This window comes from Moraxella sp. K02 (assembly GCF_041154755.1).
In the GTDB taxonomy this organism is placed as follows: domain Bacteria; phylum Pseudomonadota; class Gammaproteobacteria; order Pseudomonadales; family Moraxellaceae; genus Faucicola.
Genome location: NZ_AP031590.1, coordinates 173,015 through 230,685, shown reverse-complemented (window position 1 = coordinate 230,685; position 57,671 = coordinate 173,015). Strand labels below are relative to the sequence as shown.

The window sequence follows — 57,671 nt, the reverse complement described above, 5'->3', positions numbered from 1 at the left end:
CAAGATTTTCCTCATCAAAATCATTATTGCGCACCCGCAAGCTATAGCGTGCTTGTCCCGCATAGACGGCATCTGCGCCATAGGCAAACGCATATTGCATATTACGAAAAGTGCCAGCAGGGCATAAAAGTTCAGGCTTACGGGTCATAACTATCCTTACAGCGTGTCATACAATGTGAAATTGTTGATATTATAACAAATTTGCTAATCACGCGGAAAAAAAACTTGAGTAATTTACTCGGAAATCATGCTAAAGCGGTTATAAAATATTCAATGATAAACCCGCACAGACTGCCATGGTAAGCTCAGCGACTTGCTCATCAAATGCGCTTGACCATTCACCTTTTAATACTAAAGGCGGTTGTATCCAGCGCCAACGCAACCCCGTGACGATACTCTCTACCGCGCGTTTGCTACCTGTACCGTCAAGCCCAGCACGGATATAGCACGCCACAGGCAGCCCTTGTTTTTGCTCAAGCACCGGGTAATAAATTCGCTCAAAAAAATCCTTGGTCAGCCCCGCCATATAACCGAAATTTTCGGTTGTGCCAATGATAATAGCATCCGCTTTTAACACATCTTCCACTTGGGTTTGTAAGGGTATTTTAACAATCACAGTGACGTTATCAATATCCGCTAGCTGTGTGGCGGATTTTGCAACTTCTGCTAATCGCTGGGTGTTATCTGATGGGGTATGTAATACCAATAGTAAATTTTTCATTTCACGCATATTGTATATCCTAAAATGTCATGATTACCCAATTTTGGCGAATAAAAAACCGCAAGGTGATGCGGTTTTCAGTCAGCGGCTTCAGTCAGCGTTTTAATGAGCAGGTGAGTCACGCCAAATTTAAGGACGGTGGATTTTATCGCTCACTTCCCCCATCATACCGCGCACGGTATTTAAGATATCAGCAGGCAATACCACGGTTTTGGCATTCGGTGATTTTGACATATCAGTCATGGCTTTGATGTACTGCTCACCTAGTAGATATAGCAGCGGAATCTCGCGCTCGCCCACCGCTTCACTAATCAAGCGAATTGATTGTTCACTGCCTCTCGCCAGTACCACTTGCGCTTCGGCATCACGCCGTGAAGCCTCAAGACGTCCATCGGCTTCTGCAATCGCCGCTTGGCGCTGACCATCCGCTTTGGTCACTGTAGCACGGCGTTGACGCTCCGCAGCCGCCTGTTCTTCCATCGCCATTTGCATGGTGGATGATGGGCTAATATCTTGAATTTCCACGGTTTTTAGGGTAATTCCCCAATCGGTGATATCATCAGAAATTGACATTTTTAGCGCGGCTTTGATTTGGTCACGCGATGATAACGCACTGTCAAAATCCATATCACCAATGATAGAACGCAGTGAGGTTTGTACCAAATTACGAATGCCCTGCTCGTAATTCTCAATACCATATACGGCGCGCTCTGGATGCACGATATTGATATACGCCACCGCATTGGCGATAATCACGACGTTATCACGGGTGATGACCTCTTGTGATGGAATATCTAAAACTATGTCTTTGGTGGTTACTTTATATGCCACGTTATCGACATAAGGAATGATAAAATTCAACCCAGGCTCTAAGGTCTGATGGTACTTACCCAAACGCTGTACAATCCACTTAAACCCTTGTGGTACGATTTTTACCCCTTTATAAAGGGTAAATAGCACAAAGGCGACCAAAAAAATACCAATACCGCTCAACGCTTCCATGACAATTCCTTTATTGATGCTTACTAATGCCTATTTATGCTTGGTGGATTCTACAAGCAACTCATTACCGATGACATCCACCACAATGGCTCTATCGCCAACTGCTAGCGGTGCGCTTTGGTAGCTACGACACACCCATTCATCCGCCCCAAAAATTGGCACACTAAAACGAATCTTGCCCAATTTATCTGCTTGCGGACTTTGAACAATCATGCCTGTTTCCCCGATGATAACCCCCGAACCCAATCCTGCTGTGGTACGATTTTGCATATACGGCTTGATAAATTTAAAGCCAATGATAGTAAAAATCACCGACAGTATCAGCCATACCATCAGCCAAAAAAACCAGCTAAACGGTAATAGCCATGACAAAGCGGCCACCACAATCGCCGCCACACCAATCGATAAACTCACAAAACTGGTCAAGAATAGTTCAAGAATAATCAGCACTAACCCCAAAATCAGCCAGTGCCAAGGCTCAATTAGCATATCCCCACCTTGATTTTTAGTATACCAAACCCATTATGCAAGATTATGAATTTAAAAACAAATGACCGTTATTTAACCCGCCATCTTTGGCACATTATGCACTATCATCGGCTATCAACTGCTTGACCGTACAGACCGCTAATTGTGGTTAATGATTGCACAAAGATGCGTTTTTTCCTATAGTGGTCAATGACCCTTTCATCTCTAGAGTCCCAAAAAATACGATGAGCCTTGATGCCCTCAAACTGAGTAACCAATTATGTTTTCCCATTTATTCACTGTCAAAAAGTATCACTAACCACTATCGCCCCCTGCTAAAAGCCTTGGATTTGACCTATCCACAATACCTTGTTATGCTGGTGCTATGGGAAAAAAGTCCACAAATTGTTGGCTCATTGGGCGATTTTCTAGACCTTGATACCGGCACCTTAACCCCTTTATTAAAGCGTCTTGAAGCCAAAGGCTTTGTGCATCGTGAGCGTGCCACGCAAGACGAACGGGTAGTACAGATCTCGCTCACTGCTAAAGGGGATGCCTTAAAAGTTCAAGCCGCTACCATTCCCAGTGCTATGTTGGCTGCCATGCAGTTAGATGACGAAGGAATAGAACTGCTACAGCAAGTGGCGAAAAAACTCTGCCCGACTCATACAGAGGTGTGTACCCAGAATATATCACCCAAAAACCACTAAACAAATTTTTAGCATTAAGCGCTATCTGCCTACGTCTTATCTATTATCATGCGTCTTGTTAGGGTATCGTTAGATTTAGCATTTTTAGTCATTTGTTATTAGTTTGTATGCAGCGTGTGAGAATTTTATTACCTTGTCTAGGCACTGAAAATTATATTGTGTAAAATATAATTTTTTAAAACCTAAATACTGTGGCGAATGTTGTAACGCCTATCGCCGATTTTTTTTATTCATTCACGCAAGTTAACAATTCAAAAAAAGGTACTCTTATGAAAATTTTTTATAAAACCCCAACTGCGATCTCAACCGGTGGCCGCTCAGGTCACGTTGCACTAGAAGATGGTTCACTGGGCTTTGATTTACAATCCCCTGAGCAAAATAGCATAGGCGTCAACCCAGAAAAATTATTTGCCATGGGCTATGCCGCTTGTTTTGACAATGCGTTGACTCATGTGGCACAGCGTATGAAGCTAGAAGGCGTCAGCTCAAAAACCTCAGCAGTAGTTGGGCTTGGCATGAATACCCAAGGCGGTTATGCGCTTGACATCGATTTGTACATTGAACTTAGCGGCGTCAGCGAAGAGCAAGCCCAAGCGTTGGTTGAAACGACGGACAAAGTCTGCCCGTATTCTAATGCCGTGCGTGGCAATGTTGACGTACGCCTTCATACCAAGGTCGTGGCATGATTACCCTATATACCCTAAACCAGTCTCGCTCGCAGCGGATCGCTTGGCTGCTTGAAGAATTGGGCGTGGCTTATAAAGCAGTGATTTTTGAGCGCGACAGCCAAACCAAGCTAGCCCCTGAAGACCTAAAGCAAATCCATCCGCTTGGTAAAGCCCCCATCATTATGGACGACGACACTGGCGAGTTGACAACCATCGCTGAAAGTGGCGCAATTGTTGAATACCTGATTGATAGGTATGGGCAAGGCAAACTAAAACCTGCCATCAATACCGCAGATTATACTGATTACCTACAATGGATACACTATGCTGAAGGCTCTTTAGCTTTTGCCTTAATTGCCAACATGTACGCAGGGGATAAGTTTTCTGCATTTTGTCAAAGCCAAGTGGGTTTACAGCTAGGTTATGTCGAGCAGCATTTGGCTGAGCAAGCCAAAAGTGGCAACGCTTGGTTTGTTGGTAATACATTGACAGGGGCAGATATCTTGATGAGCTTTCCGCTACAAGCTGCGCTCGCCCATCTGCCAAAAGACCAGTTCCCGCACATTCACCGTTTTGTTGAGCAAGTTGAAAATCACTCAAGCTATCTAAAAGCCAATGATAAAATTGGTAAAATCGAGCTTGAAAAACTTGGGCAATAATCTTTATCACTATATTACTTTGTCACTACTATATTAGGAATATTTCATGTCACTGATTGAAAATTTACAATGGCGCCATGCCGTCAAAGCCTTTGATCCAAACCAAAGCGTGAGTCAAGAAAATATCGATAAAATTATCGAAGCTGCCCGACTTGCGCCCACCTCATCGGGATTGCAGCCCTTTAAAGTTATCGTGGTAAAAAACCAAGCCATCAAGGCGCAGCTAGTGGCGGGTGCGCTCAATCCTGACTGCATGAAAGAATGTTCTCACGTGCTTGTTTTTGCAGGTTGACAGGATTATAGCGCTGAAAAAATTGATACCGTGTATGACATGACCACAGATGAGCGTGGCTTACCTAGAGGGCGTTTTGATAGCTATACTTCCATGCTCAAAGCAAGCGTGGCCAAAAAAAGCGCAGACGAAAATTTTGAACATATCGCTCGCCAAGCTTACATTGGCTTGGGACTTGCGTTGGCTCAAGCAGCAGAGCTTAAAGTAGACAGTTGCCCTGCCGAAGGCTTCGATCCTAAGCTGATTGACGAGGTATTAGGTTTAGAGAAATTGGGGCTAAAAAGTATCGTAATCATGTACGTGGGTGTTTCAGATCCAGCACGTGATTGGATTGCGCCTATGGCAAAAGTACGCGTAGCCACTGAAGATTTTGTTATTGAATACAATTAATTCTTCAGCTAGCAAAAAAACCTCTAAGAATAACCCTCTAAATAGCTTATTTAGAGGGTTTTTTATATCTACACTGGGCAATTGATGTTAGTTAAAGCAATTTGTACGGGGATAAGCTTTATGAAGAACGGATTTCTTTAATAATCATCTTTATTGACAGCGAACCGGTAGGTTGACAATACCCACTACCGGTACACCATTTTTGGTAAAGGGGTTAAATTTGCCGCTTTTAGCCTGCATAGACAGTTGTCTATCGACTCTGGCATTGCCAGTTGATTTGGCTAAAGTGACACTGGTTGGATTGCCTTGTTTGTCCACCGTATAGCGAATAATAGCCGTCAATGCGCCATTTTCCAGGTCTTCACTATGACAGCTAAAACTAGGTTGCCGTCGCCAACTTGCTTGCCCTGCCGAAAAGCTTACAGGTGAATTATTTTGAGCTTGTTGCGCTTCTTTATCCTTGTCGGCTTGTTCTTGTCTTGCCTTTTCGGCTTTCGCCCTAGCTTCATCTGCTTGTCTGGCTTTGGCATCAGCTAGCGCTTTTTGACGATCCACTTCTGCTTGTTTGCGCTCACGTTCTTGTCGTTCAATTAATTGGTTTTCCAACGCTTTTTGCCGTGCAAGGACTTGTTGTCGTTCCCATTCTTGTTGCCGCTCTAAGTCTTGCTGTTTGGCAAGTGCTTGTTGGCGCTCAAATTGTTGTTTTTGCGCGTGTTCGGCTCGCTCATTGGCGAGGGCTAGTTGCCTTGCCATGACAATGTTTTGGTCAACCTGTGGCGGCTTGACGATAGTTTTTTCTACTGGTTTCGACGGTTCGGGTAATGGTTTAATCGGTTGTTCTACAGGTTTTTTAGCCATCGGTTGAGGAATCGGTTTTTCGACTGTTTTCTCGATAGGCTTGCTGATGGGTTTTTCTATCGGCTTTTCTTTTGTTTTTTCTGCTAGTTTTTCTATGGGCTTAGGTAGTTGTTTTATCGGTTTTGGCTCAGCTGTTACCGCCATCTCTTTAGGCTTGTCTGCCGCAGAGGGTGGCGTGATAAAGCTAATTTCTAACGGTGGCGTGACGTTGGGCGGTTTGATATTTGGCATTGCCATATTTGCCAAGCTAATAGCTACGATACCATGTAAGCTCAATACGCCAATCAGCGCCAACGTGCCCGACTTTTTATCGACTATGCTGCTAATATCGTTTGAGAAATGGGCTTGACTAAAGTTAGCTTGACGTTGGATAGACATAGTTATAGCGCTGTATGTTTAGGGAAACTTTTGAAATCGCTGTATTATAGTGTGAATGAGAATCGTTATCAATATCTTAAATGATATTAATTCTTATTTATAAAAATTAATGATAATTATTATCATCAATGCTATGATTTGCTATTTTAAAACTTTGACCCGGTTCAACTCATGCTAACCACCCAATCGCTTACCGTCATGCGCCAACAAAAAACCCTTTTACACAACATCAATGTCACCATTGAGAAGGGAAAAATCTATGCCTTAATTGGGCATAACGGTTCGGGCAAATCGACATTGATTAAAGCTTTGGCAGGGGAAACCACCCCCACTAGCGGACAGATTTTATTACAGGATTTGCCTGACAAATCAATCTTTGATTTACCGCCAAAAACCCTCGCCCAACAAGTCGCCTATTTACCGCAAAAATTGCCTGATGCCAGTCAATTTACCGTTGCCGAACTGGTAATGTTAGGGCGATACCCTTATCAAAAATGGCTACAAAAGCCTACGCCACAAGACCATACTAGGGTGCGCGAAGCAATGGCGCTGACCCAAGTCACCCCGTTTGCCCAGCAATCGGTGGCGACGCTATCAGGGGGTGAGCGCGCTAGGGCGTGGCTTGCCATGTGTATCGCTCAAGATACGCCTTATTTGCTACTTGATGAACCACTTGCCCCGCTCGATATCGTCTATCAAGTTGAAATACTGCGTCTCATTCGTGATTTGGCACGGCACAAAAACAAGGCGATTGTGATTATTATTCATGATATTAATCTTGCGGCACAGTTTTGTGATGAGTTTATTGCGTTAAAAAATGGCAAGCTTTGTCATGTTGGTGATATCGCCAGTACCATGCAACCGCAAGTGCTTGACCAGATTTTTGGTATCAATTTGCATTTATTAAGTCACCCAGTCACCGGTAATAAAGTGGCGGTGGTGTGATGAGAGCTTCTTGCCTGTTGATTGTTTTGTTTTTTTTGACGGCTTGCCAGCCTCAGGGGGCTTTAAAGCTTGAAGCACCGCCCACAGATGCTCACAGCGTCAAAGTCATCACCCCTGATTGGGCGGTGGCTTCGACACTCACCGCCCTAGGCTATCCACCGATTGCCACAGGCGATACCAAAAGCTACCGTGAATGGGTGGGTACGCCCTCGCTGCCAAGTGATATTATCGATATTGGGGAGCGATTTACCCCAAACTTTGAACGGCTTGCCCAACTCACCTCACCTTCTAACAATATTGTGATTATTGATAATGATTTTTATGCCCATCTAAGGCCTGCTTACGGCAACACACCCCATAAGTCGGTGAGTTTTATGTCAAAAAACGCGATAGCGACTTGGCAGGACTATGCTGAACCGACACTTCAGCTAGGTGAAATTATTCATCAGCCGCAGCGCGCCCAGCAATTTTTAACCCAGTCAAAAAAACAGCTTGGCGAGCTTGGTGCGACATTTCGCCAAAAGTATCCCCACATCAAAAAAATTGCGGTGGTGCAGTTTGCCGATAGCAATAATTTGCGGATTTATACCAACAATAGCTTGTTTCGACCGACCTTTGAGGTGATGGGGTTAAATTTGATTACCCTTGAAGATCAGATGGGTAAAGGCAATCTTTGGGGATTTAATTCGCTGGCATTGAGTGATTTGGCAAAACTTGATGATGATACCTGTTTGGTAGTGGTTGAGCCGTTTAGCCCTATGCTACGTCAAGAATTAGCCAAGAATTTGCTGTGGCAGCGGCTAGGCTATGGCGCAAGGGCTAACAATAGCCGCTGTATGGCAGTATTACCGCCGATTTGGCTATATGGCGGCGTCTCTTCTATGGTGGTATTTGGCGAGCGATTAAATCAGGCTCATTGGTTAGGGGACAAGGCGCATGGGTAATAAAACTAGGCTTCAACAGAACCAGCGAGATAACCAGCGAGTTACCAAGCCCTTTAATGCCCCTGCCATTTGGCTTTTTATTGGCTTATTGTCGCTGGTTTTAATGACCACGGCTTTAGTCCTTAAAAATACTTGGCATGATGCATTGGGATTATTATTTGCTCGTTCACAGTCGCTAACCTTAGCGCAAATGGTGGCGCAGTTACAAATTTTGCCGACTATGTTAGTGGCGATATTTGCCGGGGGATTACTGGGCGTAGTCAGTGTCTTGCTACAGCAATTGGTCAAAAACACCCTTGCTTCAGATAGTACGCTTGCGGTAGGGACAGGGGCACAATTGGCTTTATTAATTGTGACGCTGTTTTTTCCCAGTTTTGGCTTATATGGTAGCTTTTGGGTGGCATTTGGTGGGGCATTGCTAAGTATGGGCTTGGTGTTTGCGATTGCTGCCAACAGCCGTATGAATCCTGTGGTGCTCATTTTGGGTGGTTTGGTGGTCAATATTTTGTTTTCTGCTATTTCCTCACTGTTGATGATTTTTTTCTCAGAAAGGGTTATGGGGATCATGGCATGGGAAAGCGGTAACTTAACCCAAACCAGTTGGCAAAATAGCCAGTTTTTTGTGCTGATAAGCTTAATCTTGCCCGTTATCTTGTTGTTTTTGGTCAAACCTTTAACCATCATGAGCCTTGATGAACGCCAAGCCAAAGCCTTGGGAGTGCCTGTGGCTGCTGTTCGTATGCTGGTAGTAACCCTTGTTGCGGTCGTCACGGCAAGCGTGGTAAGCCGCGTGGGCGTTTTAAGTTTTGTGGGCTTGGCTGCGGCAAGTGTCGTTAATGTAGTAGCGATTCGCCCGATTGGGCAACGCTTAATGGCAGGATTTGCCTTTGGGGCGATGTTGTTATGGCTCACTAATAACATTGTGACGCTGCTGTCACCCTGGTTCAAACCATTACTTAATATTACGCTGCCTGTGGGATCGGTCACAGGGATATTAGGTGCCGGGTTGATTATTTGGTTGGTCATTCGACAAAGTAAACAGCCCATGATTGCCGAACAAAGCCCTAGCCTGTTGGCCAGCAAACGCCGATATTTTGGTGGCGGTTTTTGGGCGGTTGCGGTTGGGTTGTTGCTGCTTGTGACGGTGGGTGTATTATATATTTCCCCTGATGCAATGGGCAGTTTTGGGTGGCATACCGAGGCAAGTTTTATCGAGAGTTTTCGTCTGCCGCGTACCTTATCGGCAATGGCAACAGGTCTGATGCTGGCTACCGCAGGGGTGCTATTACAAAACTTGACTCGAAATCCGATGGCAAGTCCTGAAGTCATGGGCATCAGTTCAGGTGCGGCATTGGGGGTGGTATTGGTATTCGTGCTTAGTCCAGTGATATTAGGCACACTGGGACTGGCAACCGATTCTTTTTGGGCATTGGGATTGCCGTTATTGGGTGGACTGTTAGGTGCGGCTTTGGTGTTACTGTTGATTTTATGGCTTGCTCGTCGGCTATCCTCAAGCTATTTATTGCTCGTCGGTGTGGCGATTTCTGCATTGATGGGTGGTATGTTAACTTTAATCAAACTGTCAGGCGACCCTCGCTTACAAGCGATGCTTAATTGGCTATCAGGTACAACATACCATGCTTATCCTGTGACGGCGTGGGCATTACTGATTATTGGTATTGTGTTATTTTTGCTCAGTTTTTTGCTATTAAAGCCGCTTAGGGTGATTAGCTTAGATGAAACGATGGCTCGCAGTTTGGGCGTATCAGTAAAACGTAGCGAAATACTGATTTTTAGCCTTGTAGCAGTGTTAAGCACTGTCTCGACACTGGCGGTTGGACCGCTAAGTTTTATTGGATTGATGACGCCGCATTTAGCCAAGACACTCGGGGCAGTGCAGTTACCTCATCAATTAGCCTTATCAGCGCTACTGGGCGCAGGATTGATGTTGATTGCTGATTGGGTGGGACGTTATGCGATTTTTCCCTATGAAATACCTGCGGGCACAATCGCTTCCATCGTAGGCGGTTTATATTTTTTATGGTTGATGAAAGGTATGAAAAATTAAAACATAACTTCTTTGGTTGCGCTATCATTACTTATTGTAAATACAAATAATAATTGTTATCATTCGCAAAAATGTTTTCTGTATTGTCTTTTGAGTGATCGAATATGCGTTTATCCCTATTATCTTTAGCAGTGCGTTCGGCTTTGGCAGCGAGTACGATTGGCTTGTTATCAACCGCGGCGATGGCAGAAGAAGCAAATACCACGGATGCTGCCACAGAAACCTTACTCGATGAAATCGTGGTGACTGCAAGTGCGGATGCGTCAAAAACTGGTTTGTCGCCAGCCTATCAAGGTGGGCAAGTCGCTACAGGTAGCCGTATCGGTATTTTGGGTAATCAATCGACCATGGAAACGCCTTTTTCGACCACGGCCTATACCAATGACTTTATTTTAAATAAACAAGCAGATTCTGTTGGCGATATCCTAAAAAAAGATTCAACCGTGCGTGTGGCTCGTGGCTTTGGTAACTTTCAAGAAGCTTACCTTATTCGCGGATTTGTCACCAACTCTGACGATACCATGATGAACGGCTTATACGGCATTATGCCCCGTCAATATATCGCAAGCGAGCTATTTGAGCGGGTCGAAGTACAACGTGGCGCGAGTACCTTCCTAAATGGGATGGCGCCTGGGGGTAGTAATAAAGGAGGCACAGTCAATTTGCTGCCAAAGCGTGCCACTCAAACGCCGATTCGTAAAGTCACTATCAGCAGCGAAAATGCCGAAAATGGTAAAATTGCCCTAGACGTGGGACAACGGTTTGGCGCAAATCAAGCGTACGGTGTGCGTGCCAATGTCGCGTATCAAGACGGCGGTACAGCCGTCGATGATGAAAAAGCCAAATTGGGTTTGGTCGGTTTGGGCTTAGATTATCGCCAAGATAACATGCGGTTATCGGCAGATTTGGGCTATCAAAATAACGAGCTGCAAAAAACACGCACCAATGTCACCTTGTCAGGTTTAAACCGTGTACCCAATGCCGCTGATGCCAAAAGCAACTGGTCGCAACCGTGGAGTTATTCAAATGAAAAAGATGTATTTGGTACATTACGGGCTGAATATGACCTTAGCCCAAATTTGACTGCGTATGGCGCGTATGGCTTTCGTCATGGCGAAGAAGAAAACTCGCTTGCTAATTTGACGGTCACTAATCTAAATGGCGATGGCACCACCTACCGCTTTGACAATGCCCGTGAGGACGACATCAACACAGGCGAAATCGGTATCCGTGGGAAACTGACCTCAGGCAAAATCAACCATAACTGGGTAGTGTCTGGCAATATCTATAAAGCACAGACAAAAGCGCCTTATCAATTTGATTGGCAAAATACGCTGACGACCAATTTATATCACCCAACCTCGTACGCCAAACCCAGCTGGTCAGCAGCGGCGTTGGCAGGTGGCGATATCAACCATCCTACCAAGACAGGCGAAACCACCCTCACCAGTGTGGCATTGGCAGATACCCTAGCCTTCATGGATGATAAACTTCAAGTGACCTTGGGGGCAAGACACCAAATCATTGAAGACGAAAGTTTTAACCCCACCACCCAAGCCAGTAATGGCAAATATAAAGAAAGTAAAACCACGCCTGCGTTTGCCCTATTATATCGCCCAACCGATGAATGGTCAGTCTTTGCTAACTACATGCAAAGCCTCAGCAAAGGCGAAACTGCCCCACTTACTACCACCATCGATGGCGTAGCAACTGAGCTGACCAATGCAGGTCAAGCCATGTCACCGTACGTCACCAAACAAAGCGAAATCGGCGTGAAATACGACCGTGGCGTTATCGGTGCAGGTCTCACCGCTTTTCAAACCAACAAGCCGCGTTATACTACGGTTGATACCACCTTTGAAGCGCATGGCAAAAACCAACATAAGGGCGTTGAGCTCAATGTATATGGACAACCCACCGCCAATATGCGAGTGCTAGGCGGCGTGACCTTCCTAGATACCCAACAAAAAGATACTGGTAGCGATGCCACTGAAGGGAAGCAAGTTATCGGTGCGGCAAAACACCTGTTAAATCTAGGGCTAGAATATGACTTACCACAACTAGACGGCTTAACCTTAACAGGCGATGTCATCCATACTGGCAAGCGTTACGCCAATGATGCCAACACCCTAACAGTCGATGGCTACACCACTGTGGATTTGGGCGCAAGATATAAAACCCAACTTGCCGGTAAAGCAGTCACGCTCAAAGGGGTGATTGCTAACGTCACCGATAAAGACTACTGGTCATCGGTGGGCGGTTATGAAAATACGGCAGGTGACAACGGTGCAGGCTATCTTACCTTAGGTGAGCCACGCACATTGAAGCTGTCAGCGACCTTTGATTTTTAATTTGACACATTGTTAACGTTTGCCATCGGATAAAGCTTGCTTTGTCCGATTTTTATTTGAGACTGGCTAAAAAATAAAAGCTAAACAGGAAATACATGTTCCCTACTACCATGCCCCTTATGACCCTCATCTGGCAACAGCACCGTATTGCCTTTATCAAAGTCATCTTGCTCAATCTGCTTAATGCCTTGGTGAATGTCGCTATTATCGCCTTTATTAACCGTTTTTTAATCGCAGCAGTCGGCACTGATAATAACCTCTTAGGCAGTTGGCAGATATTAGCGGTATTTTTGGTAGCGATTATGGGTTTATTAGCGACAACGTTTACGTCACAGCTTGCCTTGACCCAGTTAGGGCATCGCTTTGTGTTTGAATTACGCTCGCAACTGATAAGACGTATCTTAGACACTTCAATCGCCCAAATCGAAAAAATCGGTAGTGCCAAGCTGTTAGCTAGCTTAACTACCGATGTGCAGTCGATTACCGTGGCGTTTGTACGCTTGCCTGAGCTGGTGCAAGGGGTAATTATCTGCACAGCGACTGCGGTTTATTTGGGGTTTTTATCCATACCAATGCTACTTGTGGTCATGGGGTGTATTACGCTGACTATTTTTATCAGCAGTAAACTCGTTAGTCATGTGTATGCCCATTTAGCCACATTACGAGAAATCAATGATGCACTGTATCAAGATTATCAAGCGGTGATTGATGGACGAAAAGAACTTGCCTTAAATCGTGAACGTGCCAAACGTCTATTTACCAATGATTATCAACGCCACGCAAGCGACTACTTCAACCATATTGTCAAAGCCGATACTTTTCATCTGTCAGCCGTAAGCTGGTCAAATATTATGATGTTTGCTGTAATTGGGGTGATTTATGCCCTAGCAAATATTTATCATTGGGTAGATACTGCCACCGCCACTACGTTTGCCCTCACCGTATTATTTATCCAGTCGCCTCTACTAATGGCGATTGGGGCATTTCCCACCGTGCAAACGGCTAAAGTTGCCTTGGAAAAAATACAATCATTACAGCTTGCTGACTATAGCCCAAATTTTGATACCCAAATTTTAACCCCAAATTGGCAAGTCATTACTTTTAAAAATATAAATTATCACTATGACAATAGCGCAAATTTTGGCTTAAAGCATATCAACTTTACGTTAAAACGGGGCGAAGTGGTGTTCTTAATTGGCGCCAATGGTAGCGGAAAATCTACACTTGCCAAGCTCATCACAGGGTTATATCAGCCCAAATATGCTGAAAACACGGGTATTTTTATCGATAATCAGCCTGTCGCCTTAGAAAATTACCCCCATTATCGCCAGTTATTTTCAGCGATTTATAGCGATTTTTATCTGTTTAACACTGTGATGGGAAGCGCACGAAATGAACCAAATTCTGAGTTAATCGATAATTGGCTAGATATTTTAGCCATCAAAGAAAAAGTCAGCGTCACCGATAACCAACTTAGCGCCACCGAACTTTCGCAAGGGCAGCGCAAACGCCTTGCCATGCTGCTTGCTGTCGCCGAAGAAAAGTCTATTTTACTGCTTGATGAATGGGCTGCTGACCAAGACCCTGCCTATCGCCGTGTGTTTTATCACACTATTATTCCCATGTTGCAAAAAATGGGCAAAACGCTGTTTATTATCAGTCATGATGACAGCTATTTTGAAAAGGCGGATAGATTGTTGATGATGAAAAATGGCGAACTCAGCGAGCTGACCGGTTTGCAACGCGAAAAAGCCAGTCTAGATGCCATTACAGTGATTGGTGAGCATTAAGAATCTATACGACCTGCCCTAAAACCTCGTAAAAGCTGATTAAATATAATTGCAAATGATAATAATTATTGTTATTATTTTCATTAATTTTACCATACTGTAAATTTCTGTAATTATTTATTAGGTCGGGGTCACTTATGCGTTTATCTTTTTTATCCGTAGCAATACGGGCGTGTTTGGCGGTGGGTATCAGCCATGTTTTTGCCAGTCAAGTGCTAGCAGACGTTGCAACCAATAGCGAAGAAACACCTGAAACCACATTAGATACCTTGGTCATTCGTAGTGATGCTTACCGCACCACCGCTACCAAGACCGCCCTCGACCCCGAAAAAACCCCCATGAGTTATTCTCGTATCGAGCAAGAGACATTGCAGCAACGCCAAGCAGACAGTGTCGCGAGTGCGCTGCGTTATGAGCCAGGTGTCAGTAGCGAAAGTCGTGGGACGGTTGGTATTTTTGATGAATACACCCTGCGTGGTTTTAAGAATTATTCCAACTTTTATGATGGGATGCGTCTGCCGTATGATGGAACTTGGAATTTAATGCCCCAAGTCGATGCTTATGCCACCGAAGCCGTGGAAGTACTCAAGGGACCTGCTTCATCACTGTATGGCTATAATGAGCCGGGCGGCATGGTCAATCAAATCGCCAAAACCCCAAAAAACATCCCCGAAAACGAAATCAGACTACGCGCAGGCACCAATAATCTTAAAGAAATCGCCATTGACAGCACAGGTCCTATTAACGATACCACCAATTATAGGATGGTGGCATTAGCCCGTGAAAAAGACGGACAAATGCAAACGACCGAAGAAAAACGGGTGCTAATTAATCCCTCTATCGAATACAAGCCGAGCAACAATATCTCGGTGCTTGCCAATTTGTATTATCAAGATGACCCTCATCAAGTTCCTTCTACCCCACTGCCAAGCGTTGGCACAGTGTATAAAGCCAGTTATGGTAAGTTAGACGCGGATGCCTACGCCGGCGATAAATGGAATGATTTTAGTAAAAAAGTCTTTATGCCAAGCGAGACCATCAACTGGAAAATCAATGATTTGTTAACCTTTAAACATACCTTGCGTTATACCGATGCCGATGCCCAACAAAAAAACACCTACCATCAAGGCTTTAGCGAAGGCTCAGACAGCAAGCTGATACGCACCGCCTACACGACCGATGAAAAAATGACCAACTGGGCAACCGATAACCAATTGGCTTATAGTCTGATTACCGATAATACCTCGCACAATTTATTATTGGGTGTGGACTATCAAAAAACCGATAGCACCGCCAAGTACGCAGACGCCATGTACAATGGCGTACCCATCATCGATTTAAGCGATCCTGATTATGATTTATTTAGCAAAACTGCCCTTAGTTTGACTGGCTATCAACAAACCGATGATATTGAGCAAAGTCAATTCGGCGTTTATCTACAAGATGAAATGCAATGGAACAAGCTCACTGTGGTCGCAGGGTTGCGCCATGATGACTATAAAAGCACCACCAAAACCACTGCCACAGGTAGCGATGCAAAAACCACCGTCAACGAAGCGAACCAAACATCCGGTCGATTGTCAGCCCTGTATCAACTTGACAATGGGTTTGCCCCCTATGTCAGCTATGCTCAGTCATTTCAACCCTTATTGGGCGTCAACTATATTACAGGTGAAGCCTTTAAGCCCACCACCGCCAACCAAGTTGAAGTCGGTATAAAATACAACTCGCCAGATAAAGCCACCAAAGCCACACTATCTGCCTACGATATCACGCGCAAAAATGATAAGGTCACTGCCACCGACTGGACCAAACAAACCCAAACAGGTGAAACCACATCAAAAGGTTTTGAAATTTCTGCCGATCATCGTTTCAATGATTGGCTCAATGTGGGTGTCGGCTATGGTTATGTCGATGCCGAAATCACCAAGGATGAGTTTAACCCGCAACTGGTCGGCAATACCCCGCAACAAATTGCCAAGCACAACGCCACACTGTGGGCAAGTATGAAACCCAACGCCAAAACCGCGGTACAAGTGGGTGTGCGACACATCGCTGGGATGCAGATTGATAGAGAAAACTCAGATACTTTGCCAAGCGTCACCTTGGTGGATCTGGCTGGCAGTTATCAAATCAACCCCACGTTCGATGTGGGCTTGACTGTCAGTAACTTGTTTGACAAAACCTACGTGGGTAGTTGTTATGACCGCAATAATTGCTGGATGGGCGCAGAGCGACAAGCCAGTGTTAGCTTAACCGCGAAGTTTTAATCAGGTTCATAAATCTAAACAAAGGACTTGTTACCCCAAGTCCTTTCCTTATCGCCCTTTAACAAAAATTACATTCTATGCACCCAGAAAATCTGACTTTATTTGATGACCCAGAAATTGCCGACATCATCGATCACATCAACGAAGACCACAGCGATGATATGAAGCACATGGCATTAGGCTTGCTAAACTTAACCAAGGTTCAGCAAAAAACCTTACAAAATGCGACCTTACGCCAAATTTATCAACAAGGCTTACTGTTGGATTTGCAATTTGCGCAAAGCGAGCCGCACTTAGACAATCAGCTTTTGGCATTTAGTGAGCCGACCCAAACCCTTGAAAAATTCAACGACCAATATGTCGCCTTATTGCAGCGCAGTGACCGCAAACAAGGTAAAAAAACCATTGACATCAAGCAGCGTCAATTTTGTCTGCAAAGCGTTGAAGCGGTTAGTCACCATATGTATCGTTTGACAGTGCAAACCGATAGCGATTTATCCGATTTACCGGCAGGTTATGCGTTTTTGTTTGATGTCAAACTTCCTGACACCGACCTAAAAAAACACCCCCGCCCCTACCGTTATTATACGCTTCGCAAGGCATGGCAAACCGTGAATGAAAACGGTGAAACGCAAAATCTTGCTTGGATAGATATCTATTGTCATGGAGAAAAAAACGGCGAAATCAGTCTTGGCGAAACTTGGGTAAAATCGTTAAAAACAGGCGATATCTTTACCAGTGAGCGAGAATTCCCCGAAAAAATCGATCATCTCGATGTTAATCAGCCACAGGGACAAAGTCTATTAATCGCTGATGAAACCTCACTGCCGACCGTAGCCAGACTGTTAGAGCAGTCGCCAATGAGCGAGCAGACAACACCGCCGATTATACTGACCTTTTTGCAAAGCCCGCTAGATTTGGCGTATTTAGAAGACGTTTTAGCCCAGTATCCTGCAACGGTGTTGCCAATTGTGGCGAATAATAACCAACTGCCTCATACGCAGATTTTTACGATACTACAAGATTTTTTACAACAACATCCTCACAAAATTGACCACATCTGGGGTGGTCTTGAAGCGACAACAACGAAAAAACTGCGTTCGCTATTGGATGAGTTATTACAGTTAAGCCGCGATAATAGTGTACTTAAGGTGTACTGGCGAGCAAGCTAAGGGTTGTTCTAGAATTGGGCAAACAATCAGATGCGTCTTTGGGTGTTTGGTCGTAACAATTGGTTGTTTGCAGGGTCGCTTGAGATTAGGCAGTGGGCAGCGAATTTTATGAACCCTTAGCTATTCATCATTTTGTCACGCAACCTTTCTATGATATTTCACAAATTTATCAACGCTCTTATTTGAGCCTAATTTAGTGAGCGATCATGAACTATAAGACCCATCATTATAAAAACCATCATTATAAAAATACGCAAATCAAGCGCATTTGCCTCACCACATCCATGATTGTAGCAAGCATGTCACTTGTTGCTTGTAATAACAATGATAATGATAGTAATGACCCTAAACTACAGCAAATCGCTACCAATACGAACCTTAACTTTACTATTCTTGAAACGTCAGATTTGCATAATAATGTCATGAGTTATGATTATTACAAGTTGACAGAAGACAAAAGTTTTGGGCTTGAGCGAACGGCAACGCTTATCGATAACGCTCGTAGTGAATCTGCCAATAATATCTTGCTAGATAACGGTGATACCATTCAAGGTAGTGCTTTAGGTGACTATCAAGCAACGGTGAACCCTGTCAAATGCAACGAAACACTAGGCATTTATAAGGTTATGAATGACCTAAAATATGATGCCGGTACGATTGGTAACCATGAATTTAACTATGGGTTGAACTATCTTAATCAAATTACAGGCAGTCAGTTTAATGTTGATGGCATAACCGCAAGTGCCAGTGCTTGTAAAGGCCCTGACTTTCCCTTGGTTTTATCCAATGTCATTAGCGCTCGCAATAATCAGCCGCTGTTTAAGCCTTATAAAATCATTACCAAAACCTTTACGGCAACCACACCAGACGGTAAGACGGTTACCGTACCGCTAAAAATTGGTATCATTGGCTTTACCACACCCGGTATTATGCAATGGGACAAAAAATGGCTAGACGGCAAAGTCACCACCGCCGGTGCGAAAGAAATGGCAGAAAAATACGTGCCACAAATGAAAAATGAAGGTGCAGATGTCATTGTCGCCTTGTCGCATGGTGGTATTGATACCTCACCATACAGCCCAACGATGGAAAACGCCAGTTGGCATCTATCGCAAGTGGCAGGTATTGATGCGATTTTGATGGGACACACACACCAAGTGTTTCCTGATGCTAGTAGCAAAGACACCCGCCTAGACCAAGCAGGTATTGATAAAGTTAATGGCTTTTTAAACAACGTACCTGCTGTCATGCCAAGTTTTTGGGGCAAAGGGTTAGGCGTCATCAAATTGAATTTAACCTTTGATGGCAAAAAATGGGTCGTCAATAAAAACAATACCAAAGTGGAAGTGCGTACTATCCAAAATGCTGATAAAACTTTTGTAGCAGCCAACCCGCGAGTGGCTCAATTAATTCAGGCAGAACATAATGCCACTATTAATTATGTCAAAACCCCAATCGGTACATCCGATTTCTCAATGACTTCTTACTTTGCTGATGTGGGTGATGTGTCAGCAATTCAAGTGGTCAACCAAGCCCAAGCCAATTATATTAGCGATTATATTAATGCCAATTTGCCACAATATAAAGATGTCCCTGTCTTATCAGTGAGTGCCCCATTTAAAAGCGGATTTGCAGGGGGTTCAGATTATACGGATGTTGCTCAAGGCAATATTGCTATTAACAATGCGGCTGATTTGTACCTGTATCCAAATACCGTGTTTGCAGTAAAAATACAAGGCAGTGACATCAAAAAATGGCTAGAGAATTCTGCCAAACGCTTTAATCAAATAAACCCAAGCCTTACTACGCCACAAGCGTTAATCAGCACTTTTCCTGGGTATAACTTTGATATGTTTACCTCACCCGATGTGCAATATGAGATTGATGTAACTAAACCTGTCGGTAGCCGTATCCAAAACTTAACCTACAGAGGCAAGCCGATTGAAGACAACGCACCATTTATCATCGCAACCAATAATTATCGTGCATCAGGTCTAAAGCAATACTACAGCATCAACGGTACCAATGTAGTCGAATCACCGGATGCCAATCGTGATGTACTGATTAACTACATCAAAGCGGCTAAGAATTTATCATTAACCAATAATGGTAGCAGTCGTAGCTGGCGGTTTGTCAAAGTAAAAACAGCAGGTCCTGTAACTTTCAAATCGAGTGCAAACAAAATTGACTTTGCCCAAAAAGCAGGATTAACCAATATTAGCGTCGTAAATAATGACGACGGTTCAAATAAAGGCTTGGCGGATTATGCGATAGATTTATCAAACTAATCGCCAAAAAACTTGTATTTTATTTATCGTTAAAAAAAGTGTGGTAGTTTCCACACTTTTTCTTTTTCTATTTTATTAAGCTTTAATTTAAAAGGTACAGCAAAAGGTACAGCGGACAAGCTTTGACATGCCATCTTTCTTACATTTATACCGGATTTTATGACACTTGTGTTTTGTTGTTTGGTTTGCATAAAGGTTGTGTCTCAGCGTTTTAGGTTTCCGACAATACCCTATATAAAAAGTCTTGAAAAAATACAATGCAAACCCCCCCCTTACTAGTGTAAGGGGGGGGGTTTTGGAATAGGGAGCTGACGATGACCTACTCTCACATGGGCGAACCACACTACCATTGGCGCATTGGAGTTTCACTTCTGAGTTCGGGAAGGGATCAGGTGGGACCTCCAAGCTATTATCGTCAGCAAAGGGGGATAGAGGAATGAGTTAATTTAAAAGTAAAGTATCAGCTATATCAAGCGAGGTGATAATCGTTATTACCTACAAAGCCATTTAGGCGTTGTATAGTCAAGCCAAACGAGCAATTAGTATTGGTTAGCTACACACATCGCTGTGCTTCCACACCCAACCTATCAACGTCGTAGTCTACAACGGCTCTTTAGGGAAATCTAATCTTAAGGTGGGCTTCCCGCTTAGATGCTTTCAGCGGTTATCCCATCCGAACATAGCTACTCGGCAATGCGACTGGCGTCACAACCGAAACACCAGAGGTTCGTCCACTCTGGTCCTCTCGTACTAGGAGCAGATCCTCTCAAATTTCCAACGCCCACGGTAGATAGGGACCGAACTGTCTCACGACGTTCTAAACCCAGCTCGCGTACCTCTTTAAATGGCGAACAGCCATACCCTTGGGACCTGCTTCAGCCCCAGGATGAGATGAGCCGACATCGAGGTGCCAAACACCGCCGTCGATATGAACTCTTGGGCGGTATCAGCCTGTTATCCCCAGAGTACCTTTTATCCGTTGAGCGATGGCCCTTCCATACAGAACCACCGGATCACTAAGACCTACTTTCGTATCTGCTCGACTTGTGGGTCTCGCAGTTAAGCGCGCTTTTGCCTTTATACTCTTCGAACGATTTCCGACCGTTCTGAGCGCACCTTCGTACTCCTCCGTTACTCTTTAGGAGGAGACCGCCCCAGTCAAACTACCCACCATACATTGTCCTCAGCTCTGTTAAGCTTGAGTTAGAACCCCAACATTACCAGGGTGGTATTTCAAGGATGGCTCCACAGACACTGGCGTGCCTGCTTCAAAGCCTCCCACCTATCCTACACAGGTAAGGTCAAAGTTCAATGTAAAGCTGTAGTAAAGGTTCACGGGGTCTTTCCGTCTAGCCGCGGGTACACAGCATCTTCACTGCGATTTCGATTTCACTGAGTCTCTGCTGGAGACAGCGCCGCCATCATTATGCCATTCGTGCAGGTCGGAACTTACCCGACAAGGAATTTCGCTACCTTAGGACCGTTATAGTTACGGCCGCCGTTTACTGGGGCTTCGATCAAGAGCTTCGCTTACGCTAACCCCATCAATTAACCTTCCAGCACCGGGCAGGCATCACACCCTATACGTCCACTTTCGTGTTTGCAGAGTGCTGTGTTTTTAATAAACAGTTGCAGCGGCCTGGTATCTGCGACTGCCAATAGCTTTGTAGAGCATGTCTACTCACCATCGGCAGCGTACCTTCTCCCGAAGTTACGGTACCATTTTGCCTAGTTCCTTCAGCAGAGTTCTCTCAAGCGCCTTGGTATTCTCTACCTGACCACCTGTGTCGGTTTAGGGTACGATTTCTTTATGACTATCGCTTAGAAGCTTTTCCTGGAAGCAGGGTATTTGCCACTTCGCTGTACAAGTACAGCTTGCTATCAGATCTCATTAATAACCTAGCGGATTTGCCTACTAAGTCTAACTACATCCTTCCACTTGGACAACCATCGCCAAGCTGGCATAACCTTCTCCGTCCCTCCATCGCATCATAAACAAGTATCGGAATATTAACCGATTTCCCATCGACTACGCCTTTCGGCCTCGCCTTAGGGGTCGACTCACCCAGCCCCGATTAACGTTGGACTGGAACCCTTGGTCTTCCGGCGTGCGAGCTTTTCACTCGCATTGTCGTTACTCACGTCAGCATTCGCTCTTGTGATACCTCCAGCATGCTTTACAACACACCTTCACAGGCTTACACAATGCTCCCCTACCACTTAATTGAAACAATTAAATCCGCAGCTTCGGCTCCTAGTTTGAGCCCCGTTACATCTTCCGCGCAGGCCGACTCGACTAGTGAGCTATTACGCTTTCTTTAAAGGATGGCTGCTTCTAAGCCAACCTCCTAGCTGTCTGTGCCTTCCCACATCGTTTCCCACTTAACTAGGAATTTGGGGCCTTAGCTGGCGGTCTGGGTTGTTTCCCTCTTGACGACGGACGTTAGCACCCGCCGTCTGTCTCCCGGATATCACTCATCGGTATTCGGAGTTTGCATCGGTTTGGTAAGTCGAGATGACCCCCTAGCCGAAACAGTGCTCTACCCCCAATGGTGTTCGTCCGAGGCGCTACCTAAATAGCTTTCGGGGAGAACCAGCTATCACCGAGTTTGATTAGCCTTTCACCCCTATCCACAAGTCATCCCCTGGCTTTTCAACGACAGTGGGTTCGGTCCTCCGGTAACTGTTACGTCACTTTCAACCTGCTCATGGATAGATCACTCGGTTTCGGGTCTATACCCTGCAACTAGACGCCCTATTAAGACTCGGTTTCCCTACGGCTCCCCTATTCGGTTAACCTTGCTACAGAATATAAGTCGCTGACCCATTATACAAAAGGTACGCCGTCACATCATAAATGATGCTCCGACTGCTTGTATGCACACGGTTTCAGGTTCTATTTCACTCCCCTCACAGGGGTTCTTTTCGCCTTTCCCTCACGGTACTGGTTCACTATCGGTCAGTCAGGAGTATTTAGCCTTGGAGGATGGTCCCCCCATCTTCAGACAGAATTTCTCGTGTTCCGCCCTACTTAATATGCTCATTAAAGTGTTTCGAATACGGGACTATCACCCTTTACAGTAGGCCTTTCCAAACCTTTCTTCTACACTAAAACTCGTCGGCTCCTCCCCGTTCGCTCGCCGCTACTAGGGGAATCTCTATTGATGTCTTTTCCTCGGGTTACTGAGATGTTTCACTTCTCCCGGTTTGCCTCGTAAATAAATTTACGATACCTGTCTTATGACAAGTGGGTTTCCCCATTCAGATATCGCCGGATCACAGGATATTGCCGCCTCCCCGACGCTTTTCGCAGGCTGTCACGTCTTTCATCGCCTCTGACTGCCAAGGCATCCACCATGTGCACTTCATTACTTGACTATACAACCCTAAAGGGTCGTATAGGTAATGGTAACGATCTTCACCTATGTTTACGCTTGATTCAGTTCTCTTTACTTTTAAGTAATCAGTTGTTCCAATCATTTCTTTGGGTCTGATTGGCTGATTACTAAGGTTAATTATCTTCGTTGGAACTTGATAATTAACCCAGACTCATTTCTCTATGTTGTTATTGAATTATCAGACCCTCGTCAGGTCGTGATTTCTGATAAAACAGATTGAAGTAATCTCTTAATACACTTACTAAATTACTCTGTCTGCTTTATTACGTTAAGCTAATTATGGTGGAGCCAAGGAGAGTCGAACTCCTGACCTCCTGCGTGCAAGGCAGGCGCTCTACCAACTGAGCTATGGCCCCTGAGCAAGGATCAGCAAAGCATCGCTTTGCCCGAGTGCAAGAGAATTTACCAAGTAAATTCTAAAGCATTTAACCTCTGGTTAAATGGTGGGTCTAATAAGACTTGAACTTATGACCCCTGCCTTATCAAGGCAGTGCTCTAACCAACTGAGCTATAGACCCCGAGAACCGTTAAAAAATTGCATCGCAATTTTAGGTTCGAGCTAAAATCCTTTGCTAAGGATTTTAGTCTTAGCCTTGCTATTTGCGCTGCTGTAGATTAACGATTATTAGCTTATTTATACACAAGAACAACTTGCTGTGAATTCTCACTTAGTGCTTTAGTTAAGGAGGTGATCCAGCCGCAGGTTCCCCTACGGCTACCTTGTTACGACTTCACCCCAGTCATCGACCACACCGTGGTAAGCGCCCTCTTTCGTTAGGCTACCTACTTCTGGTGCAATAGACTCCCATGGTGTGACGGGCGGTGTGTACAAGGCCCGGGAACGTATTCACCGCGGCATTCTGATCCGCGATTACTAGCGATTCCGACTTCATGGAGTCGAGTTGCAGACTCCAATCCGGACTACGATAGGCTTTTTGAGATTAGCATCACATCGCTGTGTAGCAACCCTCTGTACCTACCATTGTAGCACGTGTGTAGCCCTGGTCGTAAGGGCCATGATGACTTGACGTCGTCCCCGCCTTCCTCCAGTTTGTCACTGGCAGTATCCTTAAAGTTCCCGGCTTAACCCGCTGGCAAATAAGGAAAAGGGTTGCGCTCGTTGCGGGACTTAACCCAACATCTCACGACACGAGCTGACGACAGCCATGCAGCACCTGTATGTGAGTTCCCGAAGGCACTCTCTCATCTCTGAGAGATTCTCACTATGTCAAGACCAGGTAAGGTTCTTCGCGTTGCATCGAATTAAACCACATGCTCCACCGCTTGTGCGGGCCCCCGTCAATTCATTTGAGTTTTAACCTTGCGGCCGTACTCCCCAGGCGGTCTACTTATCGCGTTAACTGCGCCACTAAAGTCTCAAGGACCCCAACGGCTAGTAGACATCGTTTACGGCGTGGACTACCAGGGTATCTAATCCTGTTTGCTACCCACGCTTTCGAATCTCAGTGTCAATATTATGCCAGGAAGCTGCCTTCGCCATCGGTATTCCTCCAGATCTCTACGCATTTCACCGCTACACCTGGAATTCTACTTCCCTCTCACATATTCTAGCACCACCAGTATCACATGCAGTTCCCAGGTTAAGCCCGGGGATTTCACATGTGACTTAATGAGCCACCTACACTCGCTTTACGCCCAGTAATTCCGATTAACGCTCGCACCCTCTGTATTACCGCGGCTGCTGGCACAGAGTTAGCCGGTGCTTATTCTGCAGGTAACGTCTAATCTAATGGGTATTAACCATTAGCCTCTCCTCCCTGCTTAAAGTGCTTTACAACCAAAAGGCCTTCTTCACACACGCGGCATGGCTGGATCAGGGTTGCCCCCATTGTCCAATATTCCCCACTGCTGCCTCCCGTAGGAGTCCGGACCGTGTCTCAGTTCCGGTGTGACTGATCATCCTCTCAGACCAGTTACAGATCGTCGCCTTGGTGGGCCTTTACCCCACCAACTAGCTAATCTGATTTAGGCTCATCTAATAGCAAGAGCTTGCGCCCCCTTTCACCCGTAGGTCGTATGCGGTATTAATTCGAGTTTCCCCGAGCTATCCCCCACTACTAGGCAGATTCCTAAATGTTACTCACCCGTCCGCCACTAATCATCTCTAGCAAGCTAGAGTTTCATCGTTCGACTTGCATGTGTTAAGCCTGCCGCCAGCGTTCAATCTGAGCCATGATCAAACTCTTCAGTTTAATCTTTCTATCTGTTGTCACCGCTACGCGGTGTCAATAGATTTAATTTGTTGACTCAATTATTTATACTGTCTTTGCTCAAATAAACTTACGAGTATCTTCTACTCAGACAACAAAATAATTAAATCTTAATATTTCGCGCCAAAGTGAAAATCCACACAAGTTGTTCTTGTGTTTGTTGTTATTTAGTTCACAACATCATCGGCTGATGTCGTTAAGAAGGTCGCTATTTTAACAGCTTATTTTGTGTTGTCAATAACTTTTTTCTTTAATTTTTTATGACCGCTCAACTTATATCTATATTAATTTAAGTTGTTGTTTTTACTACAGTTTGTGGCTGTAGTCGCTGCCAGTGAGTGCGTATTATACGCTTTTCTTTTTACCTGTCAACACCGCTGTCAAAAGTTTTTTTATTTATTTTCAAATTAATTTTTTATAGTTAAAGATAAGAATGCTTACACTCATCAATATACTGGTCGCTAGAGTGATTAAGGCAATTTTGGCTAGCTCTGGCGCTAGTGCGTTTGCGGGGATATTTTCATCACTATAATGGCGAACCATTTTAAGATGCTTGGCAATCGGTGATACTAGAACAAATAGGCTTAATAGATAAAAATTTTGTCGCAAGGTCACAAAGGTAATGAGTAAAAAGTAAGCACCCAACAACATAAACCGATACAGGTGGCTGATGCTTTCTTTGCCTAAGGTGGTGGCAAGGGTATTTTTACCAGCACTTGTATCTGTGTCAAAATCACGCATATTGTTAATTATCAATACGCACGTGCATAGCAGGCCAATCACCACCGCAGCAATAATATCCATCACACGGATAAATTGTGTTTGTAGGTACACGCCCCCTAATACATTAACTAAGCCGAAGAATAAAAATACCGCTATTTCCCCTTTCGCACTGTACCCATAGGGATTTTTACCCATGGTATAGGTCACTGCGGCGATAATCGCGATGATGCCCAATGCTAAGAAGGTGAAAAAATCGGTCAGACTGTTAAAGCTTAGCCAAAGTAAGCCAATACCGCAGCCAAAAATAAACAGTGCCCAACTTATGATTAATTTTTTAAGGGTCTTGGGATTGATTGTACCTTGCGCTGTCTGTCTGTCGAGTCGATGCGCATCCGTACCCCGTATGCCATCGCCGTAGTCGTTGGCTAAATTAGATAAAATCTGCAAGCCTAAGGCAACCCAAAGGCTTAGCAAAAAGATTTGCCAATTTTTGCTATTAAAGCTGCCAATACGGGAGTATGCCAACGCATTGGCTACTATGATGCCAGCCACCGCTAATGGATAAGTGCGTGGGCGAGTCGCTTGCCAAAATGCTTGTAAAAAATTGACCATCACTCACTCGAAACCTTGTATCACCAATCGCAACATCTAAATGGATTTATCCATTTAGATGCACGTTTACCAATGATGCGGGGTTTATTTTGATTTTTTTAGACCTGCTTGCGCCAACAATGCACCTAAGCTACCGATTTTTTGCGGTTTGTCGGCTGCTTGGTTTTGCGGTTTAGCGGCTTTGTCACTACGTTGAGGTTTGCCCGAATGTTTGGCTGATTTACCGCCACGCTCGCTATGGTCTGCATGTTTTTTCGCTGTACCATCCACTGATTGGTTGGTATTTTTTGCTTTATTAGCGGGTGCTTTTTCAGTAGCTTTGGCTACCATTGGGGTGTCTGACTTCATGCTAAAGCCCACGCGTTTACGCTCTGCATCCACTGAAATCACGCGAACGGTGACGATGTCACCTGGTTTGACATGATTTAACGGATCGGCGATAAACTCGTTACCCATCTCTGAGATATGCACCAAGCCATCTTGATGTACGCCAACATCAACAAAACAACCAAAACTTGTCACATTGGTGACCACGCCTTCAAGCGTCATGCCTTCGGTTAAATCGTTGAGGCTATTAACATCGTCACGAAACTTTGCTGTTTTAAAGCTCGGTCTTGGATCGTGTGCAGGTTTGGCTAATTCTTGTTTGATGGCAGCGGCTTTCAGCGTTGCTTGCTCGGCATCGTTAACCTCATCGTTTGCGGCAGCGATAAGTGAAGCGGTCAGATTGTTAAGCGCTGACTCGTCGCCTAGCACATCGTCGAGATTGTTGTCAGTTGAAGCCAGCCATTGTTTGACCATTTCGTAGTTTTCTGGGTGTAAGCCTGTTGCATCTAATGGCTCATCACCGCCACGAATGCGTAAAAAACCTGCCGCTTGTTCAAAAGTTTTGGCACCCAATCTTGGCACGTTTTTGAGCTGTTCACGGTTGGCAAAGGCGCCATGTTCGTTGCGGTAGTTGACAATTTGCTGCGCCACATTGACATTGAGACCTGCGATATAAGACAAAATCGCAGGACTTGCGGTGTTGACATCTACGCCTACTGCATTCACGCAGTCTTGCGTGACTTTGGTTAAACTATCCGCCAGCTGCGTTTGGTTGACGTCATGCTGATATTGACCCACGCCAATGGCTTTGGGATCGACTTTAACCAGCTCAGACAAGGGATCTTGCAAACGACGGGCAATCGATACCGCCCCACGAATGGATACATCAAGCTCTTGTAATTCTTGCGATGCCAGTTCGCTGGCTGAGTACACAGAAGCACCAGACTCATTGACCACCACAGGCACGGCTTTGATATCGCCGTTTCCTTGAGCGCTGTGTTCTGCCAAAATTTCTTTGATTAAAGCATCTGTCTCACGGCTAGCCGTACCATTACCAATGGCGATTAAATGCACCTGGTGATTTTTGAGTAAATCGGCAATGATTTGTTTGGCTTCATCGACTTTATTGTCTGGGGCAAATGGATACACTGTTGCAATTGCAAAACTACCATCGCTGTTTTTGGCAACATGACCTAGGCTATCAACTACCGCCATTTTGACGCCATGACGGATACCGGGATCGATGCCTAGAATCGTTTTTTGACCCGCTGGCGCTGCCATCAATAGATGCTGTAAATTGTTTGCAAACACGTCAATTGCTGCGGATTCAGCCGTTAAGCGTTTTTCTGTGAGCAAACGATGCTCAATATGCGGGCGCCATTTATCCAACCACAGTTTTTTGCCCAGTGACAATAAAAACTGTTGACGCTCACTAGGCTCAGCAGCGGTTAAGTTAAACGCGTGATTAATTTGTTCAATGAATGGTGCATCATCGCCTTCAATGGCAATCGTCAGTACGTTGTCTTGGCGACCGCGTAGCATCGCTAATAATCGATGATTGGGTAGACGCGCCAAGCTTTCAGCGTGGTCAAAATAGTCTTTGTATTTTTCGCCGACTTCCCGCTTTTCTTCGCCCACTAAACGGCTATGAATTTGGGCGATTTTACCAAAGCCGACGCGCAGTTTATCGAGTAGGTCAAGCTGCTGTGTCCACTCATCGATAATAATGGCGCCGATGCCTGATAGCTGTTTTTCTTTATCTTCAAAAATTGACGCTTCGGCTTCGCCGTTGTCATCCTGTACAGGCGCTGGCGCTTGATAATCTGATAATGCCGAGGCTGGACTTACCGAGTCATTTAAAACCGCCAAGGCAATTGGCTCAAGTCCTGCTTCACGCGCTTGGGTTGCCAATGAGCGGCGGCGCGGACGATACGGCAAATAAATGTCTTCTAGCTCAAGTTTGGATGCCGCTTGATTGATGCGTTCATTCAATTCATCGGTCAACTTATTTTGTGAGGTCAACAACTCAATGATTTTTTGGCGGCGAATGGCCATATCTCGTTCATAGCTGAGCGATTTTTCCAGACTACGCAACTGTACGTCATCGAGCCCGCCGGTTTGGTCTTTACGATAGCGTGCAATAAACGGAATCGTCGCCCCCTCATCGTAGAGTTTGACAAATGCCATCATTTGGTTAAGTTTGATACCAAGATTTGCAGCTAATTTTTGATAAATGGCTTGCTGGATTTGCTCAGAGAGTACATCTACCGCTGGATTAGCCGCAATGGCAGTAACGTTTGTAGTCATATTTTTGCCTAACACTTATAAGGATGAACTCAAAACTTAAGAGTTCACGCATTATAACAAAACAATACAAAAAGATAATAGGTAAACGCTATTTTAACAAAAATCTTTAGCGATTTTTTATTTTGCCAATACTATTGCTGTCGTTAGACTAAAATTTTGCTAAGTAATGACTATAAATAAGTGCCTACCCTATAAGCTAACGTCGCATTTTTAGCAAAATCACTACAGCAATCGACACATTTTTTTGATTTAATAACCGCATAACCACGCAAATTTGGCTGAATTATAAGATTGATAATGCTTGCAAGTTGTAACCAATCGTTTCAAAATACCCTTATCAGTCCCTAATAAAAAATTGCATACCCATATATTTTATAGCATTGCCTGTCCTAACTATTAATTATTAAGGTTCAGTTCAACACATTAATGGAACATATTTAGCCTTTATAAAAAACAATTGGGTATTTATAAAAACTATGTAGCGAAAACAACATTCGAGTGAAAATAACGTTAGTGATAGGATTATGGGTGATAGGAATATCGACGATAAAAATGAGGAAAATAATCAATGAGTGACGACATCAACCCCACTGTAGAATCTACCCCCAATCAATCAGCCGCCGGCGATATGAATCAGCGCATTTTAGTGGTTGACGATGATGCACGCCTTCGTACCTTGTTGCAACGTTTCTTGGAAGACGATGGTTATATTGTACGTACGGCGCATGACGGCAACCAAATGGATAAATTGATGCAGCGCGAGTTATTTTCGCTGATTGTACTTGATTTGATGCTACCTAACGAAGACGGTATCAGTATTTGCCATCGCTTACGCGCAGAAAACTCTGATATTCCGATTATTATGTTGACCGCTAAAGGTTCCGATGCCGATCGTATCGCAGGACTTGAAGCAGGTGCGGATGATTATCTGCCAAAACCGTTTAACCCCAAAGAATTATTGGCACGTATTAAAGCCGTATTGCGCCGGCAAACGCGTGAATTACCAGGTGCACCCAGTCAGCAAATGGAAGTGGTCGAATTTGGCTCATGGACATTAGATTTATCAACGCGCACCCTAAAACGTGATGGCAATATCGTAACCTTAACCACGGGTGAATTTAGTGTATTAAAAGCCTTGGTACAACATCCCCGTGAGCCATTAACCCGTGATAAACTGATGAATCTGGCACGCGGCCGTGAATGGGGCGCAATGGAGCGCTCAATTGATGTGCAAGTATCGCGTTTACGCCGTCTCATCGAAGATAACCCTTCGCAAGCGCGCTATATACAAACCGTATGGGGTGTGGGCTACGTGTTTGTACCCGATGGCGCAGATAGCTAGACAAGGGCTATTTAAAAGAGCGGATTAAAAAAGCTAAGTTAACAGAGTTAAAAACTTTTATGATAAAACCTTTGATTGTAAATACAGCCTGTCACCTGGTGATGGGCTTTTTAGGTTCTGGAAAAACCAGTTTTATCAATGCCTGCATCGCGCATTTTCAACACCAAGAAAAGTGGGCGATTTTGGTCAATGAAGCAGGTCAAATCGGTATTGATGAAAAGCTATTGACGGGTAATGCTGACCATGATTTAGCGATTCGCCAAGTATCTGGTGGCTGTATCTGCTGTACGTCGCAAATGCCGCTACAGATTGCGCTCGCTCGCCTGACTTCTGAGTATAGACCTGACCGATTATGGATTGAGCCGACAGGGCTTGCACACCCGCGAGAACTGATTGAGCAGCTATCTGCTCCGCATTGGCAAACTGCGCTGTCGCTAAAATCCGCCCTCAGTATCGTCAATGCGCGTCATTGGCAAGATAGCCGTTATCGTGACAATGAAGGCTACCAAGCGCATGTGCGATTTTGTGATGTGGTGGTGATTAATCGTTTTCATGGATTGGATGACACCCAAAAAACCCAGCTAACCGCATGGGTAAAAGGCTTAAACCCTAAAGCAAAATTGATTTGGCAAGCAGAACAAACGCTGAGCGAAGACAATCTGCGGCAATTGCAACAAGCGCTCAAGCAATCAAGCCAAGTGCTTGCCGAGCGTAGCTATTACCAACAAATTAGCTTAACAAGCTTTGCTCAGTCCCACGCTCCAACCACTACCCAATCACCAACAGCTGCCAATGATGATTTGCCATTTCGCTATCATGATGTACAAAATGGCTATCAAATCATTGGCTGGCGGGTGTCAGCCGACTGGACAATTGATATGACTGTACTGATGGAATGGTTGTTGGCACTGCCCGACTGGCAACGTATCAAATCGGTGGTTCATATCAAACATACGCATGATGAGCAATGGCAAACCATGAATTTTACCCCGGATTCGCTCGATTTGTTGGCCTGTGAACCACAAACCGATAACCGCATTGAGGTGATTTTTTTGGATAACACTATCGAATTGGATTTTGATAGGCTCGATACTGAGCTGATGATGATGTTTGGGCATATCCATTAAGCTTACGGTTGATGGATAGCCGATTTTCTTGTCTATTTTTTTGATTTTGTGGCTGTTTTTTTCATTGATTATGTGGCGTTCACATCGGGCGTGATACAGATGATAGTGTCATTTTCAAGGTTTTTTTCTTGCATATCAAACCCTGTATGAGTGATGGTAAGCAAACTATTCACGCGTGTCCCATAGCTACTTCCCAGCAATTTATCGAGGCGATTGGCAGGAATAAAAATGGAAGATAACGCCAACTCTGTCTCCATACCTAATCCTGTATCAGGTAGCTGGGTGATAGGCGCTTGTTCACGGTCTTGCAGTATCTCAAATGCCACGTTTTTCCAATTGGCTGTTTGCCAGTCCTCATGCCGAGCAAGCAGCGGCAATAACTCTTGTCTTACTCGCCTGCGCAGTTTTTCCGTTTTAAACCATGCCGTATTTGGTTGACCATTGGATAACACGTATAAGCCTTTTGCCAATACCTCGATGCCATACCCTTTATTATTAAGTAGCACCGCTTGCTGCCGATCGCCGATGACTAGATTAAACCCATCATAGCAGGGCAAATCAATTTGTCTTGCGAAAGCTAGCGGCGACCACTCACCGCTCAAATAATCAAGGATGAGCTGACCGCGGGAGGTGGCAAAGACAGGCTTATCTTTGATAATCTCTCGGTAGTTTAAAATCACCCCCCAGCGCCCATGCACAGGATCGATACCCAACCAAGTGCCCCCTGCTTGCGCATCTTGCCCCGCGATGATTTTTTTTCCATTCGGCAATTGCCATTCACGCAGTGCGCGTGTAGGACGCTGCAAAAATTCATCCCGATTGGATAATAGCACCAAGGGCTTATCCTCAAACAGCTGCCAAGCCAACGCCACAATGCACATACTTTATTCCTTCCAACTTGTTACCATGCCATTGCCCATTGTACCTTGCATCAGCTCGATTACTCATTCCCTAGCTTAGCACCCAAAATTTTTTTGGCAATCACCAAATCGTCATATTGTTCATTTATGATAAAAAACCTAAAAACTTCCGTTTTAAACGATTGTTGCCCTTGTGAATGAGCTTATGACGCCAATTAGCATTGTGATTATTACCTTAAACGAAGCCGAACGTATCGGTAATATTTTGCGTGACTTAGCCCAGCAAAGCTACCAAAATTTTGAAGTCATCGTGGTGGATTCCAACAGCGAAGATGACACCTGTCAAATTGCAGCCAGTTTTCGCCATCAGTTGCCCGCGATAAGCGTACATAAAATGCCAAAGCGTGGCGTCAGCTTGGGTCGTAATACAGGGGCAAGACTAGCCAAAAATGAACGGATACTGTTTTTAGATGCCGATGTGCGGTTGGATACAAACTTCTTGCAAAAAGCCAGTCAATTATTGGATAAAAAATCCTTGAAAGTAGCCGGTGTATACATGAATGCTGACCACCTAAAACCTTGGTTTACAGTGGGTTATCTGCTGTTTAACATGGGTATTTTTGTTAGCCAATTTTTATCGCCAACGGCGGTCGGTGCGTGTATTTTTTCCAGTAAATCCGTGCATGAGCAATTGGGTGGGTTTGATGAGTCTATCACCCTGTGTGAAGATTGTGACTATGTCAATCGCGCCAAAAAAATCACCCGTTATCAGATGCTACCACTCACCTTTCGCTTTGACCCACGCCGCTTGCAGCAAGATGGCTATTTTAATACAGGCTGGAAATACCTGCATGCCAATTTATATCGTTTTTTTATTGGCGAAATCCGCGATAACAAAATCCGTTACCAGTTCGGGCATTATCATACCCAAAAAAAATAGCGTCGGTGTCAACGCTATTTTTTGCAGGGTTTTTAGGAGCTTGCCCTATGCTTTATCGCCCTTTAAACTCAGCAGGACGCTTTTGCATAAAGGCGGTAATCCCTTCTTTAAAGTCTTCACTGGTCGCCATTTGCATTTGGTAAATTACCTCTTGGTCTAGCGCGATATCTAGTCCTGCAAATGCCACTTGATTAATCGATTGCTTCATTGCCGCCAGCGCTAAGGTTGGCAAGCTTGTGAGGCGGTCGGTCAGTTTTTTCACTGCCGCATCAAGCGCATCTTGACTCACCAGCGCATTCACCAGTCCCAAATCTTCTGCCTTTTGCGCGCTGATTTGCTCACCCAACATCACAAGCTCAGTGGTTTTGGCGGCACCAATCAACTGAGATAACAGATAAATACCACCACCATCAGGCACTAGCCCGATATTGACAAAGGCTTGTAAAAATTTAGCATTGTCACTGGCGACGCGAAAATCGCACGCTAACGCGATATTCATGCCAGCGCCTGCACACGCGCCATTGATACGCGCGATAATCGGCTTGCTAATTTTGCGGATACGGCGCGTGATGTCAGCAATCCCAATGGTAAGGCTGTGCGACATTTTCAGTAAATTTTCGCGGTTATCTGCGCCGGATAGCATCTCGCGAATATCACCACCGCTAGAAAATCCCTTGCCCGCGCCTGTGATGACAATCACTTTGGCGGCTGTGTCGTATTGGGCGTAATCAAGGGCTTGATAAAGCTCAGATTTCATCACGCTATTGAGCGCATTGAGTGATGCTGGATCATTGAGGGTAATCGTCGCCACACTATCTGCAACATCATACGTGACTTTTTGAAAGGTAGGTTGTTGTGTTTGGGTTGCCGTCATGGGTCATCCTTATACCAAAAAATAAATACCAAAAAACTAAATGCCAAAAAATAGTTACAATGAACCACTTCATCTTACCTAAATTATTTTTTTTTGGGAAATAAAACGCGACTTGTAAGGTCAACAATCCAAACCCAACCACAAAATTTTTACAATTTTCAAAATTTCTGTATTGACAGAAATATATAAAAAGCTCAAAATAATTAAAAATTGATTGATTTATATCCATTTACTTACACACAGGGCTAAAAAGTGCAACTCACATCTACCATGGAAAAATTTGTCTTACACTGGGGCGAAATGGGCAATAAGTGGGGCGTAAACCGTACCGTTGCCCAGATTCATGCCTTGTTATTTTTGGCAGGCAAGCCGATGAATGCCGAAGAAATCCAAGAAACCTTAGGCGTGGCGCGTTCAAATGTGAGCAATAGTATCAAGGAATTACAGAGCCTAAATCTGGTACAAACAGTACATACGCTCGGTGATAGACGAGATTACTTCACCACGGGCACGGATGTGTGGGAATTGGCTAAGGTGATTGTCGAAGAACGCTATCGCCGAGAGCTTGCGCCGACGGTTGGATTCTTGGCGGATTTAATCAATGAGCCAGAATTTGCCAAAGAAAGCAAAGACGTACAGCAACGTATCAAAGACACTCACCACTTTGTCGATACGCTGACGAGTTGGGCGAACGAGATGCTAAAACTTTCTTCCACTACGCTCAATCGTATCTTAAAGCTTGGGGCGACGATTCAGAAGTTTTTGAAATGATGGATTGGGACAATGACTGCAAAATATCCGACTGGCAAAGTTTTAACCTATTATGCTCTATTTGGTGGTTTAAGTAGTGTAATCGTTGGCAAGCTGGTTTTACCAAAAAGCTAAAAATTTTACCCATAAATTTCAGTTTTGACAGAAAAAAGGAAATAAATGATGAAAATACTTATCACAGGCGGTTCAGGATTTTTAGGCACAGCGTTAACGCAATCGTTAAAAACCCATGGCGTAAAAGGTGACACTGCGTCAGTCACTTGGGTATCTCGTTCTGTAGAAAAAGAGAAAACCAAAAATATCGCAGATGACGTTATTAGCTATGACGATTTTGCCAGCACCAATGAGACGTATGATGTCATCATCAATCTGGCGGGTGCGGGTATTGCCGACAGCCGTTGGACGGAGGCACGTAAGCAAGAATTGTTTGATAGCCGACTAAAACCCACACAAGCGGTAATTGACTATATTGAGCGAATCGGCAACAAACCAAAACTATTGATTAGCGGGTCAGCCATCGGTTGGTACGGTATCCAAAAGGAAAACGACCCAACCGCGCTTGATGAAACCAGCCCCATGACAAAAACCGACTTCGCTCACGAAATTTGTCAGGCATGGGAGCAGCTAGCTTTGACTGCCCAAGATACTGCAACAAATGCCGTAACAGACGCTGTGCCAGTTGCGATTGTGCGCACAGGGGTGGTGATTGCGCCCGAGGGGGGTATGGTTGGACGACTGATTACCCCATTTAAAATGGGCACAGGTGGTAAGCTTGGCAATGGTCAGCAAATCATGAGCTGGATTAGCCGTAGTGATTGGTTGCGTGCGGTAATTTTTATCATTGAACAAAACCTGACTCACACCCTGCCCACTCAGCAAATTTATAATTTGACCAATCCAACACCTATTAGCAATGCTGCATTTACCGATGCGATGGGCACTTGGTTGTACCGCCCTACCCTGATGACCCTGCCCGCCTTTGTGGTCAAGACCATGTTTGGTGAAATGTCGACGTTACTGTTGGATGGGCAGCGCGTTGTGCCCACAGCGTTAATGGATCATGGTTTTGAATTTAACGACTTGACCGTATTAGATGCCCTAAAAAGCTAATCTTCGGAGACTGTTAATATGATTACCATGTACTATGATGATACCTGCCCTGTCTGCCGTACCGAAGCCTTGCATATGGTAGAGAAAAAACCTGACGCCATTCGCATCATGGCGATTGATGACGCACGGGATGAACTTGCCAATTTTGGTATTAGCGAAGATGAAGCGATGACTTACCTGTGTGTGCAAGATAAACAGGGTAACATGCAAAAAGGCATGGATGCTGTACGACTGCTATATAAAACCGCACAACTGCCATTTGCAACCGTGTTTGAATGGCCTGTAGTGAAACAAGCCAGTGATATGATTTACCCTATTTTTGCGCGACATCGCAACCGTGTACCCAACTGGATGACCCAACTTGCCTATGGTAAAGTCGCAGCAGACTGCAAAGACGGTATGTGTAAAACTCGAGGCAAATAAATGCCGTTTGGTTTAAATGGCAGTATGTACGCTCAATGACTCATCTATCCTTTATGATTTATCTATCATGGATAGCTTGATAATTTTTAGTGGTCATTGGGCGTTACAGTTATGATTAGGTGCAATCATGATTAGGTACAATGATCATTAGTCACGATTATGAGTATCAAGTTATGTCTAATAATAATTTTGGGTGCTTTTTTTGATAGGGTCGTCACTAATTTTCAACTAACATTCTACAATTTTTTTACAGTTTGAGAAAAAATAGCTAGATTTTTTAACAATTTTCATTTAATATTAGCAACTAATCAGGAAGATGAGATTGTTTGTATCATTTAAGACAATCTATCACGTTTAGCATAGCGGACTTGCTTCATCATATTGTTGTCTACTGTTATTGTCACCCAATCGCTATCTTCCTTGTCGGTTTTGACACTGATTGTTGAATCAATCATCAATGAGTTGTCTTTTCATTCATTTACAAGGAGCGTTACCATGGATGATGCACAAATTCAGCGAATTATTAATCATTCTGAATTCCAAAGCATGGCAAAGAAAAAAACAAGCCTAGGGCTTATTTTTTCTATTATTACCTTAATTGTGTGGTTTGGTTATCTGTTACTCGTCGGTTTTGATCCTGAAATGTTTGCTGCACCACTGTCAGCAGGCTCGACTGTCCCTGTTGGCTTTTACATTGTTGTTGCCATTATGATTTTTGTACCACTCATCACTTGGATATATGTCAGCAAAGCAAACGGTGAATTTGACACGATGACTCGTAAAGTCATCGATGATATCAACAGTGGTAAAGTATAACCCCACAGGGATTGTGTTGGGTTTTCAATTGTAAAATTGTGGTGCTGATAATAATTTTGACATCAGTTCTAACATCAGTTTTGACACCATGGAGGGTGGCATGTTACAACAACAGTATAACAGCGTGACTGTTAAAGGCTTGGGCAAGCGTATCGGCAAGGTTTCAACTGCCGCAAGCTTGATGCTCATAGGTCTAATGGCACAGATGCCAGCATGGGCAGCGGGCGCCCTTGAAGGCGAAGTGCAAAAACAACCGCTGAATATTTCAGCAATTATCATGTTCTTGATTTTTGTTTTGGCAACACTCGGTATTACTTACTGGGCGTCGAAACAAAACAAAACCACTAGCGACTTTTATACCGCGGGCGGCGGTATCTCAGGTACCAAAAACGGGATTGCCATTGCCGGGGACTATATGTCAGCGGTAACCTTTTTGGGGTTATCGAGTATGGTTTTTACCGTCGGTTATGATGGCATGATTTATACGCTAGCCTTCTTGATTGGTTGGCCGATTATTTTATTCTTAATCGCTGAGCGGCTACGTAACTTGGGTAAATTTACCTTCGCAGATGTGGCATCTTATCGTTTTTCCCAAACCCCAGTACGTATTTTTGCTGCATCTGGTACCTTGGTCGTCGTTGCACTATATTTGGTTGCGCAGATGGTGGGCGCGGGTAAACTAATTGAGTTATTATTTGGTTTGGACTATATCTATGCTGTACTAGTCGTGGGTATTTTGATGATGATTTACGTACTATTTGGCGGTATGCTAGCCACCACTTGGGTACAGATCATCAAAGCTATTTTGCTGATGTCGGGTGCGACTTTCATGGCATTTATGGTCATGAATCATGTAGGCTTTAGCTTTGACAATTTATTTAAGTCAGCCGTCGCTGTCCATAGCAAACATGAAGCAATCTTGTCACCTGGTAAATTGGTAAACAATCCTATTGAGTCTGTCTCATTAGGTTTGGGTCTATTGTTTGGTACAGCAGGTTTACCACACGTACTAATGCGTTTCTTCACCGTGCCAGATGCCAAACAAGCCCGTAAATCTGTATTAGTGGCCGCTAGCTGTATTGCTTACGTGTATTTCATGATCGTTCTCATTGGTTTGGGTGCTATCGTTATCCTAGCTGAACATCCAGATTATTTCACGACAATCGTTAAAGATGGCGTAAGCTCACAGGCACTCATCGGTGGTGCCAACATGGCAGCGATTCACTTGTCTCATGCCGTGGGTGGTAACTTATTCTTAGGCTTTATCTCGGCGGTAGCTTTTGCGACTATCCTAGCGGTGGTGGCAGGTTTGACTTTATCAGGCGCTTCAGCGGTCAGCCACGACTTGTATGCGAGTGTTATCAGAAAAGGTCAAGCGAGACCTGAAGAAGAGATGCGTGCATCAAAAATTACCGTGGTTGCGTTAAGTTTATTGTCAATCGTGACCGGTATTATCTTTGAAAACCAAAACCTTGCGTTCATTGCAAGTTTGGTATTTGCGGTTGCGGCATCGGCTAACTTCCCGATTCTTTTGTTAGCGATGTTCTGGCGTGGTTTAACCACTCGTGGTGCGGTAATCGGTGGGTTTGGAGGCTTAGCAGTCGCAGTGTTACTGATTATCTTAGGACCTGCAGTTTGGGTCGATATCATGAAACACGAATCACCCGCTTTCCCATACAAAAACGTGGCACTATTTAGTATGCCTGTGACCTTCATTCTAGCGTGGATCGCCTCTATCACTGACAACTCACCACGCGCTGAGTTAGATAGAAAAGGCTTCGATGCACAGTATGTACGTTCATTAACCGGTATCGGTGCGTCAGGTGCATCTGACCACTAATCCAATATTTAGTAAAAAATACCGCTTACCATAAGCGGTATTTTTTTATATGGGATTTTTTATAAAACCTACTAATTTTATCCCTGATGAATCTCTACAAGGTTTTGGATTGCCGTGGCATCAGCTTGTTTGACATACAATTTTGATTTTGAGCTATAAGGCACTAGCCCTGAGGGTACTACGCCTTTAGCAGATTCGTAATTATGAATGGAGTCATCGAAGAAAATATGCGGGGCAAAGGTTTGCAGTACATGGCGTTTATCCAAGCCACCTAAAAAGAACGCCAGATCCACATTGACGCCCCAATCACGTAATGTCTTAATCGCGCGCAAATCAGCAGGCGCATTGCGCGCGGTCACCAGTGCAATTTGAATCGGTGGATGCTTGATTTTAGCAGGTAGGCGTTTTTGTAGTTTAGAGAGTTTAATTAAAAAATCCGCATACGGGCCTTTATTCATCGGCACATCACTCATTTTGGCTTCATAATCATGAAACGCTTTGAGTCCTTGCTGGCGAGACAGTAGCTCCCCTGCTTCATCAAATAACACGGCATCGCCATCAAATGCAATGCGTAACTGATTGGTGTCTAGCTCTTTCATATCAATGGGCGGCGCATCCAAAATCGCGCAGGCACACACGCCTGCATCGGTAACTTGCTGGGCATCGTCATGATTGGTGGTCAAAAACAAATCCACCTTAAAATCTGCCACATAATCCGCCACCCCTTCGCCTGAGGTAAATGCCGAGCGACTAATCGGTAGTCCATGACTACGCAGCGCATTTAATACTTGAATACCAGTATCTGGGCTGTTTTTTGACATAATCACCACTTCAACCATGGGCGCAGCTATGCCCTCGCCCTTGTCATCGGTTGCACAATGGTTGTTGAGATTGAGTAAGGCTTTGATAAGCGGATAACCCGTCCCAGTTTGCAATGGGTCATTTTCGCGTTCAATCATATAGCTGCGAAATTTATCAATCGCCGTTTCTGGATCTTCGGTTAACGCTTGTTGAAAAAACCGCTCAGACTCTGATAAGTCAAACAATGCCGTGGCAGAGACCGCCACAATTAATGTATTGGAAAAATCAACTGACATAAAAATGCCCTTAATCAATCGTATTGTTATGAAGCATAGCACTCACTATCCTGTAGTTATATAAGTTTTGCCACGGGTAATCTAGATTATTCCTGTAACTTGTTCGGCTAAAGATATACAGTCAAATTGTAGATACCAACTATTGGCTATCGTCTATTGCAGTATTTTTTTCACACGCATATCATGAGCTGCCTAATTTTCTGCCATAACTGCAAGCAATTCTATCAGCAAGTTGGTTTCATCACCGCAATTTGCTATAATATCTTGTTTACGCTTTTTGCAAAGCGACGAATTCATGGGATTGTAATGCCTATCTAGACACGGTAAGTCTGGATGGGCAGAGTTTTTCCCTTTTTTTATTCCCATCTCTCACGGTTACATGACCGATAGTAACGGTCATCACTGCCAAAGGACAACAGGAGCAATTATGGTAGCCATTACCTTACCAAACGGCGATATTAAACAGTTTGATGGACAAACTTCAGTCATGGAAGTGGCGCAAAGCATCGGTGCAGGGCTTGCCAAAGCCACCGTTGCAGGACGTGTCAACGGCAAATTAGTTGATGCGTGTGACCCGATTATCGAAGACGCGACCGTTCAAATCATCACGCCAAAAGACGAGGAAGGTGTGGAAATCATTCGCCACTCGACCGCTCACTTACTGGGTCATGCTGTCAAACAGCTGTATCCTGAGGTGAAGATGGTTATCGGTCCTGTGATTGAAGAGGGTTTTTATTATGATATCTATAGCGAGCGCCCGTTTACGCCAGAAGACATGGAAAAAATCGAAGCGCGCATGACGCAATTGATTAACCAAGATTACGATGTCATCAAAAAAATGACACCGCGTGACGAGGTTATCAAAGTATTCCAAGACCGTGGCGAGACTTATAAATTACGTCTTATCGAAGATATGCCGAATGAAACCCAAATGGGTTTATACTATCACCAAGAATACGTCGATATGTGCCGTGGACCACACGTGCCCAATACCCGTTTCCTAAAAGCCTTTAAACTCACCAAAATGAGTGGTGCCTACTGGCGCGGTGATGCCAAAAATGAGCAACTACAACGTATTTACGGTACTGCTTGGGCAGATAAAAAAGACCTAAAAGCTTATATTCAGCGCATCGAAGAAGCGGAAAAACGCGACCATCGTAAAATTGGTAAAGCGCTTGATTTATTTCATATGCAAGAAGAAGCGCCTGGTATGGTGTTTTGGCATCCCAATGGCTGGACGATGTGGCAAGTGCTTGAGCAATATATGCGCAAAGTACAAAAAGATAACGGCTATCTTGAAATCAAAACCCCGCAAATCGTCGATAGAAGCCTATGGGAAAAATCAGGTCACTGGGAAAACTATGGCGATATGATGTTCACCACCCACAGTGAAAAACGTGACTATGCCATCAAGCCCATGAACTGCCCGTGTCACGTGCAAGTGTTCAATCAAGGGTTAAAATCCTACCGTGACTTGCCATTGCGTCTTGCTGAGTTTGGCTCATGCCACCGTAATGAGCCGTCAGGTTCGCTGCATGGCATCATGCGGGTGCGTGGCTTTACCCAAGATGACGCCCATATTTTTTGTAGTAATGAGCAGATCAAACAAGAAGCCCAAGACTTTATCAAGCTTACCCTTGATGTGTATAAAGACTTTGGTTTTGATGACGTGCAAATGAAACTCTCGACTCGCCCAGAAAAACGGGTCGGTGCTGACGAACTGTGGGACTTGGCAGAAAAAGACTTAGCGGACGCATTGGATAATGCAGGGCTTGACTGGCAGTATCTGCCAGGTGAAGGCGCATTTTATGGACCCAAAATCGAGTTTAGCCTTAAAGACTGTCTCGGCCGGGTATGGCAATGCGGTACACTGCAGCTTGACTTTAACCTGCCAGAACGATTAGGTGCGGAGTTTGTCAATGAGCAAGGCGAACGTGAGCGCCCTGTAATGCTCCACCGTGCGATTTTGGGGTCATTTGAACGCTTTATCGGTATGCTCATCGAGCATTACGCGGGCTGGATGCCAGTCTGGCTTGCACCGCAGCAAGTCGTTGTCATGAATATTACCGACAACCAAGCGCCAGCCTGTCAAAAAGTCGCCGAACAATTGAATCAAGCCGGACTTCGTGTCATCACCGATTTGCGTAATGAGAAAATTGGCTTTAAAATTAGAGAACGCACCCTTGAACGTATTCCTTATATGATTGTCATGGGTGATAAAGAAGTAGAAAGCAACCAAGTTAACGTCCGTACTCGTGAAGGTGACAACCTTGGCGTGATGAGTATCGACGCCTTTATCGACTTGGTTAACCAAGCGACCGCCCAAAAAGGGCGCGTCAAATCAAAAACAGCGTAGGAGTAAGTATTATTAAGAGTTCAAACCGATTAGACATCAACGAGGAAATTCGTGCCAAAGAGGTACGCTTAGTCAAAGAAGACGGCGAACAAGTTGGTGTTGTGGATATAAAAACGGCTTTGCAGGCCGCCCGTGATGCTGAGTTGGATTTGGTCGAGATAGTACCAGACGCTCAGCCTCCTGTTGCCAAAGTGATGGACTACAGAAAATATCTGTACGACCAAAAACAAAAAGCCAAAGAAGCCAAAAAGAACCAAAAACAAACGCAGCTTAAAGAAATCAAATTGCGTCCTGGCACGGAAGAAGCCGACTATCAAGTCAAACTTCGTAAAATCCGTGAGTTTTTGGAAGACCAAGACAAAGTCAAAGTCACCATTCGCTTCCGTGGTCGTGAGATGGCTCACCAACAAATTGGCTTGCAGCAGCTTGAAAAAGTCATTGCCGATACGACCGATGTTGCCAATGTTGAACAACAACCAAAAGTTGAAGGTCGCCAAATGGGTATGCTACTTGGACCTACCAAGAAAAAATAATCAGCAAACCCTAACTATAAAAAAACCACATTAACCTATGTGGTTTTTTTATTGGCGTGTTGACACATTGATAAAAGTTTAAGCTGTTAAATCACTGTATTTTTAAATCATTGTACTTTTAAGTCATTATATTCGGGGTGCTTTTGCAGGTAGCTTGCCACGTAAGAGCAGGCTGGTACTACTTTTTTACCTTGTTCACGGGCATAGTCTAGCGCGTGCTTGGTCAACGCCCCTGCAATACCGCGCCCGCCAATCGCGTCTGGCACAATGGTATGGTCATATACGATGACATCACCATTATCCACATAGCTAATGTAAGCACTAGTGCCGTCAACGGTGGTTTCAAAGCGTTGTGATTGCTCGTTATGGTGAATCGGTAATTGTAAATCCGACATGGTTGTCTCCTTGTGTATTTTTTTGTCTACTATGCTATTTGTGACTTGGTTATTTGTCGCTTGGTTATTTGCCGTTTGATAGTAGCACAACCACTGTCCATGACTTGTAAAAGTTTTTGCCTATTCGGTATGGGCTTTGCAAATGATTTTTCACTAGGCTTTTACCTTGCCCCACCCTGTTAACAATGCGATAATAAGCGGTTAAATCTTACCATTTTTCAAATTTTTTGGCGTGTATGATACGCCTGACATTCACTTGCTATTAGCTAACTTAAACAGGAAAAACATGGCTCAATATATTTATACCATGAACAAGGTATCAAAAATTGTTCCACCCAAACGGGAAATCCTAAAAGACATCAGCCTGTCTTTTTTCCCCGGTGCAAAAATCGGTGTGCTGGGTCTCAACGGCGCCGGTAAATCAACCTTGCTTAAAATCATGGCAGGGGTGGACACCGAGTATAACGGTGAAGCGCGTGCGCAAGCAGGTATCAAGATTGGCTACCTTGCGCAAGAACCGCAGCTAGACCCTGCCAAAGATGTGCGCGGCAATGTTGAAGATGGTGTGCGTGAAGCCCTAGATGCCCTTGCACGCCTTGATGAAATCTACGCCGAATACGCCGAGCCCGATGCCGACTTTGATAAACTTGCCGCTGAACAAGGCAAAATGGAAGACATCATCCAAGCGTGGGATGCCCATAACCTCAACAACCAACTAGAAAAAGCCGCCGATGCGCTACGTCTACCGGCGTGGGATGCCGACGTGAGCAAATTGTCGGGTGGTGAAAAACGCCGTGTTGCCCTATGCCGTCTATTGCTATCAAAACCTGATATGCTGCTACTGGACGAACCGACCAACCATTTGGATGCCGAATCAGTCGCTTGGCTTGAGCATTTCTTAAAAGATTATTCGGGCACCATCGTGGCGATTACCCATGACCGCTATTTCCTTGATAACGTTGCCGAGTGGATTTTGGAGCTGGACCGTGGCTATGGCTATCCTTACCAAGGTAACTACACCGAATGGCTTGAGCAAAAAAATAAACGCCTAGAGCAAGAGCAAAAACAAGAAGAAGCCTTTGCCAAAGCGCTGAAACAAGAGCTTGAATGGGTGCGTAAAAACCAAAAAGGTCAACAAGCCAAATCAAAATCTCGCTTGCAACGTTTTGAGGAATTAAACTCCAAAGAGTTCCAACAACGTAACGAAACCGCCGAAATTTACATTCCACCAGGACCACGTCTTGGTAACAAAGTCATTGAAGTCAACAATATCAGTAAATCATTTGGTGACCGTTTGCTATACGAAAACCTATCCTTCACTGTGCCACCGATGGCGATTGTGGGGATTATCGGACCCAACGGTGCAGGTAAAACCACGCTATTTAATATGATTACCGGTAAAGACAAGCCAGACACGGGCACGGTTGAAGTCGGTGAATCGGTAAAAGTGGCGTATGTCGGACAGGTACGTGATGAGCTAGACGACAAAAAAACTGTGTGGGAAGAAGTCTCCGACGGTCTTGATATGATTACCGTGGGCGAATACACCACGCCTAGCCGTGCCTATATCGGACGCTTTAACTTTAAAGGTCAAGACCAACAAAAACTGGTCGGTAGCCTGTCGGGTGGTGAGCGTAACCGTCTGCAACTTGCCAAAACCTTAAAACAAGGGGCAAACGTGCTGTTACTCGATGAGCCATCAAACGACCTTGATGTTGAGACGTTGCGCGCGCTTGAAGATGCGGTGGAAGTGTTCCCTGGTACGGTAATGGTGGTGTCGCATGACCGCTGGTTCTTAGACCGTATTGCCACCCATATTTTGGCGTTTGAGGAGGAGGGTCCGATTTGGTTTGATGGCAACTACTCAGAGTTTGAGGCGTATCGCAAAAAACAGTTGGGCGCAGATGCCGAGCCAAAACGCATGAAGTATAAAAAGATTGCGAAATAACTGGCATTATTTAAAAAATGATTATTTTTGACAACATCAGTAATTATCAAATTTGTGTAGATTTAGATAACACATTGATTTTTACTGATGATGCTAATAATCAAGCGTATCTATACGCTATTAATGAATTTTTGCCAAATATTCAATTCGATTATGATGGTCGTATAACAGAATCCATTATTTTAAATAATCTCAACCAATTTCCTAAATATATTTTAAGTTCAATTATTGAGTTAAAACAAAAATGTTTTTCTAATTTTATCAATTTAACCTATATAAATTATCATCTTTTAGAAAAGCTAAATGTCATGAAAACTAGTAGTGTTCTATATCTAACTAGCTGTGGAAAAAAATCTAGAGTTGAACGAGTATTAATACATCATGGATTACATGACCTTTTTAGTGATATCATTTGTAACGAGAAAAAATTTGAAATAATTGTGAATAAGACGCAAGACATTAATAAAATTTTAGTATTTGATGATGATAAGATTCAACTAGACATGGCTCATGTCGCAGGAATTAAAAAAGAAAATTTATTTTTAGTGCGTAAGGAAAATATTTATGGCTTTGAAAAGATTTACGATTGAACCCAATGAATTTCTTAGTCAGCGTATTAATGCTTATTATCGTTGTGATTATATAGGTTTTGGACGTGATGGCAACCCAGATTATATTAATCATCTGAAAAACACTTTCAACTCTTCTAACCCAAACAACTTAAGGCTTATTGATGATGCAACTGATAAATTAACGCTAGGTTTAGAAAGTGAAATTATTCAGATTTTACAGGAAATTAATTCAACTGTACCAATTGTGATTTGTGTTATTCCTAGAGCTAAAAGATTAGAATATTACCATTATAATCAATTGCTTTTTTCTTTAAATATTAATGAGGTTATTAATGAATTAATTCAAAAAGGAACCCATGTTATCAATGGCTCTAACTATATAAGAAGACATACAGATACAAAAACCACCCATCTCGCACATTCTCCAAAATCTGCCCAATATGCAGGTGATGGCGATTTGCCTTATGTAGGTATTACAAAAAATACTTGTTATTTTGATAACAACCTTGTTGGCAAACATGTTTTATTAATTGATGATATTTACACTAAAACTGTGAATGTGGATGAAGATTGTATACAGGCTTTACTAGACTTCGGTGTAACTGGTGTTACTTTTTTCTCTATTGCTAAAACTGTATTAAGAAACCAAAGTTATTTATAATTGTTTAAATGCGAGATTATAGAATGAAATATACAGAAAATGCTTTAAATATTCTAACAGCTAAGACTTTCAAAGGGATAGGTAATGCTTGGATTAATAAGAATTTTATTAATAAAAATTTGTCCTATTATGAGGATATAGTTGAAGTTTTGAAAAAGAATGCGAAAGAAGAAGTCACTGAAAATATTTTTTTAGAAAAACGCAGAGAACTTGAGGAAAAATTAGATATGATGTCATCTTATTGTGATGGCGTGGTAGCAGTTGGTGATAATAATTTTCCTGTATATACAGCTACAATTAAAGATAGTGAAAAACCAAATGTCTTATTTTATAAAGGTGATTTATCATTACTGAGTAACCAATATCGTAGAATGGCAGTTATAGGCGTTCTGACGCCATCTGAACAAATTGAAAAAGATGAAAGGCAGGTTGTTGATTTATTAAGTAAGCAAAATATTGTTATTGTAAGTGGATTGGCTTTAGGTTGTGATACTATCGCCCATCAGCAAGCTTTAAGAACCAAAACTGATGTTTTTGGTGATACCCATGCGGCAACAATTGCAATTTTACCTAGTACATTAAACAATATTATCCCAGCTCAAAATCGAAAATTAGCAGAATATGTTAATTTACTTATAACTGAATATTATGAAGAACCGCAGTCAAAGTTTGATATGACTAGTCGTTTTATTGAACGTGATAGATTGCAGGCTTTATTTAGTGAAACCGTTATTTTATCGGCAAGTTATACGCCAAATAGTATTGACCCACTTGCTCAAAAAATTGATAGTGGTTCTCGACACGCAATGCAAAAAGCTAGGGAGTATGGACTTGGGAGAGCTGTGATTCACAGTCAATATAATCAAAACGACCCAAAATATGATTTAAACAGACAAATTATAAATGAAAATTATCCTGTTTCAATTATAGATCTCAATAATCTCAACATTTCTATTAATACATTATTAAATCAAAAAGGCGAATCAAGTAAACTAGAAGACTCTACTCAAACTGAATTGTTTTAAATTTCAATGTAGTAAAAAACCAACCCTTTCGAGTTGGTTTTTTATGATTTAAACGATTAGCTTGTTAGAACAACACCCGCACCCGAATGGTTTCTGGGATGTTTTTTAAGGCATCAACCGCTTGCGCAGAATCACCGCTACCCACATCCATCACCAGATATCCCACATCTTCTTCAGTCATCAGGCTTTGGGCAAAGATATTGATATTGGCATCGGCAAAGGATTTGTTAATCTGTGACAACACGCCAGGCACGTTTTTGTGGATATGGAGCAAACGATGCGTGCCTTCTTTTTGTGGCATACTAACATTTGGGAAATTCACAGACGTTGCGGTATCACCCATATCAGAGTAGCGCACGAATTTTTCTGCCACTTCAAGACCGATATTGGCTTGGGCTTCTTGGGTGGAGCCACCGATATGCGGTGTCAAAATCACATTGTCAAACGCGCGCAGTGGTGATTCAAATTCTTCATCTGCTGATTTTGGCTCTTTGGGGAACACATCAATCGCCGCGCCCAAGATATGACCGCTTTGTAAGGCTGCTGCTAGCGCATCAATATCCACACATTTGCCACGCGCCGCATTAATAAGATGCGCGCCTGGCTTCATGGCAGCCAATTCTGTGGCGGTAATCATGTTACGCGTACTTGGCAAATCTGGCACATGCAAGGTGACCACATCGGCTTTACCAAGCAGTTCTTCTAGGCTTCCCACTTGGGTGGCGTTGCCCAGTGGCAATTTGGTAACCACATCATGATAGATGACTTTCATCCCAAGGCTTTCAGCAAGTACCGATAGCTGAGTACCAATAGAGCCATAACCTACGATACCCAATGTTTTGCCGCGCACTTCATAGCTGTCTTTGGCAGATTTGTTCCAGCCGCCACGGTGTACCACCGCGTTTTTTTCAGGGATACCGCGCATCAGCATGATGATTTCGGCAAGGACAAGCTCCGCGACAGAGCGGGTGTTAGAATAAGGGGCGTTAAAGACAGGGATACCCAGCTCACGGGCAGCTTCCAAGTCCACTTGGTTGGTGCCAATACAAAAACAGCCAATGGCGATGAGCTTTTCGGCTTTTTCTAAAATATCGCGGGTCAAATGGGTGCGAGACCGAATACCGACAAAATGGGCGTCTTTGATTTTTTCGATAAGCTCTTCGGGGTCTAAGGCGGTTTTGATATTCTCAACATTGTGATAGCCCGCCTCTGACAGCACTTTAAAGGCATTGTCATGCAAGCCTTCAAGCATCAAAAAGCGGATTTTGTCTTTCTCAAGTGATAGATTTTGTGCCATAACAAACCCCTAGTCAGTATTTTTAGTCAATTATCCTATCACACTTGCTGGGTTTTTTGTGGTGAAATTCCAGCAAGATGGCATGATTTTTTTGTCTTATGGGTAAAAAATTCTTCATCAATCCCTAGCGTTTTTGTCAAAATTTATGCCATTACTTATGCTATGATAGAGCCTCAAAAACCTTTTCAATCTGTATAAAAATATGGGTAAAAGCCACGCCATGACTGCTAATCAGACCGCCATCAATACGCTCATTGAACAACTACGCCAGCAAGGATTTGAAGAACACCAAATCAAAACCGATGCGGATAGTTTGGGCTATTGGGGCAAAGATTGGACCAAGCATTTTGAGCCCAATGCCAGCGCCATTGTCTTCCCAAAATCCACCCAGCAAGTGCAAGCCATTGTCAAGCTATGTAATGCGCTTAACATCGTCATTACCCCAAGTGGTGGACGGACGGGGCTATCCGCAGGGGCAGTTGCCGCCAATGGCGAGGTAGTGATTAGCCTTGATAAAATGCACCAAGTATTGGGTTTCTATCCTGCCGACCGCATGGTAGAAGTGGAAGCCGGTATCGTCACCAAAGCGCTGCAAGACTTTGCCGAACAGCAAGGGTTATACTATCCCGTGGACTTTGCCTCAGCCGGCTCAAGCCAGCTTGGCGGCAATATTGGCACCAATGCCGGCGGTATCAAAGTCATCAAATACGGCATGACCCGCAACTGGATATTAGGTCTTACGGTCGTCACCGGTAAAGGCGATATTTTGCACCTCAATAAGGGCATGATAAAAAATGCCACCGGTTATGACTTGCGTCATTTGTTTATTGGAGCAGAAGGTACTTTAGGCATTGTCACTGAAGTGCAAGTCAAGCTAGAGCGTCAGCCCAAAAACCTAACTGTCATGGTGCTTGGCGTGCCAGAGTTTGCCAATATCATGCAAATCTTGTCAGCCTTTCAAAGCAAAATGGATTTGACCGCGTTTGAATTTTTTGATGATGTCGCCGTTGATAAATTACTTGCCACAGGGCATGTACAAAAACCGTTTGAGACCGATGCGCCGTTTTATGCGCTACTCGAATTTGAAGCGCCCTACGAGCCTATTATGGACATGGCGATGCAGATTTTTGAAGACTGTATGAGTGAAGGTTGGGTGCTTGATGGGGTGATGAGCCAATCGATTCACCAAGCCCAAGAGCTATGGAAACTGCGCGAGTATATCTCTGAGACCATTTCGGTATTTACCCCGTACAAAAATGACATCTCTGTGCTCATCAGCCGCGTGCCAGAGTTTATCGCGGATATCGATGCCATTGTTAGCCAAAACTATCCGGATTTTCAAGTGTGCTGGTTTGGGCATATCGGCGATGGTAATTTACACTTAAATATTTTAAAACCAGAAAACCTTAGCAAAGACGAATTTTTTGAAAAATGCCAAGTGGTCAACAAGTACGTGTTTGAAACGGTGCAAAAATACAACGGCTCTATCTCAGCCGAGCATGGCGTGGGTATGACCAAAAAGCCGTATCTTAATTACACCCGTCCTGATGAAGAAATTGATTATTTGCGCGCTATCAAGCAAGTCTTTGACCCCAATGGGATTATGAATCGTGGTAAAATTTTCGACTAGATAACACTGTTACAAAAAAGGGATACAAAAAAAAGAATACAAAAAAAGACCTTTAACTGAGGTCTTTTCTTTGTCGCTAACAAGGTTAGATTTTATTCACATTCAGCGTGTCTGGCATCTGAACAATCGGTTTGAGTAGTTCAATGGCATCGGCGACAGTATTACAAACGATTAATCGCTGTAAATCTTCTGGTTTCATAAAACCTTGCTCAGCGGTAAAGTGTAAATGTTCAACCAATTTGTCATAAAAACCATTGATATTGAGAATAATCATCGGTTTTTCATGTTGATATAGCTGTCGCCAAGTGGCAATTTCCATGATTTCCTCAAGGGTGCCAAGCCCACCTGGCAAGGTGATAAAGGCACTGGCGTACTCTGCCATGATGGCTTTACGGGTATGCATGGTATCGGTCAAATGCAAACGCGTCAGCCCACCATGCGCCACTTCTCGATCCATCATAAACTCAGGAATCACGCCCACGGCAATGCCGTTTTCTTCAATCACACCATCGGCAACCGCGCCCATACAGCCAATCACCGCACCGCCATACACCAGACCTAACCCCGCTTCAACCAATGCCCTACCCAGTTCATGCGCCGATTGGACATAGACAGGGTCATTGCCTTTGCGAGAGCCGCAATACACAGCCACCAAGGGAACATCAATATCATGAAGTTTGACAATTTGTGCAATATCGCTTATTTCTTTACTAGTAATAATATCTACGGGTGTCATGCTTTTTCCTTTTAATGTGTTGTCATTATAGCTCAATCATCCTACAAATTCGTGAACGCATCATAGGCGCAGCGTATCTCATTTTGGCTACATTTGGCGCATAGGCATTATAATTGGTGCAGTTAGCGAAAAATAAAGCAATGGCTGTTAAAAAGCCATCAATGAAAGGCTGAATAAGAAAGGCTTGATAACAAAATAAGCTATCAAAAGCTATCAAGGAGACCACCTAGGTATGATGACCTAAGTCTGATGATAGGTATGATGGTCATCGGCAGTCTCTGGCACAGATGGGCGTAATTCAGTGAGTGCTGCAGCATAACCATGTTTGCCAGATTGCTTCAGCCAAGCGCTTGCTTTGTCAGCATCGGCAGCGATGCCATTGCCACTGGCATAGATGTTGGCAAGAAAATATTGGGCTTGGTGTTCGTATTCAGACGTTGGGGTCATACCGCATTCCGCGAAATTTGATGGGGTCAAAAGGTTTATATTGCGTCTGTCTATAGCGGCTGATATAACACGCCGACCAACAAAACCGTGATATCCTTCGCTGCTGGGGCAATCTGTACAGTATCAAGTGCTATTGATTGAGCATCATACGTGGTTGCCAAGCTGTCGATTTGGCTTTGTAACTGCTGCCCAATGCTGTCTAACTCCTGCTGCAGCTGCTGACGAATCGCATCAAGCTCTGCGACGGTTTGTTTGTTGGCATTGATATCGCCCACCGAGTTCATGGCACGTTTGACGTTATTGATATTGGTCTGTGACAACGCTTTGCGCCCCATAAATGCGCCTAAGACCGCAGAACCAATACTGACCCCTGCATCCAGCCAGCCTTTGCTCGACTCAGCGGCTTGTTGTTGGTATTTTTCATTGGCGGCTTGCAGTTTTTTGGCTAGCGCGTCTTGTTTTTTAGCAAAGCTATCACGCAGCTGGGCAATGGCGATATCACGCTGTTCATGCAGCGGTACGATGAGTCGATTGCGAAAGGCGTCTTCGCTCTCTGCCACTTCGCTATACAGCTTTAAACTATCGACATACCACAGATTTAACACTTGCTGCTGACGGATGGCTTCTTTCACTTCTTTTTCCCAAGTTCTCCATGATGCCTTGTCGAGCGCTTGGCTAGGCAGTTGTTTGAGCAAAGCGGGTTGGTGCGGAGCCGATTGTAACTGCTCAAAGGTCAAATCACTTAAAATCGCTTGATGCCAATCTACCACCAACGGCGGCTCACCAAATGCTGTGGTTAATAATAGCTGCTGCTGACTTTGAGCGCCTGATTTTTTGTCATTAAAAAATACCCGCGCATAGGCAAAGGCAGTAGGCTCATAGAAGATTTGCCCATCGCCCGCCATGTCTTTGGGTGCATAATACAAGCCCACATCTTTGGGTAAGGCAGGCGGCTGACTTATGGTGCTTGCTAATGGATTGATGGCAGGCGTGGTGGCTTGAGCTTGCGCTGGTTCGGTAGGGGCGGCTTGGCTATTGGCTTTGAGCTGTGCTATGGCTTGTTTGCTAAGCGGTCCTGATAAGTAGTTGAGCGTGAAGCGGGTGCTAAAAATCACAGGGCTGGCGTCATGCACATTGTGCAGTAAAAATTGGCGTTTACCGAGTTTATCAAACCACGCATTGAGCGCCGCTTTGTCCAGTCCACTGCTGCCACTGGCAGAGAGCAAGCCATCCATCACCCGTTCACGGTCTTGGGCAGTCTGCAACCGACCGATAAACCAAGTACCCGCGTTGGATAAGGCTTTGTAGTCCAAGTCCACTGGGTTTTGGGTCGATAACACAATCCCCAAGCCAAATGCACGCGCTTGTTTTAACAGGGTCAACAGCAATACTTTGGTCGGTGGATTGCCAATCGGCGGTAAATAGCCAAACACTTCATCCATGTACAAAATTGCCCGCAAGGTTGAAGTGCCTTGCTGACGGCGCATCCAGCCCAATAAATTGGTGAGTAACAAGGTGACAAAAAATAAACGCTCATCATCGGATAGATGGGCAATATTGAGCACACTGGTTTGTGCTTTGCCGTTTTTATCATAAAACAGTGCGCCAGCATCCAGCGGCATGCCTTTAAGCCAGCTGGCAAAACTCGGCGATGCCAAAAGCGTGTTGAGCTTCATCGCCAGTGCGCTACGGTCTTTATCCGCAAACACTTGTGACAGCGGCAGGATGCCGATTTTATCGAACGGTGGCGTTTGGATTTGGGTAATCAAATCCACCAAGGTTAAAGTTTGGTTGTTGTCCCAGGCGTTTTTAAGTAGCTGTGCCAAAAACACATGCTCGGGTGCAAGGTTATCCCCATCAACTTTTAATAGCACCAACAGTGCCGACACTGTCGCATCGATATACTCAGCATAACCTTCGCCATCATTTTTGACACTATCGGGCGGCGGCACGAGATTGCCAAGTAGGGCAATCGGTAAGCCATTCTCGCTACCTGGGGTATAGACACTGACACGATTGGCGGCTTTGAGTGCTTGTACACGCTCCGGGGTTTGAAAACTGTTGCCAAGCCCTTGCTGCCAGTTGTCTGCGGTTTGCTTGGCAAACTCTGCCACGCTCATACCCGCTTGATTTGCCATGCCGCTATCAATCCACGGCTCAAAGTCACTGGCTGCCAAATTTGGGAACGTCAATGCCAAATTGCCCAAGTCACCCTTGGGGTCAATCGCAATCACCGGAATATTATCCAGCGCAGCTTCTTCCAGTAAGCTAATCCCCAAACCCGTCTTACCCGAACCTGTCATCCCGATAATCACCGCATGGGTTGTTAAGTCAGCTGCATCATATAGGGTTGCTTGACCTTGTGTTCGCTCTGGGTACACGTCTTGACCGAGATAAAACTGACCGATACTATCAGCAATATTATTGGTGAGTGTTGGCATGGGATTCCCTCAAAATTTTTATAAGTAATGATTTATCACTAACATGACGACTGGTCTAATTGCCTAATTGCCTAACAACCTGAGTGGCGGTATGTCGGTTTCATTATAGGTAAAATTTTATCATTTCGCCTAGCAAAATTTGTCGATTCTTTTGTCAAGCCTTCAATCAATTTTTTAGCACCGCTAAAAATAATCCTTAATGATTTTTGATACCCAAGTTTTTGAAATTTACCCGCTTACTGTTGGGTATTAAAAGCTGAACAATAAAAAAAAGCGATGGGTGACATCGCTTTTGGTGGGATTGCATCATCGCAATATGCTAATTAACTTTAAAACTACTTTATAAAAATCATCTTGTCAGCGATTTCGTTGCCACTTGGGTCATTGTCTAATTGGTAATATTGACGAAGCAATTGCCCCACATCGCCCAATAGCGCAGCCAAGCTATCGATGTGTCGATTGGCTTTAATACCTTCGATAGCCTTGTCACACATCGCTTGCCACATGGTTGGCATCACATGACTATTGATGCCTCTGTCAGCGACAATCTCCAAACGCCGCTCACAGATATTAAGATACACCAACACCCCAGTATTATCCTGCGTATCCCAGACGCGATAATCTCCAAAAACTTCGATTGCTCTGTCTCGGCTGTTTTGTAGCCGTGCTGAAGAAATGGGCAAATGATTCTCAATCACTAGCACGACTTCGCCGCGATGCCCTTGCTCAGCTTCGGTAATTGCTTGATTTAGCTGTTGTTGGGCAGTAGGCGTTAACCAGCGATTGTGCAGGCTAGGTATAAACGCAACTTGACGCCACCATCTAGCCCAACTTGGCACAGTGGAAGTCACTGTCGCCATCGGTGAGGTGTAAGCCATGGTTTCTTCGTTGGCACCATTCGTTGCAGTTATTGGGTCATTTGTGCTCATGAAAATTCCATAAAAAATAATAAAGTATATAGTTGATAATAAGGGGTAAATTTAAAATAATTTTTTAACTGATGTTTCAATAACTAGCTGATTACTGACTACCAGTCGCCACCAGCACCGCCACCCCCAAAGCCGCCACCACCGCCACTAAATCCACCGCCGCCAAAACCGCCACCACCAAATCCACCGCCGCCAAAGCCGCCACCCGGTAGGAAGACAACCCCACCGCCGCCTCTGCCACCGCGACCACCACCTCGAAAGAGTAAGAATAAAAAGACAATAAATGCCACAAATATACTGCCCAGTAAGCCTGCGCCAAAGATTGTACCCAGCGTTACAATGCCACCTGCCGTAGCAATAGAACCAAAAAAACGCCCTAATATACTGGTCAAAATCATACCAGCGACAAAGCCAAAAAAGCCTAGGAAGATAAGCGGTATGCCGCCCTCTTGATTTGACTGGGCATTACTATTGGTATTGACTCGATTGGCATCAGCTTGCTTTAAAATAGCAGGATCAGTCGTCAAGCGTTCTTCAATGCGATTAATCCCCGCTGTGATACCACCGGCATAATCGCCTTGTTTAAATCTTGGGGTTATGTCATCGCTAATAATGCGTTTAGCGACGGCATCAGGAATGGTACCTTCAAGACCATAGCCTGTTAAAATGTACATTTTACGGTCATTGACAGCAATAACCATCAACAGACCTTGATCGGTGTCTTTTTTGCCCAGTTTCCAGCGATCAGCAACTTTCATTGAATAGTCAAAAATATCCTCGCCATTGGTGGTTGGTACAATGACTACGGCTGCTTGCGCCAAGCCGCGGTCATTAAGACTACGCAGTTTGGTTTCAATCGCCTGTTTATCACTGGCCGATAGAATTTTTGCTTCATCTATGACAGGGTTATTTAGGATTAATTTGTCAGCGGCGACAGGGGCTTGGGTTGATTGCTTGGGTGTCGTAGTCGTCTGGGCATTGGCGGTAGCTGTTGCCTGATTGCTATTTGTCTGATTGCCAGTTCCTTGGGAATTACCTGGTATCGGCAGCGCATCATTGCCTAACGTCTCTTTAATTGCATCATTATTGAATACAGCATCATTGAGCGCTTCATTGGTTTGTGCGGTTTTGGCGATCGCAACCATGTCCTCAACACTATGATCTTGTAGTGTGGGCTTAGCGGTAACGGTTGCGGAATTGGCTGTCGCTGTGGCAGTTTCTGCAACGGAAGCCATAGGCATCGCAAGCCCAATGCCCATGGTCAGTGCAATGAAGGTGCTTAATAGCAACCGCTTGGCTAAAAAACCAGATGACAATTTTTGCGGCTGTTTATGGGAGCGCGGTAAATTGGGCTGTGTCTGTACAATATTCAATGACACCTGTGTTTCCTCAAAGTATGCAATCTTTTTATTATGATGATGTAATCAATTCAAAAATTAATTTAAACAATCAATCTCGCAATTTATGCAAATCTTATCCAATGAGCCTGCCACCGACTGATGGCAGACTATTTAAAAAAATCTTCTTAACTATTAACCTTAACCATACAGTGAACACTGGTGAATTATGGTTTCGCTGTCGCGGTAGCCGAATTATTTACAGGCTGACCACCGGCATTGTCAGTGTTACCACTGTTTTGCACTGGCTGGCCGCCTGCATTTGCGGTGTTGGTATTGCTATTGCCAAAATCAACGGTTGGTGCAGTGGAGATTTGCGCCTCATTAGCCACAGTAAAGTTTGGGCGGGTATGCATACCAAACACTTTTGCGGTAATATTGGTTGGGAATTGACGTACGGTAGTGTTATAAGTTTGAACGTCTTGGATATAACGACCACGTGCCACGGCAATGCGGTTTTCGGTACCTTCAAGCTGTGCTTGCAATTCTTGGAATTGTTTGTCCGCTTTTAGGTCAGGATAGCGCTCCGACA

At 44.2% G+C, this 57,671-nt stretch carries 46 protein-coding genes, 2 tRNA genes and 3 rRNA genes (2 of these 51 running past the window's edge); 28 read left to right on the top strand and 23 right to left on the bottom strand.

The window, feature by feature from the left end; all coding sequences use genetic code 11:
* The 4 genes from trhP to ACAM39_RS01025 form a co-directional block, all read right to left on the bottom strand.
* Positions 1 to 148 carry the start of a prephenate-dependent tRNA uridine(34) hydroxylase TrhP gene (trhP, locus tag ACAM39_RS01040; RefSeq protein WP_369627913.1) on the bottom strand. It extends 1,274 nt beyond the left edge of the window, so 148 of the gene's 1,422 nt are visible here — the first part of the coding sequence; its start codon is at positions 146 to 148; the stop codon falls past the left edge of the window.
* A 111-nt stretch (positions 149 to 259) separates the two neighbouring features.
* Positions 260 to 730, bottom strand: coding sequence for a flavodoxin family protein (locus ACAM39_RS01035; protein WP_369627912.1), 471 nt, complete (start codon positions 728 to 730; stop codon positions 260 to 262).
* A 120-nt stretch (positions 731 to 850) separates the two neighbouring features.
* Positions 851 to 1,723, bottom strand: a complete 873-nt coding sequence (locus ACAM39_RS01030) for an SPFH domain-containing protein (RefSeq protein ID WP_369627911.1) — start codon at positions 1,721 to 1,723, stop codon at positions 851 to 853.
* 30 nt (positions 1,724 to 1,753) lie between these two features.
* Positions 1,754 to 2,212, bottom strand: a complete 459-nt coding sequence (locus tag ACAM39_RS01025) for an NfeD family protein (protein WP_369627910.1) — start codon at positions 2,210 to 2,212, stop codon at positions 1,754 to 1,756.
* Between the two features lie 224 nt (positions 2,213 to 2,436).
* On the opposite strand from ACAM39_RS01025, the gene ACAM39_RS01020 reads away from it, so the two are divergent.
* The 5 genes from ACAM39_RS01020 (at position 2,437) to ACAM39_RS01000 (ending at position 4,910) form a co-directional block, all read left to right on the top strand.
* On the top strand, positions 2,437 to 2,901 hold the full coding sequence (locus ACAM39_RS01020; protein WP_369627909.1) for a MarR family winged helix-turn-helix transcriptional regulator: 465 nt from the start codon (positions 2,437 to 2,439) through the stop codon (positions 2,899 to 2,901).
* Between the two features lie 269 nt (positions 2,902 to 3,170).
* On the top strand, positions 3,171 to 3,587 hold the full coding sequence (locus ACAM39_RS01015; protein WP_369627908.1) for an Ohr family peroxiredoxin: 417 nt from the start codon (positions 3,171 to 3,173) through the stop codon (positions 3,585 to 3,587).
* On the top strand, positions 3,584 to 4,228 hold the full coding sequence (locus tag ACAM39_RS01010) for a glutathione S-transferase family protein (RefSeq protein ID WP_369627907.1): 645 nt from the start codon (positions 3,584 to 3,586) through the stop codon (positions 4,226 to 4,228). The genes ACAM39_RS01015 and ACAM39_RS01010 overlap by 4 nt, the downstream gene beginning before the upstream one ends.
* Positions 4,229 to 4,274: 46 nt before the next feature.
* On the top strand, positions 4,275 to 4,520 hold the full coding sequence (locus ACAM39_RS01005; protein ID WP_369627906.1) for a nitroreductase family protein: 246 nt from the start codon (positions 4,275 to 4,277) through the stop codon (positions 4,518 to 4,520).
* Between the two features lie 39 nt (positions 4,521 to 4,559).
* Complete coding sequence (locus ACAM39_RS01000; protein WP_369627905.1) at positions 4,560 to 4,910, top strand: nitroreductase family protein; 351 nt, start codon at positions 4,560 to 4,562, stop codon at positions 4,908 to 4,910.
* Between the two features lie 150 nt (positions 4,911 to 5,060).
* Here ACAM39_RS01000 and ACAM39_RS00995 read toward each other — a convergent pair whose 3' ends face one another.
* Entirely contained in the window at positions 5,061 to 6,146 is a 1,086-nt protein-coding gene (locus ACAM39_RS00995) for a TonB family protein (protein WP_369627904.1), read from the bottom strand.
* Between the two features lie 171 nt (positions 6,147 to 6,317).
* Between ACAM39_RS00995 and ACAM39_RS00990 the strand changes: the two genes are divergently transcribed.
* From ACAM39_RS00990 to ACAM39_RS00955, 8 genes are all read left to right on the top strand, one after another.
* Positions 6,318 to 7,091: an ABC transporter ATP-binding protein gene (locus ACAM39_RS00990; RefSeq protein ID WP_369627903.1), complete on the top strand. Its 774-nt coding sequence runs from the start codon at positions 6,318 to 6,320 to the stop codon at positions 7,089 to 7,091.
* Positions 7,091 to 8,035, top strand: a complete 945-nt coding sequence (locus tag ACAM39_RS00985) for an ABC transporter substrate-binding protein (protein ID WP_369627902.1) — start codon at positions 7,091 to 7,093, stop codon at positions 8,033 to 8,035. Before ACAM39_RS00990 ends, ACAM39_RS00985 begins: the two co-directional genes overlap by 1 nt.
* Positions 8,028 to 10,103: a Fe(3+)-hydroxamate ABC transporter permease FhuB gene (fhuB, locus tag ACAM39_RS00980; protein WP_369627901.1), complete on the top strand. Its 2,076-nt coding sequence runs from the start codon at positions 8,028 to 8,030 to the stop codon at positions 10,101 to 10,103. Before ACAM39_RS00985 ends, fhuB begins: the two co-directional genes overlap by 8 nt.
* A 104-nt stretch (positions 10,104 to 10,207) precedes the next feature.
* Complete coding sequence (locus ACAM39_RS00975) at positions 10,208 to 12,454, top strand: TonB-dependent receptor (protein WP_369627900.1); 2,247 nt, start codon at positions 10,208 to 10,210, stop codon at positions 12,452 to 12,454.
* Between the two features lie 95 nt (positions 12,455 to 12,549).
* A complete protein-coding gene (locus tag ACAM39_RS00970) occupies positions 12,550 to 14,244 on the top strand; it encodes a multidrug ABC transporter permease/ATP-binding protein (RefSeq protein WP_369627899.1) in 1,695 nt (564 codons plus the stop codon).
* Positions 14,245 to 14,381: 137 nt separating this feature from the next.
* A complete protein-coding gene (locus ACAM39_RS00965) occupies positions 14,382 to 16,514 on the top strand; it encodes a TonB-dependent siderophore receptor (protein ID WP_369627898.1) in 2,133 nt (710 codons plus the stop codon).
* A 77-nt stretch (positions 16,515 to 16,591) separates the two neighbouring features.
* Positions 16,592 to 17,686, top strand: a complete 1,095-nt coding sequence (locus ACAM39_RS00960) for an SIP domain-containing protein (RefSeq protein WP_369627897.1) — start codon at positions 16,592 to 16,594, stop codon at positions 17,684 to 17,686.
* 206 nt (positions 17,687 to 17,892) lie between these two features.
* On the top strand, positions 17,893 to 19,974 hold the full coding sequence (locus ACAM39_RS00955) for a bifunctional 2',3'-cyclic-nucleotide 2'-phosphodiesterase/3'-nucleotidase (RefSeq protein ID WP_369627896.1): 2,082 nt from the start codon (positions 17,893 to 17,895) through the stop codon (positions 19,972 to 19,974).
* A 306-nt stretch (positions 19,975 to 20,280) separates the two neighbouring features.
* On the opposite strand, the gene rrf is transcribed toward ACAM39_RS00955, so the two are convergent.
* The 7 genes from rrf to ACAM39_RS00920 form a co-directional block, all read right to left on the bottom strand.
* Positions 20,281 to 20,394: ribosomal RNA gene (gene rrf / locus ACAM39_RS00950) — 5S ribosomal RNA — on the bottom strand.
* A 98-nt stretch (positions 20,395 to 20,492) separates the two neighbouring features.
* Positions 20,493 to 23,352 (bottom strand): 23S ribosomal RNA (locus ACAM39_RS00945).
* Positions 23,353 to 23,652: 300 nt separating this feature from the next.
* Positions 23,653 to 23,728 (bottom strand) — tRNA-Ala (locus tag ACAM39_RS00940).
* 85 nt (positions 23,729 to 23,813) lie between these two features.
* Positions 23,814 to 23,890, bottom strand: a tRNA-Ile gene (locus ACAM39_RS00935).
* 163 nt (positions 23,891 to 24,053) lie between these two features.
* A 16S ribosomal RNA gene (locus ACAM39_RS00930) occupies positions 24,054 to 25,585 on the bottom strand.
* The 16S, 23S and 5S rRNA genes sit together here with 2 tRNA genes alongside, the layout of an rRNA operon.
* Positions 25,586 to 26,005: 420 nt before the next feature.
* Positions 26,006 to 26,938, bottom strand: a complete 933-nt coding sequence (menA, locus tag ACAM39_RS00925; protein WP_369627895.1) for a 1,4-dihydroxy-2-naphthoate octaprenyltransferase — start codon at positions 26,936 to 26,938, stop codon at positions 26,006 to 26,008.
* A gap of 84 nt (positions 26,939 to 27,022) precedes the next feature.
* Positions 27,023 to 29,572 (bottom strand): Tex family protein, encoded by a 2,550-nt coding sequence (locus ACAM39_RS00920; protein WP_369627894.1) that lies wholly within the window; start codon positions 29,570 to 29,572, stop codon positions 27,023 to 27,025.
* A gap of 568 nt (positions 29,573 to 30,140) precedes the next feature.
* Here ACAM39_RS00920 and ompR point away from each other — a divergent pair.
* Together ompR and ACAM39_RS00910 are read left to right on the top strand one after the other, a co-directional pair.
* Positions 30,141 to 30,914, top strand: a complete 774-nt coding sequence (gene ompR, locus ACAM39_RS00915) for an osmolarity response regulator transcription factor OmpR (RefSeq protein ID WP_284034909.1) — start codon at positions 30,141 to 30,143, stop codon at positions 30,912 to 30,914.
* 71 nt (positions 30,915 to 30,985) lie between these two features.
* The gene (locus tag ACAM39_RS00910; RefSeq protein WP_369627893.1) at positions 30,986 to 32,041 is read left to right on the top strand and encodes a CobW family GTP-binding protein; all 1,056 of its coding nucleotides are present in this window, start codon (positions 30,986 to 30,988) and stop codon (positions 32,039 to 32,041) included.
* A 68-nt stretch (positions 32,042 to 32,109) separates the two neighbouring features.
* On the opposite strand, the gene ACAM39_RS00905 is transcribed toward ACAM39_RS00910, so the two are convergent.
* Positions 32,110 to 32,922, bottom strand: a complete 813-nt coding sequence (locus ACAM39_RS00905) for an NRDE family protein (RefSeq protein WP_369627892.1) — start codon at positions 32,920 to 32,922, stop codon at positions 32,110 to 32,112.
* Between the two features lie 184 nt (positions 32,923 to 33,106).
* On the opposite strand from ACAM39_RS00905, the gene ACAM39_RS00900 reads away from it, so the two are divergent.
* Entirely contained in the window at positions 33,107 to 33,841 is a 735-nt protein-coding gene (locus tag ACAM39_RS00900) for a glycosyltransferase (RefSeq protein WP_369627891.1), read from the top strand.
* A 52-nt stretch (positions 33,842 to 33,893) separates the two neighbouring features.
* On the opposite strand, the gene ACAM39_RS00895 is transcribed toward ACAM39_RS00900, so the two are convergent.
* On the bottom strand, positions 33,894 to 34,715 hold the full coding sequence (locus ACAM39_RS00895; RefSeq protein WP_278931835.1) for an enoyl-CoA hydratase/isomerase family protein: 822 nt from the start codon (positions 34,713 to 34,715) through the stop codon (positions 33,894 to 33,896).
* A gap of 252 nt (positions 34,716 to 34,967) precedes the next feature.
* Here ACAM39_RS00895 and ACAM39_RS00890 point away from each other — a divergent pair, with 252 nt between their 5' ends.
* The 5 genes from ACAM39_RS00890 (at position 34,968) to ACAM39_RS00870 (ending at position 39,675) form a co-directional block, all read left to right on the top strand.
* Entirely contained in the window at positions 34,968 to 35,486 is a 519-nt protein-coding gene (locus ACAM39_RS00890; RefSeq protein ID WP_369627890.1) for a GbsR/MarR family transcriptional regulator, read from the top strand.
* Positions 35,487 to 35,648: 162 nt separating this feature from the next.
* On the top strand, positions 35,649 to 36,596 hold the full coding sequence (locus tag ACAM39_RS00885; protein ID WP_369627889.1) for a TIGR01777 family oxidoreductase: 948 nt from the start codon (positions 35,649 to 35,651) through the stop codon (positions 36,594 to 36,596).
* A gap of 18 nt (positions 36,597 to 36,614) precedes the next feature.
* Positions 36,615 to 37,019 carry a thiol-disulfide oxidoreductase DCC family protein gene (locus ACAM39_RS00880; RefSeq protein ID WP_369627888.1) on the top strand — a complete coding sequence of 135 codons (405 nt, stop codon included), beginning with the start codon at positions 36,615 to 36,617 and terminating at the stop codon, positions 37,017 to 37,019.
* 495 nt (positions 37,020 to 37,514) lie between these two features.
* Entirely contained in the window at positions 37,515 to 37,835 is a 321-nt protein-coding gene (locus ACAM39_RS00875) for a DUF485 domain-containing protein (protein ID WP_313423967.1), read from the top strand.
* 181 nt (positions 37,836 to 38,016) lie between these two features.
* Positions 38,017 to 39,675, top strand: a complete 1,659-nt coding sequence (locus tag ACAM39_RS00870; protein ID WP_472828258.1) for a cation acetate symporter — start codon at positions 38,017 to 38,019, stop codon at positions 39,673 to 39,675.
* 77 nt (positions 39,676 to 39,752) lie between these two features.
* Here the strand turns inward: ACAM39_RS00870 and ACAM39_RS00865 are convergent, their stop codons facing one another.
* The gene (locus ACAM39_RS00865; RefSeq protein ID WP_369627886.1) at positions 39,753 to 40,772 is read right to left on the bottom strand and encodes a 5'-nucleotidase; all 1,020 of its coding nucleotides are present in this window, start codon (positions 40,770 to 40,772) and stop codon (positions 39,753 to 39,755) included.
* A 427-nt stretch (positions 40,773 to 41,199) separates the two neighbouring features.
* On the opposite strand from ACAM39_RS00865, the gene thrS reads away from it, so the two are divergent.
* Complete coding sequence (thrS, locus tag ACAM39_RS00860; RefSeq protein WP_369627885.1) at positions 41,200 to 43,128, top strand: threonine--tRNA ligase; 1,929 nt, start codon at positions 41,200 to 41,202, stop codon at positions 43,126 to 43,128.
* Between the two features lie 35 nt (positions 43,129 to 43,163).
* Positions 43,164 to 43,661, top strand: coding sequence for a translation initiation factor IF-3 (gene infC, locus ACAM39_RS00855; RefSeq protein ID WP_172460503.1), 498 nt, complete (start codon positions 43,164 to 43,166; stop codon positions 43,659 to 43,661).
* A 107-nt stretch (positions 43,662 to 43,768) separates the two neighbouring features.
* Here infC and ACAM39_RS00850 read toward each other — a convergent pair whose 3' ends face one another.
* Positions 43,769 to 44,056 carry a GNAT family N-acetyltransferase gene (locus ACAM39_RS00850; RefSeq protein ID WP_369627884.1) on the bottom strand — a complete coding sequence of 96 codons (288 nt, stop codon included), beginning with the start codon at positions 44,054 to 44,056 and terminating at the stop codon, positions 43,769 to 43,771.
* Positions 44,057 to 44,342: 286 nt separating this feature from the next.
* On the opposite strand from ACAM39_RS00850, the gene ettA reads away from it, so the two are divergent.
* From ettA to ACAM39_RS00830, 4 genes are read left to right on the top strand one after another with little or no spacing between them, the layout of a single operon-like run.
* Entirely contained in the window at positions 44,343 to 46,004 is a 1,662-nt protein-coding gene (ettA, locus tag ACAM39_RS00845) for an energy-dependent translational throttle protein EttA (protein WP_159767971.1), read from the top strand.
* Between the two features lie 17 nt (positions 46,005 to 46,021).
* Positions 46,022 to 46,594 carry a hypothetical protein gene (locus ACAM39_RS00840; protein WP_369627883.1) on the top strand — a complete coding sequence of 191 codons (573 nt, stop codon included), beginning with the start codon at positions 46,022 to 46,024 and terminating at the stop codon, positions 46,592 to 46,594.
* Complete coding sequence (locus ACAM39_RS00835; RefSeq protein ID WP_369627882.1) at positions 46,569 to 47,237, top strand: hypothetical protein; 669 nt, start codon at positions 46,569 to 46,571, stop codon at positions 47,235 to 47,237. Before ACAM39_RS00840 ends, ACAM39_RS00835 begins: the two co-directional genes overlap by 26 nt.
* A gap of 23 nt (positions 47,238 to 47,260) precedes the next feature.
* The gene (locus ACAM39_RS00830; protein WP_369627881.1) at positions 47,261 to 48,262 is read left to right on the top strand and encodes a DNA-processing protein DprA; all 1,002 of its coding nucleotides are present in this window, start codon (positions 47,261 to 47,263) and stop codon (positions 48,260 to 48,262) included.
* A 64-nt stretch (positions 48,263 to 48,326) separates the two neighbouring features.
* Here ACAM39_RS00830 and serA read toward each other — a convergent pair whose 3' ends face one another.
* Positions 48,327 to 49,559, bottom strand: a complete 1,233-nt coding sequence (serA, locus tag ACAM39_RS00825) for a phosphoglycerate dehydrogenase (RefSeq protein ID WP_369129834.1) — start codon at positions 49,557 to 49,559, stop codon at positions 48,327 to 48,329.
* Positions 49,560 to 49,779: 220 nt separating this feature from the next.
* Between serA and ACAM39_RS00820 the strand changes: the two genes are divergently transcribed.
* The gene (locus tag ACAM39_RS00820) at positions 49,780 to 51,189 is read left to right on the top strand and encodes an FAD-binding oxidoreductase (RefSeq protein WP_369627880.1); all 1,410 of its coding nucleotides are present in this window, start codon (positions 49,780 to 49,782) and stop codon (positions 51,187 to 51,189) included.
* Positions 51,190 to 51,274: 85 nt separating this feature from the next.
* Here the strand turns inward: ACAM39_RS00820 and ACAM39_RS00815 are convergent, their stop codons facing one another.
* The 6 genes from ACAM39_RS00815 to ACAM39_RS00790 all read right to left on the bottom strand — a co-directional run.
* Positions 51,275 to 51,925, bottom strand: a complete 651-nt coding sequence (locus ACAM39_RS00815; protein ID WP_313423984.1) for an LOG family protein — start codon at positions 51,923 to 51,925, stop codon at positions 51,275 to 51,277.
* 240 nt (positions 51,926 to 52,165) lie between these two features.
* Positions 52,166 to 52,372 carry a hypothetical protein gene (locus tag ACAM39_RS00810; protein ID WP_369627879.1) on the bottom strand — a complete coding sequence of 69 codons (207 nt, stop codon included), beginning with the start codon at positions 52,370 to 52,372 and terminating at the stop codon, positions 52,166 to 52,168.
* A 50-nt stretch (positions 52,373 to 52,422) separates the two neighbouring features.
* Positions 52,423 to 54,813: an ATP-binding protein gene (locus ACAM39_RS00805; RefSeq protein WP_369627878.1), complete on the bottom strand. Its 2,391-nt coding sequence runs from the start codon at positions 54,811 to 54,813 to the stop codon at positions 52,423 to 52,425.
* A gap of 335 nt (positions 54,814 to 55,148) precedes the next feature.
* Positions 55,149 to 55,742: a TPM domain-containing protein gene (locus ACAM39_RS00800; protein ID WP_472828214.1), complete on the bottom strand. Its 594-nt coding sequence runs from the start codon at positions 55,740 to 55,742 to the stop codon at positions 55,149 to 55,151.
* A gap of 98 nt (positions 55,743 to 55,840) precedes the next feature.
* The gene (locus tag ACAM39_RS00795; RefSeq protein ID WP_369627877.1) at positions 55,841 to 57,121 is read right to left on the bottom strand and encodes a TPM domain-containing protein; all 1,281 of its coding nucleotides are present in this window, start codon (positions 57,119 to 57,121) and stop codon (positions 55,841 to 55,843) included.
* 185 nt (positions 57,122 to 57,306) lie between these two features.
* A protein-coding gene (locus tag ACAM39_RS00790) for a LemA family protein (protein ID WP_369627876.1) crosses the window boundary here: on the bottom strand, positions 57,307 to 57,671 show its 3' portion. Its footprint extends 361 nt past the window's final position; only the last 365 of its 726 coding nucleotides appear in the window; its start codon lies off the right edge, out of view — the gene reads right to left on this strand; its stop codon occupies positions 57,307 to 57,309.

Bases quoted from the DNA above. Each gene is read 5' to 3' on its own strand.
- ACAM39_RS01035 (WP_369627912.1), bottom strand. From the start codon at position 730: ATGCGTGAAATGAAAAATTTACTATTGGTATTACATACCCCATCAGAT.
- ACAM39_RS01030 (WP_369627911.1), bottom strand. From the start codon at position 1,723: ATGGAAGCGTTGAGCGGTATTGGTATTTTTTTGGTCGCCTTTGTGCTA.
- ACAM39_RS01025 (WP_369627910.1), bottom strand. From the start codon at position 2,212: ATGCTAATTGAGCCTTGGCACTGGCTGATTTTGGGGTTAGTGCTGATT.
- ACAM39_RS01020 (WP_369627909.1), top strand. From the start codon at position 2,437: ATGAGCCTTGATGCCCTCAAACTGAGTAACCAATTATGTTTTCCCATT.
- ACAM39_RS01015 (WP_369627908.1), top strand. From the start codon at position 3,171: ATGAAAATTTTTTATAAAACCCCAACTGCGATCTCAACCGGTGGCCGC.
- ACAM39_RS01010 (WP_369627907.1), top strand. From the start codon at position 3,584: ATGATTACCCTATATACCCTAAACCAGTCTCGCTCGCAGCGGATCGCT.
- ACAM39_RS01005 (WP_369627906.1), top strand. From the start codon at position 4,275: ATGTCACTGATTGAAAATTTACAATGGCGCCATGCCGTCAAAGCCTTT.
- ACAM39_RS01000 (WP_369627905.1), top strand. From the start codon at position 4,560: ATGACCACAGATGAGCGTGGCTTACCTAGAGGGCGTTTTGATAGCTAT.
- ACAM39_RS00995 (WP_369627904.1), bottom strand. From the start codon at position 6,146: ATGTCTATCCAACGTCAAGCTAACTTTAGTCAAGCCCATTTCTCAAAC.
- ACAM39_RS00990 (WP_369627903.1), top strand. From the start codon at position 6,318: ATGCTAACCACCCAATCGCTTACCGTCATGCGCCAACAAAAAACCCTT.
- ACAM39_RS00985 (WP_369627902.1), top strand. From the start codon at position 7,091: ATGAGAGCTTCTTGCCTGTTGATTGTTTTGTTTTTTTTGACGGCTTGC.
- fhuB (WP_369627901.1), top strand. From the start codon at position 8,028: ATGGGTAATAAAACTAGGCTTCAACAGAACCAGCGAGATAACCAGCGA.
- ACAM39_RS00975 (WP_369627900.1), top strand. From the start codon at position 10,208: ATGCGTTTATCCCTATTATCTTTAGCAGTGCGTTCGGCTTTGGCAGCG.
- ACAM39_RS00970 (WP_369627899.1), top strand. From the start codon at position 12,550: ATGTTCCCTACTACCATGCCCCTTATGACCCTCATCTGGCAACAGCAC.
- ACAM39_RS00965 (WP_369627898.1), top strand. From the start codon at position 14,382: ATGCGTTTATCTTTTTTATCCGTAGCAATACGGGCGTGTTTGGCGGTG.
- ACAM39_RS00960 (WP_369627897.1), top strand. From the start codon at position 16,592: ATGCACCCAGAAAATCTGACTTTATTTGATGACCCAGAAATTGCCGAC.
- ACAM39_RS00955 (WP_369627896.1), top strand. From the start codon at position 17,893: ATGAACTATAAGACCCATCATTATAAAAACCATCATTATAAAAATACG.
- menA (WP_369627895.1), bottom strand. From the start codon at position 26,938: ATGGTCAATTTTTTACAAGCATTTTGGCAAGCGACTCGCCCACGCACT.
- ACAM39_RS00920 (WP_369627894.1), bottom strand. From the start codon at position 29,572: ATGACTACAAACGTTACTGCCATTGCGGCTAATCCAGCGGTAGATGTA.
- ompR (WP_284034909.1), top strand. From the start codon at position 30,141: ATGAGTGACGACATCAACCCCACTGTAGAATCTACCCCCAATCAATCA.
- ACAM39_RS00905 (WP_369627892.1), bottom strand. From the start codon at position 32,922: ATGTGCATTGTGGCGTTGGCTTGGCAGCTGTTTGAGGATAAGCCCTTG.
- ACAM39_RS00900 (WP_369627891.1), top strand. From the start codon at position 33,107: ATGACGCCAATTAGCATTGTGATTATTACCTTAAACGAAGCCGAACGT.
- ACAM39_RS00895 (WP_278931835.1), bottom strand. From the start codon at position 34,715: ATGACGGCAACCCAAACACAACAACCTACCTTTCAAAAAGTCACGTAT.
- ACAM39_RS00885 (WP_369627889.1), top strand. From the start codon at position 35,649: ATGAAAATACTTATCACAGGCGGTTCAGGATTTTTAGGCACAGCGTTA.
- ACAM39_RS00880 (WP_369627888.1), top strand. From the start codon at position 36,615: ATGATTACCATGTACTATGATGATACCTGCCCTGTCTGCCGTACCGAA.
- ACAM39_RS00875 (WP_313423967.1), top strand. From the start codon at position 37,515: ATGGATGATGCACAAATTCAGCGAATTATTAATCATTCTGAATTCCAA.
- ACAM39_RS00870 (WP_472828258.1), top strand. From the start codon at position 38,017: ATGCTCATAGGTCTAATGGCACAGATGCCAGCATGGGCAGCGGGCGCC.
- ACAM39_RS00865 (WP_369627886.1), bottom strand. From the start codon at position 40,772: ATGTCAGTTGATTTTTCCAATACATTAATTGTGGCGGTCTCTGCCACG.
- thrS (WP_369627885.1), top strand. From the start codon at position 41,200: ATGGTAGCCATTACCTTACCAAACGGCGATATTAAACAGTTTGATGGA.
- ACAM39_RS00850 (WP_369627884.1), bottom strand. From the start codon at position 44,056: ATGTCGGATTTACAATTACCGATTCACCATAACGAGCAATCACAACGC.
- ettA (WP_159767971.1), top strand. From the start codon at position 44,343: ATGGCTCAATATATTTATACCATGAACAAGGTATCAAAAATTGTTCCA.
- ACAM39_RS00840 (WP_369627883.1), top strand. From the start codon at position 46,022: ATGATTATTTTTGACAACATCAGTAATTATCAAATTTGTGTAGATTTA.
- ACAM39_RS00835 (WP_369627882.1), top strand. From the start codon at position 46,569: ATGGCTTTGAAAAGATTTACGATTGAACCCAATGAATTTCTTAGTCAG.
- ACAM39_RS00830 (WP_369627881.1), top strand. From the start codon at position 47,261: ATGAAATATACAGAAAATGCTTTAAATATTCTAACAGCTAAGACTTTC.
- serA (WP_369129834.1), bottom strand. From the start codon at position 49,559: ATGGCACAAAATCTATCACTTGAGAAAGACAAAATCCGCTTTTTGATG.
- ACAM39_RS00820 (WP_369627880.1), top strand. From the start codon at position 49,780: ATGACTGCTAATCAGACCGCCATCAATACGCTCATTGAACAACTACGC.
- ACAM39_RS00815 (WP_313423984.1), bottom strand. From the start codon at position 51,925: ATGACACCCGTAGATATTATTACTAGTAAAGAAATAAGCGATATTGCA.
- ACAM39_RS00810 (WP_369627879.1), bottom strand. From the start codon at position 52,372: ATGACCCCAACGTCTGAATACGAACACCAAGCCCAATATTTTCTTGCC.
- ACAM39_RS00805 (WP_369627878.1), bottom strand. From the start codon at position 54,813: ATGCCAACACTCACCAATAATATTGCTGATAGTATCGGTCAGTTTTAT.
- ACAM39_RS00800 (WP_472828214.1), bottom strand. From the start codon at position 55,742: ATGAGCACAAATGACCCAATAACTGCAACGAATGGTGCCAACGAAGAA.